This window comes from Streptomyces sp. NPDC059895 (genome assembly GCF_042731035.1).
Lineage (GTDB): Bacteria > Actinomycetota > Actinomycetes > Streptomycetales > Streptomycetaceae > Streptomyces.
In genome coordinates this window covers 288,019-342,579 of the sequence record NZ_JBHWKO010000004.1, presented here as the reverse complement: position 1 = coordinate 342,579, position 54,561 = coordinate 288,019, and the positions used below count along the sequence as shown (strand labels likewise).

The 54,561-nt window shown below is 72.2% G+C and carries 52 protein-coding genes, 3 tRNA genes and 2 pseudogenes (2 of these 57 cut by a window edge); 29 read left to right on the top strand and 28 right to left on the bottom strand.

Translation table 11 applies throughout. The features are described from left to right. Positions 1–611, bottom strand: partial view of an aspartate--tRNA ligase gene (gene aspS / locus ACFV9M_RS07360; protein WP_385069469.1) — the start only. 1,153 nt of this gene lie to the left of the window's left edge; only the first 611 of its 1,764 coding nucleotides appear in the window; it begins with the start codon at positions 609–611; the stop codon falls past the left edge of the window. A 207-nt stretch (positions 612–818) separates the two neighbouring features. Here aspS and ACFV9M_RS07355 point away from each other — a divergent pair, with 207 nt between their 5' ends. Next, a complete protein-coding gene (locus ACFV9M_RS07355) occupies positions 819–2,951 on the top strand; it encodes a SpoIIE family protein phosphatase (RefSeq protein ID WP_385069467.1) in 2,133 nt (710 codons plus the stop codon). On the opposite strand, the gene ACFV9M_RS07350 is transcribed toward ACFV9M_RS07355, so the two are convergent. Then, on the bottom strand, positions 2,918–3,967 hold the full coding sequence (locus tag ACFV9M_RS07350) for an AI-2E family transporter (RefSeq protein WP_385069466.1): 1,050 nt from the start codon (positions 3,965–3,967) through the stop codon (positions 2,918–2,920). The two genes, ACFV9M_RS07355 and ACFV9M_RS07350, sit on opposite strands and share 34 nt — an antisense overlap. 243 nt (positions 3,968–4,210) lie before the next feature. Between ACFV9M_RS07350 and ACFV9M_RS07345 the strand changes: the two genes are divergently transcribed. The 6 genes from ACFV9M_RS07345 (at position 4,211) to ACFV9M_RS07320 (ending at position 7,223) form a co-directional block, all read left to right on the top strand. Beyond that, a complete protein-coding gene (locus ACFV9M_RS07345) occupies positions 4,211–4,693 on the top strand; it encodes an Asp23/Gls24 family envelope stress response protein (RefSeq protein WP_385069465.1) in 483 nt (160 codons plus the stop codon). Between the two features lie 243 nt (positions 4,694–4,936). Beyond that, positions 4,937–5,107 carry a hypothetical protein gene (locus ACFV9M_RS07340; RefSeq protein WP_385069497.1) on the top strand — a complete coding sequence of 57 codons (171 nt, stop codon included), beginning with the start codon at positions 4,937–4,939 and terminating at the stop codon, positions 5,105–5,107. Continuing rightward, positions 5,104–5,517, top strand: a complete 414-nt coding sequence (locus ACFV9M_RS07335) for an Asp23/Gls24 family envelope stress response protein (protein ID WP_385069463.1) — start codon at positions 5,104–5,106, stop codon at positions 5,515–5,517. Before ACFV9M_RS07340 ends, ACFV9M_RS07335 begins: the two co-directional genes overlap by 4 nt. 64 nt (positions 5,518–5,581) lie before the next feature. Then, positions 5,582–6,340 (top strand): DUF6286 domain-containing protein, encoded by a 759-nt coding sequence (locus ACFV9M_RS07330; RefSeq protein WP_385069461.1) that lies wholly within the window; start codon positions 5,582–5,584, stop codon positions 6,338–6,340. Positions 6,341–6,369: 29 nt separating this feature from the next. Continuing rightward, positions 6,370–6,975, top strand: coding sequence for an alkaline shock response membrane anchor protein AmaP (locus ACFV9M_RS07325; protein ID WP_385069459.1), 606 nt, complete (start codon positions 6,370–6,372; stop codon positions 6,973–6,975). A 92-nt stretch (positions 6,976–7,067) separates the two neighbouring features. Continuing rightward, positions 7,068–7,223, top strand: coding sequence for a DUF6131 family protein (locus tag ACFV9M_RS07320; protein WP_385069457.1), 156 nt, complete (start codon positions 7,068–7,070; stop codon positions 7,221–7,223). A 14-nt stretch (positions 7,224–7,237) separates the two neighbouring features. On the opposite strand, the gene ACFV9M_RS07315 is transcribed toward ACFV9M_RS07320, so the two are convergent. From ACFV9M_RS07315 to ACFV9M_RS07300, 4 genes are all read right to left on the bottom strand, one after another. Further along, positions 7,238–7,768 carry a DUF5994 family protein gene (locus tag ACFV9M_RS07315; protein WP_385069456.1) on the bottom strand — a complete coding sequence of 177 codons (531 nt, stop codon included), beginning with the start codon at positions 7,766–7,768 and terminating at the stop codon, positions 7,238–7,240. Positions 7,769–7,853: 85 nt separating this feature from the next. Beyond that, on the bottom strand, positions 7,854–8,129 hold the full coding sequence (locus ACFV9M_RS07310; RefSeq protein WP_385069495.1) for a hypothetical protein: 276 nt from the start codon (positions 8,127–8,129) through the stop codon (positions 7,854–7,856). Positions 8,130–8,705: 576 nt separating this feature from the next. Next, positions 8,706–9,677, bottom strand: a complete 972-nt coding sequence (locus ACFV9M_RS07305; protein WP_385069454.1) for a pirin family protein — start codon at positions 9,675–9,677, stop codon at positions 8,706–8,708. 137 nt (positions 9,678–9,814) lie between these two features. Further along, positions 9,815–10,279, bottom strand: a complete 465-nt coding sequence (locus ACFV9M_RS07300) for an SseB family protein (RefSeq protein WP_385069453.1) — start codon at positions 10,277–10,279, stop codon at positions 9,815–9,817. 381 nt (positions 10,280–10,660) lie between these two features. Here ACFV9M_RS07300 and ACFV9M_RS07295 point away from each other — a divergent pair, with 381 nt between their 5' ends. The 3 genes from ACFV9M_RS07295 to ACFV9M_RS07285 all read left to right on the top strand — a co-directional run bounded on the left by ACFV9M_RS07295 (position 10,661) and on the right by ACFV9M_RS07285 (position 14,379). Continuing rightward, a complete protein-coding gene (locus ACFV9M_RS07295; protein WP_385069451.1) occupies positions 10,661–12,487 on the top strand; it encodes an acyl-CoA dehydrogenase in 1,827 nt (608 codons plus the stop codon). A gap of 168 nt (positions 12,488–12,655) precedes the next feature. Further along, positions 12,656–14,005 (top strand): M18 family aminopeptidase, encoded by a 1,350-nt coding sequence (locus ACFV9M_RS07290; RefSeq protein ID WP_385069450.1) that lies wholly within the window; start codon positions 12,656–12,658, stop codon positions 14,003–14,005. A 125-nt stretch (positions 14,006–14,130) separates the two neighbouring features. After that, positions 14,131–14,379: a DUF6458 family protein gene (locus tag ACFV9M_RS07285; RefSeq protein ID WP_385069448.1), complete on the top strand. Its 249-nt coding sequence runs from the start codon at positions 14,131–14,133 to the stop codon at positions 14,377–14,379. Positions 14,380–14,411: 32 nt separating this feature from the next. Here ACFV9M_RS07285 and ACFV9M_RS07280 read toward each other — a convergent pair whose 3' ends face one another. The 5 genes and pseudogenes from ACFV9M_RS07280 to ACFV9M_RS07260 all read right to left on the bottom strand — a co-directional run bounded on the left by ACFV9M_RS07280 (position 14,412) and on the right by ACFV9M_RS07260 (position 19,402). After that, complete coding sequence (locus tag ACFV9M_RS07280) at positions 14,412–16,247, bottom strand: NHL domain-containing thioredoxin family protein (protein WP_385069494.1); 1,836 nt, start codon at positions 16,245–16,247, stop codon at positions 14,412–14,414. A 246-nt stretch (positions 16,248–16,493) separates the two neighbouring features. After that, positions 16,494–16,910, bottom strand: a pseudogene (locus ACFV9M_RS07275) (DUF3696 domain-containing protein); the annotation flags it as partial. Between the two features lie 662 nt (positions 16,911–17,572). Further along, positions 17,573–18,742 (bottom strand): DUF262 domain-containing protein, encoded by a 1,170-nt coding sequence (locus ACFV9M_RS07270; protein ID WP_385069447.1) that lies wholly within the window; start codon positions 18,740–18,742, stop codon positions 17,573–17,575. A 10-nt stretch (positions 18,743–18,752) separates the two neighbouring features. After that, positions 18,753–18,968, bottom strand: a complete 216-nt coding sequence (locus ACFV9M_RS07265; protein ID WP_385069445.1) for a hypothetical protein — start codon at positions 18,966–18,968, stop codon at positions 18,753–18,755. After that, positions 18,965–19,402 (bottom strand): ATP-binding protein, encoded by a 438-nt coding sequence (locus tag ACFV9M_RS07260; RefSeq protein WP_385069443.1) that lies wholly within the window; start codon positions 19,400–19,402, stop codon positions 18,965–18,967. The genes ACFV9M_RS07265 and ACFV9M_RS07260 overlap by 4 nt, the downstream gene beginning before the upstream one ends. Positions 19,403–19,624: 222 nt before the next feature. Here ACFV9M_RS07260 and ACFV9M_RS07255 point away from each other — a divergent pair, with 222 nt between their 5' ends. From ACFV9M_RS07255 to ACFV9M_RS07240, 4 genes are read left to right on the top strand one after another with little or no spacing between them, the layout of a single operon-like run. Further along, a complete protein-coding gene (locus ACFV9M_RS07255; protein WP_385069442.1) occupies positions 19,625–20,470 on the top strand; it encodes a helix-turn-helix domain-containing protein in 846 nt (281 codons plus the stop codon). A 9-nt stretch (positions 20,471–20,479) separates the two neighbouring features. Further along, complete coding sequence (locus ACFV9M_RS07250; RefSeq protein ID WP_385069441.1) at positions 20,480–20,683, top strand: DUF397 domain-containing protein; 204 nt, start codon at positions 20,480–20,482, stop codon at positions 20,681–20,683. Between the two features lie 11 nt (positions 20,684–20,694). Next, the gene (locus ACFV9M_RS07245; RefSeq protein ID WP_385069439.1) at positions 20,695–20,892 is read left to right on the top strand and encodes a DUF397 domain-containing protein; all 198 of its coding nucleotides are present in this window, start codon (positions 20,695–20,697) and stop codon (positions 20,890–20,892) included. A gap of 42 nt (positions 20,893–20,934) precedes the next feature. Continuing rightward, the gene (locus ACFV9M_RS07240) at positions 20,935–21,429 is read left to right on the top strand and encodes an LURP-one-related/scramblase family protein (protein WP_385069437.1); all 495 of its coding nucleotides are present in this window, start codon (positions 20,935–20,937) and stop codon (positions 21,427–21,429) included. 22 nt (positions 21,430–21,451) lie between these two features. On the opposite strand, the gene ACFV9M_RS07235 is transcribed toward ACFV9M_RS07240, so the two are convergent. Then, complete coding sequence (locus ACFV9M_RS07235; RefSeq protein WP_385069435.1) at positions 21,452–22,249, bottom strand: carbon-nitrogen family hydrolase; 798 nt, start codon at positions 22,247–22,249, stop codon at positions 21,452–21,454. A 187-nt stretch (positions 22,250–22,436) separates the two neighbouring features. Between ACFV9M_RS07235 and ACFV9M_RS07230 the strand changes: the two genes are divergently transcribed. After that, a complete protein-coding gene (locus ACFV9M_RS07230) occupies positions 22,437–23,261 on the top strand; it encodes a maleylpyruvate isomerase family mycothiol-dependent enzyme (RefSeq protein WP_385069434.1) in 825 nt (274 codons plus the stop codon). Positions 23,262–23,344: 83 nt separating this feature from the next. Here the strand turns inward: ACFV9M_RS07230 and ACFV9M_RS07225 are convergent, their stop codons facing one another. Then, positions 23,345–24,244: a D-alanyl-D-alanine carboxypeptidase family protein gene (locus tag ACFV9M_RS07225; protein ID WP_385069432.1), complete on the bottom strand. Its 900-nt coding sequence runs from the start codon at positions 24,242–24,244 to the stop codon at positions 23,345–23,347. 342 nt (positions 24,245–24,586) lie between these two features. Between ACFV9M_RS07225 and ACFV9M_RS07220 the strand changes: the two genes are divergently transcribed. The 6 genes from ACFV9M_RS07220 (at position 24,587) to ACFV9M_RS07195 (ending at position 29,201) form a co-directional block, all read left to right on the top strand. Next, the gene (locus ACFV9M_RS07220) at positions 24,587–25,249 is read left to right on the top strand and encodes a GntR family transcriptional regulator (RefSeq protein WP_385069431.1); all 663 of its coding nucleotides are present in this window, start codon (positions 24,587–24,589) and stop codon (positions 25,247–25,249) included. Next, positions 25,246–26,559: a nitrate/nitrite transporter gene (locus ACFV9M_RS07215; RefSeq protein ID WP_385069429.1), complete on the top strand. Its 1,314-nt coding sequence runs from the start codon at positions 25,246–25,248 to the stop codon at positions 26,557–26,559. Before ACFV9M_RS07220 ends, ACFV9M_RS07215 begins: the two co-directional genes overlap by 4 nt. 91 nt (positions 26,560–26,650) lie before the next feature. After that, a tRNA-Glu gene (locus ACFV9M_RS07210) sits at positions 26,651–26,722 on the top strand. A 5-nt stretch (positions 26,723–26,727) separates the two neighbouring features. Then, positions 26,728–26,799, top strand: a tRNA-Pro gene (locus ACFV9M_RS07205). Between the two features lie 5 nt (positions 26,800–26,804). Continuing rightward, positions 26,805–26,876: transfer RNA gene (locus tag ACFV9M_RS07200), tRNA-Pro, on the top strand. A gap of 3 nt (positions 26,877–26,879) precedes the next feature. Beyond that, a complete protein-coding gene (locus ACFV9M_RS07195) occupies positions 26,880–29,201 on the top strand; it encodes a hypothetical protein (RefSeq protein ID WP_385069428.1) in 2,322 nt (773 codons plus the stop codon). A gap of 97 nt (positions 29,202–29,298) precedes the next feature. Here ACFV9M_RS07195 and ACFV9M_RS07190 read toward each other — a convergent pair whose 3' ends face one another. The 3 genes from ACFV9M_RS07190 to pdhA (ACFV9M_RS07180) are packed head-to-tail and all read right to left on the bottom strand — an operon-like array spanning position 29,299 to position 33,077. Further along, the gene (locus ACFV9M_RS07190; protein ID WP_385069426.1) at positions 29,299–30,780 is read right to left on the bottom strand and encodes a dihydrolipoamide acetyltransferase family protein; all 1,482 of its coding nucleotides are present in this window, start codon (positions 30,778–30,780) and stop codon (positions 29,299–29,301) included. Positions 30,781–30,790: 10 nt separating this feature from the next. Then, complete coding sequence (locus ACFV9M_RS07185) at positions 30,791–31,783, bottom strand: alpha-ketoacid dehydrogenase subunit beta (protein ID WP_385069424.1); 993 nt, start codon at positions 31,781–31,783, stop codon at positions 30,791–30,793. A gap of 1 nt (position 31,784) precedes the next feature. Next, positions 31,785–33,077 carry a pyruvate dehydrogenase (acetyl-transferring) E1 component subunit alpha gene (gene pdhA, locus ACFV9M_RS07180; protein ID WP_385069422.1) on the bottom strand — a complete coding sequence of 431 codons (1,293 nt, stop codon included), beginning with the start codon at positions 33,075–33,077 and terminating at the stop codon, positions 31,785–31,787. Positions 33,078–33,600: 523 nt separating this feature from the next. Between pdhA (ACFV9M_RS07180) and ACFV9M_RS07175 the strand changes: the two genes are divergently transcribed. Further along, on the top strand, positions 33,601–34,605 hold the full coding sequence (locus ACFV9M_RS07175; RefSeq protein ID WP_385069421.1) for a phosphotransferase: 1,005 nt from the start codon (positions 33,601–33,603) through the stop codon (positions 34,603–34,605). 126 nt (positions 34,606–34,731) lie between these two features. On the opposite strand, the gene ACFV9M_RS07170 is transcribed toward ACFV9M_RS07175, so the two are convergent. Continuing rightward, a complete protein-coding gene (locus ACFV9M_RS07170; RefSeq protein WP_385069419.1) occupies positions 34,732–36,345 on the bottom strand; it encodes a protein kinase in 1,614 nt (537 codons plus the stop codon). A 345-nt stretch (positions 36,346–36,690) separates the two neighbouring features. Here ACFV9M_RS07170 and ACFV9M_RS07165 point away from each other — a divergent pair, with 345 nt between their 5' ends. Continuing rightward, positions 36,691–38,334, top strand: coding sequence for a protein kinase (locus ACFV9M_RS07165; RefSeq protein WP_385069492.1), 1,644 nt, complete (start codon positions 36,691–36,693; stop codon positions 38,332–38,334). 57 nt (positions 38,335–38,391) lie between these two features. Here ACFV9M_RS07165 and ACFV9M_RS07160 read toward each other — a convergent pair whose 3' ends face one another. Next, the gene (locus tag ACFV9M_RS07160; protein ID WP_385069418.1) at positions 38,392–38,940 is read right to left on the bottom strand and encodes a bacterial proteasome activator family protein; all 549 of its coding nucleotides are present in this window, start codon (positions 38,938–38,940) and stop codon (positions 38,392–38,394) included. 247 nt (positions 38,941–39,187) lie between these two features. Continuing rightward, positions 39,188–39,322, bottom strand: coding sequence for a hypothetical protein (locus tag ACFV9M_RS07155; protein ID WP_385069416.1), 135 nt, complete (start codon positions 39,320–39,322; stop codon positions 39,188–39,190). Between the two features lie 130 nt (positions 39,323–39,452). Here ACFV9M_RS07155 and ACFV9M_RS07150 point away from each other — a divergent pair, with 130 nt between their 5' ends. Next, positions 39,453–39,716, top strand: coding sequence for a hypothetical protein (locus ACFV9M_RS07150; protein ID WP_385069414.1), 264 nt, complete (start codon positions 39,453–39,455; stop codon positions 39,714–39,716). A 50-nt stretch (positions 39,717–39,766) separates the two neighbouring features. On the opposite strand, the gene ACFV9M_RS07145 is transcribed toward ACFV9M_RS07150, so the two are convergent. After that, a complete protein-coding gene (locus ACFV9M_RS07145; RefSeq protein ID WP_385069413.1) occupies positions 39,767–40,747 on the bottom strand; it encodes an NAD(P)H-quinone oxidoreductase in 981 nt (326 codons plus the stop codon). A gap of 288 nt (positions 40,748–41,035) precedes the next feature. Between ACFV9M_RS07145 and ACFV9M_RS07140 the strand changes: the two genes are divergently transcribed. Then, on the top strand, positions 41,036–42,055 hold the full coding sequence (locus ACFV9M_RS07140; RefSeq protein ID WP_385069411.1) for an ATP-binding cassette domain-containing protein: 1,020 nt from the start codon (positions 41,036–41,038) through the stop codon (positions 42,053–42,055). Next, positions 42,052–42,900: an ABC transporter permease gene (locus ACFV9M_RS07135; RefSeq protein WP_385069409.1), complete on the top strand. Its 849-nt coding sequence runs from the start codon at positions 42,052–42,054 to the stop codon at positions 42,898–42,900. Before ACFV9M_RS07140 ends, ACFV9M_RS07135 begins: the two co-directional genes overlap by 4 nt. Positions 42,901–42,980: 80 nt before the next feature. Here ACFV9M_RS07135 and ACFV9M_RS07130 read toward each other — a convergent pair. Next, positions 42,981–43,649: pseudogene (locus tag ACFV9M_RS07130) on the bottom strand (potassium channel family protein); the annotation flags it as partial. A 111-nt stretch (positions 43,650–43,760) separates the two neighbouring features. Between ACFV9M_RS07130 and ACFV9M_RS07125 the strand changes: the two are divergent. Continuing rightward, positions 43,761–44,876, top strand: a complete 1,116-nt coding sequence (locus ACFV9M_RS07125) for a potassium channel family protein (RefSeq protein WP_385069408.1) — start codon at positions 43,761–43,763, stop codon at positions 44,874–44,876. A 69-nt stretch (positions 44,877–44,945) separates the two neighbouring features. Here the strand turns inward: ACFV9M_RS07125 and ACFV9M_RS07120 are convergent, their stop codons facing one another. From ACFV9M_RS07120 to pdhA (ACFV9M_RS07100), 5 genes are read right to left on the bottom strand one after another with little or no spacing between them, the layout of a single operon-like run. Continuing rightward, positions 44,946–46,421 carry a molybdopterin molybdotransferase MoeA gene (locus tag ACFV9M_RS07120; protein ID WP_385069407.1) on the bottom strand — a complete coding sequence of 492 codons (1,476 nt, stop codon included), beginning with the start codon at positions 46,419–46,421 and terminating at the stop codon, positions 44,946–44,948. Beyond that, positions 46,418–47,320, bottom strand: a complete 903-nt coding sequence (locus ACFV9M_RS07115; RefSeq protein ID WP_385069405.1) for an NTP transferase domain-containing protein — start codon at positions 47,318–47,320, stop codon at positions 46,418–46,420. Before ACFV9M_RS07115 ends, ACFV9M_RS07120 begins: the two co-directional genes overlap by 4 nt. Before the next feature lie 54 nt (positions 47,321–47,374). Next, positions 47,375–48,955 carry a dihydrolipoamide acetyltransferase family protein gene (locus ACFV9M_RS07110; RefSeq protein WP_385069404.1) on the bottom strand — a complete coding sequence of 527 codons (1,581 nt, stop codon included), beginning with the start codon at positions 48,953–48,955 and terminating at the stop codon, positions 47,375–47,377. After that, the gene (locus ACFV9M_RS07105) at positions 48,955–49,959 is read right to left on the bottom strand and encodes an alpha-ketoacid dehydrogenase subunit beta (protein ID WP_385069403.1); all 1,005 of its coding nucleotides are present in this window, start codon (positions 49,957–49,959) and stop codon (positions 48,955–48,957) included. The genes ACFV9M_RS07110 and ACFV9M_RS07105 overlap by 1 nt, the downstream gene beginning before the upstream one ends. Continuing rightward, positions 49,959–51,092: a pyruvate dehydrogenase (acetyl-transferring) E1 component subunit alpha gene (gene pdhA, locus ACFV9M_RS07100; protein WP_385069401.1), complete on the bottom strand. Its 1,134-nt coding sequence runs from the start codon at positions 51,090–51,092 to the stop codon at positions 49,959–49,961. Before pdhA (ACFV9M_RS07100) ends, ACFV9M_RS07105 begins: the two co-directional genes overlap by 1 nt. Before the next feature lie 190 nt (positions 51,093–51,282). Between pdhA (ACFV9M_RS07100) and ACFV9M_RS07095 the strand changes: the two genes are divergently transcribed. Next, positions 51,283–51,768 (top strand): Lrp/AsnC family transcriptional regulator, encoded by a 486-nt coding sequence (locus ACFV9M_RS07095; protein WP_385069490.1) that lies wholly within the window; start codon positions 51,283–51,285, stop codon positions 51,766–51,768. Positions 51,769–51,786: 18 nt separating this feature from the next. Here ACFV9M_RS07095 and ACFV9M_RS07090 read toward each other — a convergent pair whose 3' ends face one another. Both ACFV9M_RS07090 and ACFV9M_RS07085 read right to left on the bottom strand, forming a co-directional pair. Continuing rightward, complete coding sequence (locus ACFV9M_RS07090; RefSeq protein ID WP_385069399.1) at positions 51,787–52,377, bottom strand: TetR/AcrR family transcriptional regulator; 591 nt, start codon at positions 52,375–52,377, stop codon at positions 51,787–51,789. Then, positions 52,374–53,897, bottom strand: a complete 1,524-nt coding sequence (locus ACFV9M_RS07085) for a 3-hydroxyacyl-CoA dehydrogenase (protein ID WP_385069398.1) — start codon at positions 53,895–53,897, stop codon at positions 52,374–52,376. Before ACFV9M_RS07085 ends, ACFV9M_RS07090 begins: the two co-directional genes overlap by 4 nt. A gap of 212 nt (positions 53,898–54,109) precedes the next feature. Between ACFV9M_RS07085 and paaN the strand changes: the two genes are divergently transcribed. Further along, positions 54,110–54,561, top strand: the 5' portion of a protein-coding gene (gene paaN / locus ACFV9M_RS07080) for a phenylacetic acid degradation protein PaaN (protein WP_385069397.1). It continues 1,240 nt past the right edge of the window; the window shows 452 of its 1,692 coding nt (coding positions 1–452); its start codon is at positions 54,110–54,112; its stop codon lies beyond the right edge, outside the window.

Below are 54,561 nucleotides of genomic sequence, written 5' to 3'. Positions count from 1 at the left end.
AGCTGCTTGAACTGCTGCGGAGCCTGCGGGAGCGCGTAGAACCGGCCCGCGTGCAGGCGGGAGGGGACGACGAAGTCGCGGGCGCCCTCGGGCGAGGTGGCGGTGAGGATCGGCGTCGCCATCTCGTTGAAGCCGAGCGCCACCATCTTGTGCCGGATGGCCGAGATGACCGCCGTGCGCAGCATGATGTTGCGGTGCATGCGCTCGCGGCGCAGGTCCAGGAAGCGGTACTCCAGGCGCCGCTCCTCGTTGACCCCGTCCTCGGTGTTGATGGTGAAGGGGAGCGGCTGGGCGGCGCCGAGCAGCTCGACCTCGGCCACCTCGACCTCGACCTCACCGGTGGGCAGGTCCGCGTTGACGTTCTCGGTGCCACGCGAGACGACCTTGCCGTCGACCCGGACGGTCGACTCCTTGGTCAGCTTGTCGAGGGCCTCGTACGCGGGCGTGCCGGGACGGGCGACCAGCTGCGTGATGCCGTAGTGGTCGCGCAGATCGATGAAGAGGATGCCGCCCAGGTCGCGCCGATTGTGCAGCCAGCCACTCAGCCGGACGTCGGTGCCGACGTCAGAGGCGCGGAGCTCGCCGCAGGTGTGGGACCTGTACCGATGCATCGTCGTTCATCCAGTCTTCGCGGATCGGGGTCTGTGGATTCGGCCAGTGCTTCAGGCCGGTGTTTCACGTGAAACACCCCCAGCGTACCGGGCAGGCCACCCTCGGCTCCCCCCACTTACGGCGAGGATGATCAGCCGTCGATCAGCGGTGCCCCCGTGGACCGCGATCAGTGGCACACGTCGTTCGCGTGTTCTTAAAGTGGGGCAATGCGTACTGGTGAGCCCCTGCCCACCGTGGAGGAGGTCCTCGCTTCCCTCGCGACCGGTCTGTGGCGCTGGAGCACGGCCACCGGGCTGGTCACGGTCGATGCCGAGGCGGCCCGGCTGCTCGGGCTGCCCGCCGAGGCGACCGTCCTCACCGAGGCCCGGGCCCGCGCCCGCCTCCACCCCGTCGACTGGAACGAGATCACGGGCGTGGTCCGGCTCGCCGTCGTGGAGGGCACCCTCGCCGAGGTCCGTATCCGGATCGTGGACGACCACGGACGGGTCGTCCGGGTGGTCCGCAGCCGTTCCAAGCCGTCGTTCGACCCGGTGAAGAAGGCGTACGAGCTGACCGGCACCCTCCAGGAGGTCACCGAGCCGCGTCCGGGGACCCCCTCCGACCGCACCGCCGTCACCGGAGACTGGCGGCGCTCGCGGGAGGCGTTCCTGCTGGACGCGGGCCGGGCGCTGGCGGAGGCCCGTTCCACGGAGGAGGTGCTGCGGGTCGCGGCGGGGTTGTCGATGCCGGGCTTCGCACCGGACGGCCTGACGCTCTTCGGGGTGGAGGGCGGCCGGCTGACGATCATCGGCCACCACGGGCAACGGCCCGACGACGCCCCCTTCACCCAGTTGGCCCTCCGGACGGACTATCCGGCGGCCGAGGCGATACGCACCGGCCGGGCCGTCTACCTGTCCTCGCCCGAGCAGTACCGGGAGCGCTACCCGCTCATCTGGCCGCGGATCGCGCACTACGGCCGCCAGTCCTGGGCCTACCTGCCGCTGATGGTGGGGGGCCGCCCCATGGGCGCCTGGATGGCCGCCTTCGCCTATCCGGTGGCCTTCACCCCCGACGAGCGGTCCGTGCTCACCACCGTGGCCCGCATGCTCGCCCAGGCACTCACCCGGGCGGGGGCCGCCGAGACCCAGCGGGAGCTGACGGACGGCCTCCAGCGCACGATGCTGCCCACGCTCGGCCCCGAGATACCGGGCATGACCCTCGCCGCCCGCTACATCCCCACCGGCGGCGGCCTCCAGGTCGGCGGCGACTGGTACGACATGATCCCGCTGCCCGGGGGCAGGTTCGCGCTGGTCATCGGGGACGTGCAGGGGCACGACGTGCGCGCCGCCGGCCTCATGGGCCAGCTGCGCATCGCCCTGCGGGCGTACGCCGCCGAGGGCCACCGCCCCGACGCCGTCCTCTCCCGCGCCTCCCGCTTCCTCTACGGCCTCACCCACACCGACGAGCCCGGCACCGCCCCCGACCTGCGTTTCGCGACCTGCCTGTACGTGGAGGTCGACCCGGTGACCGGGGTCCTGGAGACCGCACGGGCCGGGCACCTCGACCCGGCGGTCCGGCTGGCCGACGGCACCGTCCTGGTCCGCGCCACGTCGGGCGGACTGCCCCTGGGCATCGACCCCGACTCCGACTACCCCATCACCCGCCTCGGCCTGGAACCCGGCGAGGCGCTGATGATGTGCACCGACGGGCTGCTGGAGACCGGCGGGCACGACCTCGACACCGGCTGGCGGCGCGTCCGCAACATCCTGGAGTCCCACGAGGGCGGACCGGAGGAGCTGGCGGACGCCCTGGTCCAAGCGGTGCACGGGCCGTCGTCCCACCACACCCCCGGCCCGTTCTCCGACCGGCGGGAGGACGACATCGCCCTCCTCCTCGTCTGCCGCCAGGGAGGCAGCTGCGAGCTCGGCGCCTCCGTGCCCCTGCGGGCGTCCGTGCGGCGCACCATGATGACGGTGGCGCAGGCCGAGCCGGAGCGGGTCTCCGAGGCCCGGCGGGAGGTGCGCGAGCTGCTGCACGACTGGCCCTCCGAGGAACAGGTCGACTCGGCGGTGCTGCTGGTCTCCGAGACGCTGACGAACGTCCTCGTGCACACCGACACCGACGCGCTGCTGGTCGTCGAGGTGTCCGGCGATCCCGGCGAGCGGCGGATGCGGTTCGAGGTGACCGACAGCAGCGACGACCTGCCGCACAAGCGCCGCCCCGGTGAGCTGGCCTCCTCGGGCCGCGGCCTGGTCCTCATCGAGCTCCTCGCGGACGGGTGGGGGGTGGCGCCGCGGGGCGAGGGCAAGAGCATCTGGTTCGAGCTCTACGAGTCGCCCCCGGCGGCGGTCGCCGGATAGCGCTCCCGCAGTTCGTGCGCGACCCCGAAGGCGGCCGCGGTGAGGGGTACGGCCAGCAGCATGCCGAGGATCCCCGCGACGGACGCCCCCGCCGTGATCGTCAGCATCACCACCGCCGGATGCATCTGCACGGTCCGGCTCTGGATCATCGGCTGGAGCACATGCCCCTCCAGCACCTGCACGGCGAGCACCACCCCGAGCGTCCACAGCGCGATGACGAAGCCGCGGTCGGCGAGCGCGACGAGCACGGCGACGGCGCCGGAGAGGAAGGCGCCGAGGTAGGGGATGTACGCCCCGACGAAGACGAGCGCCCCGAGTCCCGCGGCCCCCGGCACCCGGAGGACGAGCAGCCCGACGGTGATGCACACGGCGTCGATGAACGCGATGAGCGTCGTCCCCCGCATGAACCCCTCGACGGCCCGGAACGCCTTGCGGGCCATGGCCTCCGCGATGTCCGCGCCCCCGTGCGGCGCGACCGCCCGCAGGGCGCCGACGGCCCGGTCGGAGTCGCGCAGGAAGAAGAAGACGAGCAGCAGCGCCAGGACGGCCATGGCGATGCTCTCGCCCACGACGCTGACCCCGCTGATGACTCCGGAGGCGGCGGTCCCGCCGAACTTGCCCAGCAGCTCCCTGGCGTTGGACGCGATGTCGTCCAGCGAGGTCCCGGCCGCCCCGAAGTGCCGGGCGAGGTCCCGCGCCGCGTCCTTCAGCGACCTGACGATCTGGTCCCCGCTGTCGACCATCGCGGCGACGACGATGTACACGGCCCCGCCGACCACCGCCAGGACCGCAACACAGGTGACGGCGGCGGAGACCGACCGGTTCACCCCCGCCTTGACGAGCCGCCGGTGGAACGGCCCGAGCAGCGCGGTGCCGAGCAGCGCGAGCAGCACGGGCACGACGGCCGTCCGCAGCTCCGCGCACAGCAGGATCCCGACGTAGACGACGCCCGAGACGAGCAGGATGACGGCGCACCAGGCGGCGAAGCGGCGGACGGGCAGGGGCAGCAGGCGCACGCCTCCAGCGGATCACGTGCCCGCCCGGTGCGCCCGTCCTGCCGGTCCCCCCGGGTGACGGGGTGCCGGACAGGGTGCCGGACGGGGTGCCACCCGGGCGGGGGACGGGCGCAGCGCGACCCCTCCCCGCGCACATGTGATGCACATCACATATCATAGACGTGAGGGATATGCCCCGATATGTGCAGCCCTCCGACGGGCACCGCGCAGGTGTCGTCGTACCGACCGATCGAGGCGACCGCCATGACGGACAACATCACCAGTGTCGGCGGCAGCAGCCGGCCCGACACCGGCGTGAGCGCGCTGAAGGGCCGCTCCGGAGCCGGAGCCCCGGCCGGGACACGGGGGCGGACCACCATCGCGGACGGCGTGGTGGCCAAGATCGCGGGTATCGCCACCCGCGAGGTGCCGGGCATCCACAACCTCGGGGCGGGCATGGCCCGCGCCCTCGGCTCCGTGCGCGAACGCGTCCCCGGCGGAGGCGGAGGCGTCACACGCGGAGTGAAGGTCGAGGTCGGCGAGCGCCAGGCCGCGGTGGACCTGGACGTCGTCGTCGAGTACGGCGTCTCCATCGTCGACGTCGCCGGCGATGTGCGCACCCATGTGATCGGCGCCGTGGAGCGGATGACGGGCCTGGAGGTCGTCGAGGTGAACATCGCCGTCGACGACGTCCACCTCCCGGACGAGGAGGCGGAGGGCGAACCGGACGAGGGCCGAGTGAGGTGACCGACCGCCGCGTCCAGGACGGGTGCGCGTGATCCACGGACGGCGACGTACGTACGCCGGACAGGTGCGAGTGATCCACGGACGGCGTCGCACGTACGCCGGACAGGTGCGAGTGATCCACGGACGGCGTCGCACGTACGCCGGACAGGTGGTGCGAGGGACTCACGGACGGCGTCGTGCGTACGCCGGACGGGTGCGAGTGATCCACGGACGGCGACGTAGGTGCGCCAGACGGGTGAGTGCATGATGAACGCAGCGACGACGGGCCTCGTGGCCGGCATGGCCCTGGGCTTCGCCGGTTACTTCGGCGGCTTCTGGGCCTTCCTGCTGGTCCTCGTCCTGGGGGCGGCCGGGCTGGTCGTCGGCCTCGCCGCGCAGGGCGACCTCGACTTCCGCACCCGGAGACAGCGGTGAACACCCGCTCCGGCTTTCCGCCCCCCGACGAAGGACCCGGCCCACCGGCGCGGGCCGCCGACCTGCCCCCTCCGGCCGAGCGGGGCGCCACCGTCATCCCGGACAGGGTGGTCGCCCGTATCGCCGCCCAGGCCGCGCGCACGGCACAGTCCCGGCGCGCCGCCCTGCCCACCGACCCGAGCGGACCGGCGGCACCCGCCGTCTCCGCGACCACCCGCACCGGATCGGTCCGCCTGCACCTGGCCGTGGACCTGCCCTACCCCACCGACATCCCCCACGTCAGCGAGCGGCTACGGCACGACGTCGCCGAACGGGTGACGCAGCTCACCGGCCTGCGGGTGCGAGAGGTCACCCTCACCGTACGGCGGCTGCTGACCGCCGCCGACGCGAACCGGGGACGGGTCCGGTGAGCCGCCACACGACCCGGGCCGCCGGGCACGCCGCGCGGGAAGCCTCGCGGGAAGGAGGACCCGAATGACACCCGCCCCGGATCCTCCCGCCCGCGACTCCGCGTCCTCCGGGTCCTCCGGGTCCTCCGAGTCCTCCGCGCACGGTGCCGCGGTGCCCCTGACGAAGAAGCCCGAGGAGCCGAGGGAGCCGAGGGAGCCGAGGGAGCCGTCGGAGTCCGGCCCGCCCGAGCACCACGCGCCCCCACCGGATCTGGCGGCCGATCAGCACGGCGAAGGTCACCGGACCCACCGCCCGTGGTCCGCGCGCCGCCTTCCGGCCGCGCTGGTCGCCGCGGTGATCCTCGTGGCGGCGGGCGCGGCGCTGGTCGACGTCGTCGCCGTACGGGTGGGACGCCCGGCGGCGGCCTGGCGGCGGCACGTGGCCGACGCGCTGGCCACCCGCCCCGTGGACGACGTGTGGATGCTCTTGGGAGCGGCCGTGGCCGCCGCCGTCGGCGTCTGGCTGATCGTCCTGGCGCTCACCCCCGGCCTGCGCCACTGGCTGCCCCTGCGCTCCCCCGCCGGCTGCCCCCGGCTGCGGGCCTCCCTGGACCGCAGCGGCGCCGCCGATCTGCTGCGCGACGCCGCCCTCCAGGTGCCCGGGGTCAGCAAGGCCCGCGTCCGGGTGCGGCGCCACCGCGTCACAGCCCGCGCGGACGTCCGCTTCCGCGACACCCGACAGGTGAAGGAGGACCTCACCGCCGTCCTCCACGACGAGCGCGACCGGCTCGCCCTCGCCCGTCCTCCCCGCGTCGTCGTACGCGTACGGCGACGCCCCGACTGACCGAGAACCCCAGGACCGGAGCCCGCACCATGACGCCGCGAACCGTGGTCAACCGCAGTCTGCTGGCCCTCGCCGGGCTGGTACTGCTCGGCGGCGGTCTGCTGATCCTCTTCGCCGGGTTCGACGTCTACCGGCGACGCGATCTGCTCCCGCCCGCCGGCTGGCCCCTGACCGCCCCGCACGACGTGCTGGTCGGCTCCGCCGACCGGGCCCGCTGGAGCGGCCAGGGCTGGTGGTGGCCCGCGGTCATCGCCGCCCTCGCCGTCGTCGTCCTGCTCGCCCTGTGGTGGCTGCTCGCCCAACTGCGCCGACGCCGCCCCGGAGCCCTGCCGGTCGGTGGCACACCCCCGCAGGAGGGCGTCGAACTGCGCGACCGCGCGCTCAGCGACGCGATCGCCGCCGAAGCCGGTGCCCTGCCGGGGGTCGACCACACGGCCGTACGCATCACGGGCCGCCCTGCCCGCCCCCACACCCGCGTCGGGCTCACGCTCACCCCTCGGACGGCACCCGGCGCCGTCCTCGACGCCCTCTGCGAAGGCCCGCTGCGAACCGCCCGTCGGTCCACCGGCTCCCCGCAGCCGCCCACCGAGGTCCGCCTGCGCGTCGCCCGCCACCCACCGCACCGCGCGGAGTGAGGAGGAGACCGACCGTTCCAGACCGTCCCAGACCGCTCCAGACCGCTCCCGTGCCCACCCGCCCCAACCGGCGCCACCCCTAGGGAGAGACCATGATCATCCTGGGTGTCATCCTGCTCGTCATCGGCTTCGTCACCGGGATATCCATCCTGTGGACCATCGGGATCATCCTGGTGGTCATCGGAGCCATCCTGTGGATCCTCGGCGCGATGGGACACGCCGTCGCCGGCCGACGCCACTACTGGTGACCCCGACACCGCTGTCAGGCCGGCGGAGACGGCGTGTCGCCGCCGGTGTCGAGGGCGATGAGGATCTGACCGGCCCCGGTGACGTTGTCCGCCCGGACGGCCCTGGCCATCGCGGCGCGGGCCGCGTCGGGCGCCGTGTCCGGTGGGACCACCAGTAGGGAGAAGAGGTCGCGCTCGCCCCGGGTGACCAGGACGGTGTCGTCACCGACCGCGAAGGAGTCGACGTGGACGACCCGGCCGTCGACCATCAGCCGTGTCGGCAGTTCGTCCCAGGCACCGCGGTCCAGACCGACGCGGGTGACGGGGCCGAGATGCTCGGTCAACGCGGTGATCAGCGAGGGAAGCTCGGCACCGATGTCCCGGGACCGCGGCCACCAGGCACCGTCCAGGACTCCCTCGCGCGCGTGGGTCGTCTCCAGCCTCAGCAGGGCCGTCCCGGGGCTCACCGACGCGTGGACGGCGTCCGGCAGCAACCCGGGGGTGCCGGGAGTGCCGGGAGTACCGGGATGGTCGGGAGTGCCGGGATGGTCGGAGTCGGTGGTCATGGTGTCCGCCCGTCCGTCGTACGCCGGTCGCACGCTCCGCGGCCGCGCCGCCTCCGTGCGGGCCGCGCCCCCTCTGCGCAGCGGCTCAGCCGTCGCGCCCTTCCTCTTCTGTCTCCATCTGCCGGATGCCCTGGTGCGTCAGAGTGATCATCGCGGGCGTGTTGCCCCGCCCCCAGTCCACGACGACCCAGCCTTCGCCCGCCAGGTACGTACAGGCGGCGGCCAGATCCTGCTCGGGGATACCGAGGTCGTCACGGAGCTTCACCCCGTCGACACCCAGGAGGCGATTGCCCTCGGCAGCCCGGTACAGAGCCCGCATGATCTGCTCGCGGTAGGCCTTCCGCTCACCCAGTGTCGCCATGTCGTGCCGCCCTCCGCCGCCCCCGGTCGGGCCGGGGTCGATGTCCTCCGCGGCCGCTGTCCCGGCGGGACGCGCCGGAGCGGTCGCGTCCGCCGCCGGCCGGTTGCGCTTTCGGGGCCGGCGGCCGACCCCCGGCAGCGCGTCGCTGTAGTGGAAGGCGGCGATCCGTGCGTCGTGCTGAGCGTTGAGCCGGTGGATCAGAACGACTCCGACAGCGACCAGGACGAGCAGCGCGACCACGGCGACGACGGTCATGGTCCTCTCACCTCCGCCGGCCGGCGCGCACGCGCCGCATCGAGCCGATGGGCCGGGGCAGCTGGGGCAGTTGGGGCAGCCGGGTCAGAGACGACGGCGGACCTGCCCCCGGTTGTGGTTCCCCGCAGGCGGCACCCGCGGCGGAGCCGGTGCGCGAAGAACCCCCGGTGTCTTCACACTACTCCGCCCACTGTCCGAAAGGACGTGGATGACCTGGCGTTTTCCTGCCTCGGGGACCTGAACACCGGTACCCGACGGCACGCCCGGCCATCCTCGTCGCCCTTGCGGTCCGCCCCCTGGGTCCGCCCTCCAGTCCGCCTTCTACAGTCCGCCCTCGGTCATCCCGTGCACGGCCGGGATCGAGCCCAGCCGCCCCTTCTGGAAGTCCTCGAAGGCCTGCATGAGCTCGTCCTTGGTGTTCATGACGAACGGGCCGTAGTGGACCATGGGCTCACGGATGGGCCGGCCGCCGAGGAGGACGACCTCCAGGTCCGGCGTGTGGGAGTCCTGCTTCTCGTCCGCGCGGACGGTCAGCGAGGAGCCGGCGCCGAAGACGGCGGTCTGGCCGACGTGGACCGGCCGGCGCTCGGCACCGACCGCTCCACGGCCCGCGAGGACGTAGGCGAGGCCGTTGAAGTCCTCGCGCCACGGCAGGGTGATCTCCGCACCCGGGGCGAGGGTCGCGTGGATCATGGTGATCGGCGTGTGCGTGATGCCGGGACCCGCGTGGCCGTCCAGTTCGCCCGCGATGACGCGCAGCAGCGCGCCGCCGTCGGGGGACGTCAGCAGCTGGACGCTGCCGCCCCGGATGTCCTGGTACCTCGGCGCCATCATCTTGTCCTCGGCCGGCAGGTTCACCCACAGCTGGAGGCCGTGGAAGAGACCGCCCGACATGACCAACTGCTCCGGCGGCGCCTCGATGTGCAGCAGGCCGGAGCCCGCCGTCATCCACTGGGTGTCGCCGTTGGTGATGGTGCCGCCGCCACCGTTGCTGTCCTGGTGGTCGAAGATCCCGTCGATGATGTAGGTCACGGTCTCGAAGCCGCGGTGCGGATGCCACGGGGTCCCCTTCGGCTCCCCAGGCTGATACTCCACCTCGCCCATCTGGTCCATCATGATGAACGGGTCGAGGTGACGGTAGTGGATCCCGGCGAACGCCCGGCGTACCGGGAAGCCCTCACCCTCGTAACCGCTGGGCGCGGTCGTGACGGTGAGCACGGGACGGGCCACGGCATCGGCCGGCGCGGTCACGCGCGGCAGCGTCAGCGGGTTCTCGACGGTCACGGCGGGCATGTCGGTACCTCCTTGGGCGACGTGCGTTCCACTTTAGTTGAGCGTTGAACTTTCCGCCACCCATAACGACACGAGCCCGGAGGGCATTCCCTCCGGGCTCGGAACGATCGGCCGCGGGTGCGGCGGGCGCGTACGCGTCAGCCGTACATCCGGCGCATCGCGAAGTCGACCATCTGCTCGACCGCTTTCGCGTCGAAGACCATCCGGTGCTCACCCTCCATGTCGAGGACGAAGCCGTAGCCGGTGGGCAGCAGGTCGAGCACCTCGGCGCCCGTGATCACGAAGTACTTGGACTCCTTGCCGGCGTACCGGCGCAGCTCCTTGAGCGTGGTGAACATCGGGATCACCGGCTGCTGGGTGTTGTGCAGGGCGAGGAAACCGGGGTTGTCGCCGCGCGGGCAGTAGACCTTGGAGGTCGCGAAGACCTGCTGGAAGTCCTCGGCCGCCAACTGCCCGGTGGTGAAGGCCCGCACCGCGTCCGCGAGCGAGGGCGGGGACGGCTCGGGGTACAGGGGCGGCTGCTGGCCGTATCCGCCGCCCATGGGCTGCTGCGGCGGGGCGTACTGCTGCTGAGCGCCGACGTTCTGGTCGTAGCCGTACATGGGCGCAAGCGTACCGAGAGCGGTGTGCGGGCGCGGCGTCACCCGGGAGTAAGCGGGGGTACGGGACCGGACGGCCCGCCCCGGGGCCGCGCGGAGGCCGTTCGCGGGCCACACGGTGACAGTCCGCGGGTCGCGCACGGCGACAGTCCGCGGGTCGCGCACGGCGACAGTCCGCGGGTCGCGCACGGCGACAGTCCGCGGGTCGCGCACGGCGACTGTCCGCGGTGTGCCGAACGCGTCGATCGTCACAGATCCGGGATCGGGGTTGCGGCTTATTACCGGCGGGTAGCATCATCTAGCTACTTGCTACTTGTTGGTACGTGAACTAGCGCGAGGATCCAGTGCCTCGCCGATCTCTCTAGGGAGCCGGGAGCCGTCGCCATGGGGCACTACAAGTCGAATCTCCGCGACATCGAGTTCAACCTCTTCGAGGTGCTGGGCCGCGACAAGCTGTACGGCAGCGGTCCCTTCGAGGAGATGGACACCGAGACCGCCAAGAGCATCCTCGAGGAGCTGACCCGCCTCGCGGAGAACGAGCTGGCCGAGTCCTTCGCGGACGCCGACCGCAACCCGCCGGTCTTCGACCCGGAGACCGGCACCGCGCCGGTCCCCGCGTCCTTCAAGAAGAGCTACCAGGCCTTCATGGACTCCGAGTACTGGCGCCTCGGCCTGCCCGAGGAGATCGGCGGCACCACCGCCCCGCCGTCCCTGATCTGGGCGTACGCCGAGCTGATCCTGGGCGCCAACCCGGCCGTGTGGATGTACTCCTCCGGCCCGGCCTTCGCGGGGATCCTCTTCGACGAGGGCAACGAGGTCCAGAAGAAGATCGCGCGGATCGCCGTCGAACGGCAGTGGGGCTCCACCATGGTCCTCACCGAGCCCGACGCGGGCTCCGACGTGGGCGCCGGCCGCACCAAGGCGGTGCCGCAGGAGGACGGCTCCTGGCACATCGAGGGCGTGAAGCGGTTCATCACCTCCGGCGAGCACGACATGTCGGAGAACATCCTCCACTACGTGCTGGCCCGCCCCGAGGGCGCCGGCCCCGGCACCAAGGGCCTGTCCCTCTTCCTCGTCCCGAAGTACCTCGTCGACGTCGAGACGGGCGAGCTGGGCGAGCGCAACGGCGTCTACGCCACCAACGTCGAGCACAAGATGGGCCTGAAGGCCTCCAACACCTGCGAGATGACCTTCGGCGACCGCCACCCCGCCAAGGGCTGGCTGATCGGCGACAAGCACGACGGCATCCGCCAGATGTTCCGCATCATCGAGTTCGCCCGCATGATGGTCGGCACGAAGGCGATCTCCACCCTGTCGACGGGCTACCTCAACGCGCTGGAGTACGCCAAGGAGCGCGTCCAGGGCCCCGACCTGGCGAACTTCATGGACAAGACCGCGCCCAAGGTCACCATCACCCACCACCCCGACGTGCGCCGCTCGCTGATCACGCAGAAGGCGTACGCGGAGGGCATGCGGGCGCTGGTGCTGTACACCGCCTCGGTCCAGGACGCGATCGCCGTCAAGGAGGCGAACGGCGAGGACGCGACCGCCGAGCACGCGCTGAACGACCTGCTCCTGCCGATCGTCAAGGGCTACGGCTCCGAGAAGGGCTACGAGCAGCTCGCCCAGTCGCTCCAGACCTTCGGCGGCTCCGGGTTCCTCCAGGAGTACCCGATCGAGCAGTACATCCGCGACGCCAAGATCGACACCCTGTACGAGGGCACCACGGCGATCCAGGGCCAGGACTACTTCTTCCGGAAGATCGTCCGCAACCAGGGCGCGGCCCTGAACTCCCTCGCCGAGGACATCAAGAAGTTCCTGGCCCTCGGCACCGGCGGCGAGGAGCTGGCGGGCGCCCGCGAGCACCTGGCCAAGGCGGCCGTGGAGCTGGAGGCGATCGTCGGCCTGATGCTGACCGACCTCGCGGCCACCGAGCAGGACGTCAAGAACATCTACAAGGTGGGCCTGAACACCACCCGCCTGCTGCTGGCCTCCGGTGACGTGGTCGTCGGCTACCTGCTGCTGAAGGGCGCGGCGGTCGCGGCGGAGAAGCTGGAGACGGCCTCCGCCAAGGACACGGCGTTCTACACCGGCAAGATCGCCGCGGCGAAGTTCTTCGCGGCGAACGTCCTGCCCGGCGTCACCCTGGCCCGCAAGGTGGCCTCGGGCGTCGACCTGGACCTGATGGAGCTGGACGAGGCCGCCTTCTAGCCACCGCCCAGCCACCTTCCCGGGGCGGTGGCCGGGTGGTGGCTCGGGCGGTGGCCCGGTCACCTTCCCGGCGTACCGCCCGTGGCCGCCACGAACTCCACACCGTCCACACGAGGGCCCGCTCCTTTCGCCAGGAGCGGGCTTTCGTACGTCGTTAAGGTGAACTCCATGAGCGAACCTGCCCGCCCGCCCTCCGGCGCCACCCCTCCGGGAAGCGCCTCGCGCGCTCCTGCGGCCTTCGACCGCGGCCACACCGACGACCTCATGTCCTTCCTCACGGCGAGCCCGTCGCCGTACCACGCCGTGGCGAACGCCGCCGAACGGCTGGAGAAGGCAGGGTTCCGGCAGGTCGCCGAGACGGACGCCTGGGACGGGACGAGCGGCGGGAAGTACGTGCTGCGCGGGGGCGCCCTCGTCGCCTGGTACGTCCCCGAGGACGCCGCCCCGCACACCCCCTTCCGGATCGTCGGCGCGCACACCGACTCCCCCAACCTGCGCGTCAAGCCGCTGCCCGACACCGGCGCGCACGGCTGGCGCCAGGTCGCCGTGGAGATCTACGGCGGGCCGCTGCTCAACTCCTGGCTCGACCGCGACCTGGGCATCTCCGGCCGCCTCACCCTGCGCGACGGCTCCACCCGCCTGGTCGACGTGAGCCGGCCGCTGCTGCGGGTGCCGCAGCTCGCCATCCACCTGGACCGCGCGGTGAGCAGCGAAGGCCTCAAGCTCGACAAGCAGCGCCACCTCCAGCCCGTGTGGGGACTGGGCAACGACGTCCGCGACGGCGATCTGATCGCCTTCCTGGCGGAGTCGGCCGGCCTCGCCGCCGACCAGGTCACCGGCTGGGACCTGATGACGCACTCCGTCGAGCCGCCCGCCTACCTGGGCCGCGACGAGGAGCTGGTGGCCGGGCCGCGCATGGACAACCTGCTGTCCGTGCACGCCGGCACGGCGGCGCTGGCGGCCGTGGCGACCGCCGGCACCGCCCTGCCCTGCATCCCGGTGCTCGCCGCCTTCGACCACGAGGAGAACGGCTCGCAGTCGGACACCGGCGCGGACGGACCGCTGCTCGGCAGCGTCCTGGAGCGTTCGGTGTTCGCGCGCGGAGGGACGTACGAGGACCGGGCGAGAGCCTTCGCCGGCACCGTCTGTCTCTCCTCCGACACCGGGCACGCGATCCACCCCAACTACGCGGAGCGGCACGACCCGACGCACCACCCGCGCGTCAACGGCGGCCCCATCCTCAAGGTGAACGTCAACAACCGCTACGCGACGGACGGTACGGGCCGCGCGGTCTTCGCCGCCGCCTGCGAGAAGGCGGGCGTCCCCTTCCAGTCCTTCGTCTCCAACAACTCCATGCCGTGCGGCACGACGATCGGCCCGATCACCGCGGCCCGGCACGGGATCCGCACCGTCGACATCGGCGTGGCCATCCTGTCCATGCACAGCGCACGGGAGTTGAGCGGCGCGGACGACCCGTACCTGCTGGCGAACGCCCTGGTGGCCTTCCTGGAGGGCTGAGACGCGGTCGATGGAGCACCGGCCGACGGTCCGTGAGGAACCGTCACCGCATGGGAGTTGACCGCCGGGGTACACGGGTTCGGGGAACCGGAACGACCGGTACACCGGACAGGGAGGCGACACTCATGGGCCTCGGCGGGTGCATCATCCTCATCGCCGTGGGAGCCATCCTCACGTTCGCGACCGACTGGGACATGCAAGGGGTCAACCTCGACCTGGTCGGAGTCATCCTGATGATCGTCGGCCTGATCGGCGTGACGACCTTCAGCAGTATCGCCCGGCGCCGCCGCGTGATGGTGCCGCCGGCCTCGACCACCGTGGTCGAGACGGACCGGCACCACCGCGACGGATACAGCGACGGGTACGGCGTGTGACCGCTCCCGGCATCATGTGACCGCTCCCGGGATCAGGCGTCCAGGCCTGCCAGCACCAGCGGCAGCCGGTCGGCGCCTGACTCGGTGAGCACCACCGGAACACCCCAGTCCTGCTGGTGGACATGGCAGGCCGGGTATTCGTTCGCGGGGTCGTCGTCGCAGGACGCGGCCATCGCGGAGACGTGCAGCACCCCTTCCGGGACCGCCGGGTTCAGCTCCAGCACGCGCGCCAGCTCGGTGTCCGCGCCCTCCCCCGACAGCAGCAGCTCGGGCGGGGTGGCGGAGACCAGCAGTCGGGTCGAGGGGCCGTACCGCGTGTCGAGCTTCTGACCGGCCGGCGCCTGGAAGATCACGTCCAGCCGGAGCCTGCCCGGCGCCACCTCGGTGGCGGCCCGCCGCGTCCGGTGGGCGACCGCCTCGACGCGGACCGCCTCCTCCGGCAGCCGCAGCCGCGTCAGCCGGTGCCGGGCCGACTCCACGACCACGATGTCGTCGCCGACGAGCACCGCGTCACTGGGCTCGCGCAGATCCGTGGCGAGCGTGGTGACCTCGCCCGTCGCCGGGTCGTAGCGGCGCAGGGCGTGGTTGTAGGTGTCGCAGACGGCGACCGAGCCGTCGGGCAGCGCGGTCACGCCCAGCGGGTGCTGGAGCAGCGCCTGCCCCGCCGCGCCGTCCCGGTGACCGAAGTCGAACAGCCCGGTGCCGACGGCGGTACGGACCACGCCGCCGGAATCCACCCAGCGCAGGGCCGAGGTCTCGGAGTCGGCCAGCCAGAGCCGCTCCCCGTCGGGGGAGACCGCGAGCCCGGACGGCTGCGCGAACCAGGCCTCGGCGGCGGGACCGTCGACGAGCCCCTCGTTGGTGGTCCCGGCGGCGACACCGACGGTCCCGGCGGCCGGGTCGTACGCCCACAGCTGGTGCACGCCCGCCATCGCGATCCACACCTTGCCGCCGAACAGGGCCACGTCCCACGGCGAGGACAGATCGACCGACCGGGCCGGGCCGGACGTCGGTGACCCCTGCCACCACTGCTTCCCGGTGCCCGCCGGCGTCGTCACCTCGCCCGAGGCGAGATCGAGGCGGCGCAGGGCGTGGTTGACGGTGTCGGCGACGACCACGGACGAGTCGTCGAGGAGCGCGAGCCCCTGCGGCTCGTTGAAGGAGGCGGTGCCGGCCGCGCCGTCGGCGAAGCCGCGCACACCCGACCCGAACCGCCGCACGACGGTCTCGCCGTCGGCCGCCAGCTCCACCAGCTGATGCCGGGTGGTGTCGCTGACCAGCAGGTTCCCGGACGGCAGCAGGACCGCCTTGCCGGGAAAACGCAGGGCCGTCGGCTCCGGCTCGGGCGCCACGTACGGCCCGTCACCGCGCCGCAGTGTCCCCTTCGCCGCGTGCTCGGCCTCCAGCTCCGTCACCAGCCGCTCGATGGCGTGCACATGTCCCTCGCCCGCGTGCTGGGCGACGACGTACCCCTCGGGATCGATCACGACCAGTGTCGGCCATGCCCGCACCGCGTACTGCTTCCAGGTGGCGAGCTCGGGGTCGTCCAGTACGGGATGCTCGACCCCGTACCGCTCCACCGCGTCGACCACCGCCTGGTGCTCGGCCTCGTGCACGAACTTCGGCGAGTGCACGCCGACGACGACCACGGTGTCCCGGTGCTTCTCCTCCAGCTCGCGCAGCTCGTCCAGGACGTGCAGGCAATTGACGCAGCAGAACGTCCAGAAATCCAGGATGACGATACGTCCGCGCAGGTCGGCGAGGGTGTACTGCCTTCCTCCGGTGTTCAGCCAGCCGCCCTTGCCGATCAGCTCGGGGGCGCGGACACGGAGACGACGGCGGGTCGGGGCCGGGGTTGCTTCGGTCATGGACCCAGGGTGCCACGGTGGCCCGAGAGGCCCGCCGCTCGGTCTCAGGTCGCCAGGTGACCCACGAAGATCCCCACGAGAATGCGGTGGCCGTACGCCGGAATAGGCAGGGAGAAGTGGACTCGGTCGCGGTCCCACAGCCTCTTGCCGTGCCACTCGCAGCGGTAGGTGCCGCCGCCGTAGTCGACGTTGCGCTGCTCCCAGGCCTTCGCGTTCTTCTCGCCGGGCACGGGCCAGCCTCCCGAGGTCGGTTTCGATCTGGTCGAAGAAGCCACTGGGCCAGTGGCTGAGCTCACCCTTGTCGTTGATGTCGATGGGCAGGATCCGGTCATGGTCGAAGTAGTGGGTGACCATGTCCTCCGCCGGGAGAGTGCGGTCCTGCGCGACGGCGAGCCGGGCTCCGTTGAGGACGTGGTCGCTGTGCGTCTCCACCACGACCTGCACCCCGCTGCCCGCCACCCGTGCGAGGAACCGGCCCAGCCGGGACTGTCCCGCCGGGTGCAGGTGCGCCTCCGGGTTCTCCACGATCAGCAGGTCACCCGGCTCGGTCAGCAGGCCGGCGACGATGACCGGCAGCGCGTAGGAGACGCCGAAGCCGGTGTTGACGGGGCGGATCTCCTCGCCGCTCAGGCCCGTCTCGCCGAACCGGATGGTGCCGGCCATGATGCCCACGGCCACCCGTGCGGTGATCCGCAGTGGCCGGATGATCTCCGAGGCCCAGGCCTCGGCCTGGACCCTCAGCTGCGGCCCGGCGGCCTCCGGGTGGTGCAGCGGATCCCTGACCGCCCTGCGGGTGCTCACCGCGCGGGTGTCGCGAAGGGCGAGTACCTGCGCCGTGAACTCTCCCCGTACCCCCACGCCGATCCGGTCGGGCTCCTCGGCCGACACCGAGAGCGTGTCGCGCGGGCCGAGGCGCTCGGCGCACAGATAGGTGAAGGCGGGGTCGGGGACGCTCGGCCCGATGCCGGGGACGTGCGGCACGGGCAGCCGCCGTACCTCCAGGTGCAGCGCCTGCTCCGCATCGGGCAGCCCGAACTCGTACACCCACGACGCGCCGTCCGGGCCACCCAGCCGTACGGTGATCTCCCGTGCGTCGGCCGTCCAGTTGAGCACGTCCCGTGCCTCACCGAGGGCCAGTCCGAGCGGACCGTTCAGCCGTACCGTGCCGCCTGCCCGGCCCGACATGCCGGCCAGCCTCGCCAGCAGCAGGGCCTGGATCGCCGTGCTCTTGCCGCCGCCGTTGACACCGGTCAGGACCGTGAGAGGACGCAGGCCGAACGACTCCGAGGCGAACCGCTTGAAGCCCCGGATGTCCAGGGACGTGATCACCGGCCGGCTCCCGCGTCCGACACGGCGGCCTTGAAGCGGTAGTCCACCCGGAACCGGTCGGAGGTCGAGGAGGTGATGGCGTTGAGATAGGTGACGTCGGTGGTCATCCGCTCACGGGCCGCCCCTACGATCGCTGTACGGCGTGCGCGCAGGTCGGCGGCGGTGTGGTCGGGGTCGGCCAGGGCCATGGACCAGCTCTCGAACAGGGCACGGTTGATCGGGCGGCGCCAGTTCTCGCCCTGCGGCCACTTGCGGAAGGCGTGCTCACCGAAGACGAGGTACGCGTGGGACATCGCCCGCTCGAAGGCGGCTTCCAGCTCCGCCACCTGCCCGTCCGGGACCCTCTTCGGATCGTCCAGCATCTCGGTGGCGTCCATCAGGAACGTCTCCATCGTCGGCCGCTCGTGGTAGGCAACGACGCCCTTCAGCCAGAACGCGGCGAACCGCAGCGCCATCTCCCGGTCGTTCATCCGGATGTGGTCGGTCAGGCGGCCTCCGGTGGCCTGGGCGAAGGCGGCCGTGTGGGTCATCCGGTGCAGGATGTCCCGGCTGCGCGGGTTGCTCATGCAGTGCCGGATCTCCTGGGCGTTCAGCGGGGTGCCGCCGGTGTTGATCCGTTTGAAGATCTCGTACGTGACCCCGCGCGGTGTCGTCGGGTCGATCACGTTGACGATCAGTTGGGTGTTGTTGATCCTCCGCTGGAACGGCACGGGCAGATCGCTGAACCGCAAATCCTTCAGGTCGTCCAGGTGCTCCAGCTTCCCGAGGGCGAAGCCGTCCGCACCGCCCCGGACGAACGCGTGCAGCGTGGAGAGCCGTTGGAGGCCGTCGACGACCCGGAAGGCCCCGTCCGCGTCCTCGGCGAAGTAGAACGCGGGCAGCGGGATCTGCAACAGCAGGGACTCGACCAGCAGGGACTTCTGGTCGGCACGCCAGACCCGCAGCCGCTGGAAGTCCGGGGCGATCTCGATGGAGCCCTCGTCGATCTGGTCGAGGATGTTGCGCAGGGAGAACTGGCTGGTGTTCACCCGGATCTGGTCCGGGTTCCACGGCCGCTGGATCTTGGTGGTGTCCTCGCCGGTGTCCTCCACCTCGATGTCCGTGGCGTGTCCTTCGAACACGTCTTCCACCACGTCCGGAACCGTCTGCGCGCCGTCCATAGCCATGAAGGTCATCCTAGGGGCGGGGCATCCGGGGCTCCGGCGGTCCGCCGCACTGATGCCCGGCGATGCGGAGTACGTCCGTCAGGCACTCGATCAGGCGGCCTGCGATCCAACGGAGTTCGTCTGCCGTGAGGCGTGCGCCGTCGTCGACCATCGGACGGGCGAGGCCCAGGACGACGGCCGCGGTCTCCAGCAGGTGCCCGTCGGTCGTCCGCGGATGGTCGGTCACGGTGCCGCCGTTCGCCGGACGGGCAGGTCGAACCAGACCGCCTTGCCGTCCGGGTGCGGGTACCGGTGCCCGCCGTACGGGAGGTCCGGGCCGTGCCCCCAGCGGCCCCCGGTGAGGGCGTCCACCAGGTAGAGGCCCCGGCCGCCGCCCCGCTCCCACGTCTCGGCCGTCACCTCTCTCAGCACCGGCGGGCTCCCGTCGCCGTCGTACACCGCCACCCGCAGCCGCCCCTCCTCCACGGCCAGCCACAGCATCGCGCCGTCCCCGCCCTTCGCGTGCACACAGGCGTTGGTGACGATCTCCGAGGTGCAGAGGGTCGCGTCGTCGATCAGGTCGCCGTCCAGTTCGAGGGCGCGCAGGACGGTGGCGACGAAGTCGCGGGCGATGTGGGGGGAGCTGTCGAGAGGCGGACAGATGAGGGTGTACGAGGGCATGGGGCATCAACTCCGGTGAGGAGAAGGGGTCTGTGCGAGCCTGACCACCACGTCACTGTCCGACGCCCCGGCAGCGGGGGCCGGGGTGGCACTTCCAACGGGGATCGGGCGTGCGGGAGTTGCGGGAGAGTGACCGATCGGCCACTCTCCGTGAGGACATGACGAAGGTACTCGGTATATTTGCTACGCCGCAACCGGGTCACTGGAATTGAGGAGGACGCCATGCCGCCGAGGGCCATCCCCACGGCACGTCAGGTGCGCCTGGGCGCGGAGTTGCGCAGGCTGCGCGAGGCGGCCGGCCTGGTCTCCCGCGACGTCGCCGCCTGGCTCGGCACGAACCAGGCCCAGATCAGCAACATCGAGTCGGGCAAGCACGGCATCAGCGAGGAACGGCTGCGCAGGCTCGCCGAGCACTACGCCTGCGACGACATCCGGCTCGTCGACGCGTTGGTCGACATGGCCAACGAGCGGGAAAAGGGCTGGTGGGAGGAGTACCGGGGCGTCTTGCCCTCCACGGCACTCGACCTCGCCGAGCTGGAGCACCACGCGTCGTACATCCGGGCGTTCCAGGTGGTGCACATCCCGGGAGTCCTTCAGACCGAGGAGCACGTACGCGCGGCTTCGCTTTTCGCGGAACCGAGCCTCCTTGAGGAAGATCGCGAGGCGCGGGTCTCGTTCCGTATGCGGCGCCAGCAGGTCATCGCATCGGGTACGCCGTACGACGTGATCGTCCACGAAGCCGCATTGCGCATGCGTGTCGGCGGCTCCAAGGTCGCCCGAGCCCAGCTTGAGCACCTCCTTCAGGCGTTCGAACGGGAGACGGTCTCCCTTCGCGTCATCCCGTTCGCCGCCGAGGGCTTCGCCGGGGCCGGCTATCACATGCAGTACGTTGGCGGAGTCGTCCCCCAACTCGACACCGTGCAAATCGACACCACACACGGCGCTGAGTTCATCGATGCCGCCGCGAGGCTGAACCGCTACCGCGCCCGGTTCGGAAGCATCGACAGTGCTGCACTCCCGCAGGATGCTTCTCTTGACCTCATCCGCCGTATCGCTCAGGAATTGTGAGAGGCCCCCGTGTACAAAGCTCTCCACTGGCAGAAGTCGTCGTTCTCAGGCGGCGACTCCGACACCGACTGCCTGGAGATAGCCGCCACCTCCACCACCCTCCACCTCCGCGAAAGCGATACTCCCGCCACCCTCCTCACACCCACCCCCATCGCACTGAGCGCCCTGCTCACGGTGGTGCGAAAGACACCGGAACCCGACCCCTCCAGGTGAAGGAACCGCCCATGCCCGACATCCTCCACTGGCAGAAGTCGTCCTTCTCCGCCGACACCGACACCAACTGCCTGGAGATAGCCGCCACCTCCACCACCCTCCACCTCCGCGAAAGCGACACCCCGGCCACGCTGCTCACCCCCACCCCCACCGCCCTGAACGCCCTGCTCACAGCAGCGCGGCAGGCGGGGATCAGCCCGTCGGGCTAGCGGCTGCGTCCCGGTCGGGCCGTCGGGGGTACCCGTAGAGCCATGAGATTCCTCGTGCGCGACCGCATCCTCGGCTTCGGTGACGACTACTGGATCGAGGACGACCACGGCAACCGGGTCTACCTCGTCGACGGCAAGGCGATCCGGATGCGGGACACCTTCGAGCTGAAGGACACCGAGGGGCGGGTCCTGATCGACATCCGACAGAAGATGTTCGCCCTGCGCGACACGATGGTGATCGAACGGGACGGCGAGCCCCTGGCGACGATCCGCCGCAAGCGGCTGTCGCTGCTGCGCAACCACTACCGGGTCGCCCTGGCGGACGGCCGCACCGAGCTGGACGTCAGCGGAAAGATCCTCGACCGGGAGTTCGCCGTGGAGTACGACGGCGAACTCCTCGCCGTGATCTCACGGCGGTGGCTGCACGTGCGGGACACCTACGGCGTCGACGTCGTCCGCGAGGACGCCGATCCGGCGCTGCTGATCGCGGTCGCGGTGTGCGTGATCAACCTGGCGGAGAAGGAGCGGGAGGACTGAGCGCGCCCGGAGAGGCGGGGGCTCAGCGCCGGGGTGCCTCCACACCGAGGACGCGGTCCTTCAGGGCCGGGAACTGCTCCCGGGTCGTCGCGACCTTCCCCGGGTCGAAGTCGACGGTGAGGACCTCCTCGCCCGTGCCGGCCTCCGCGAGCACCTCGCCCCACGGATCGACCACGATCGAGTGACCTGCCTGCGGAACCTCCGCGTGGGTCCCGGCCGTTCCACACGCGAGCACGAACGCCTGGTTCTCCACCGCCCGCGCCTGAGCCAGCAGCGTCCAGTGCGACCGGCGGCGCTCCGGCCAGCCCGCCGGGATCACCAGGGTCTCGGCGCCGGCGTCGACGAGGCCGCGGAAGAGCTCGGGGAAACGGAGGTCGTAGCAGGTGGCCACACCGATGGTGGTCTCCGGCAGCCGTACGGTCACCAGGTCGCCGCCCGCGCCCATCAGCACGGCCTCGCCCTTGTCGAAGCCGAACCGGTGGATCTTGCGGTAGGCGGCGGCGAGATCGCCGGCGGGGGAGAAGACGAGGGAGGTGTTGTAGAGGGTGCCGTCCGGGTCCCGTTCGGGGATCGAGCCGGCGTGCAGCCACACGCCCGCGTCGCTCGCCGCCTTGGCCATCACCTCGTGGGTCGGGCCCTGAAGCGGCTCGGATTCGGTGCCGAACTGCTGGTAGGCGAAGGCTCCGGTCGTCCACAGCTCGGGCAGCACCACGAGGTCGGCCGAACCGGCCTGCTCCCGCACCAGCGAGGCGACCCGCGCCCGCCGAGCGTCGACCGATTCGCCCTCTTCCACGGCGATCTGGATCAGAGAGGCGCGCACACTACCACCGTCCTGGCATTCGAGTCGTCCACACGGGCCTACGATCGTCACACGAAAGCACTGCCGGGGTGCCTCACAGCAGCGTAACTTAGCGTCTCAAGACACCCGCCGACAGCCACCTCCCGCTGGCCACCGCCGCCGCCATCATCAGCCCGCCCGTGTACCGACCGCCGAGGGGTCCCGTTCCGTGAGTCTGCATCCCACCCTCCAGCCCTACGCCGACGCCTGGACCCACTCCATCGAAGCGATAACCGAGCTGGTGCAGCCGCTGGTGGAGGCGGACTGGAACCGCCGTACGCCGTGCCCGGGCTGGTCGGTGCGCGACATCGTGTCGCACGTCATCGGGCTGGACTGCGAGATGTACGGCGACCCGCGGCCGATCCACTCGCTGCCCCGGGACCTCTTCCACGTCACCACCGACCTCCAGCGCTACATGGAGATACAGGTGGACGTCCGCCGGCACCACACGTCACCGGAGATGACGTCCGAGCTGGAGTACACGATCATCCGCCGCAACCGGCAGCTGCGGAACGAGTCGCGCGACCCCGGCGCCAAGGTGCGCGGCCCCCTCGGCACCGAGCTGACGCTCGAGGAGTCCATGCGCAACCACGCGTTCAACGTGTGGGTGCACGAGCAGGACCTGCGCGCCGCGCTCGGCCGCCCCGGCAACCTCGACTCGCCCGGCGCGCACGTCGCCCGGGACGTGCTCCTCGGCGAACTCCCCGGCGTCGTCGCCAACCGGGCCGACGCCCCGCGCAGCTCCGCCGTCGTCTTCGACGTCCACGGCCCGATCGAGTTCCTGCGCACCATCCGCGTCGACATCCAGGGCCGCGGCACCCTGGAGACGGCCCCCGCCCTCGGGCCCGCCGCCTCCTTCGCCCTCGACTGGGAGACGTACGTCCGCCTCGCCTGCGGCCGGGTGAGCCCGGAGGCGGTCGCCGACCGGGTCAAGGCGGAGGGGGAGCCGGAGCTGACGGCCGCGATCCTGCGGAACTTCGCGGTGACGCACTAGCCCGCGCGCCTGTGCGGCCGGGCAACGGAACGGGCCCGTCGTGAACGTCACGACGGGCCCGTCCGCATGCGGGTGGCTGCGCGTCAGCTGATTTTTGCGTAGCCGTAGTTGATGAGCTTCTTCACGTCGGCCGTGCGGTTGGCCGCCGTGGAGGAGGTGAGGACGGTGCCGATCACCGACTCGCCGTTCAGCGTGGCCGCGAAGACCAGGCAGTACTTGGAGTCCGTACCGGATCCGGTCTTCACACCGAGCGTGCCGTTCCAGCCGAGCAGCGTGTTGGTGTTGGCCCACGCCGCCATCGTCCGCGTGGAGCCGGTCTTCGTGACCGTCTTCGCCGTGTAGGACTTGGTCTTCACGACGGTCTTGAAGGTGGAGCTCTTCATCGCGCTGCGGGCGAGCAGCGTGAGGTCGCGCGGCGTCGAGTAGTTGGAGCCGTTGCTGATGCCGTCGAACGAGTCGAAGTGCGTGTTCGTCATGCCCAGGCTCTTGGCCGTGCTGTTCATCTTGGCGATGAACGACTTCACCCGCGCGGCGCGGGTGGTGCCCGTGCCGAACTTGTCGGCGAGCGCGTACGCCGCCTCGCAGCCCGACTTGAGCATCATCCCGTACAGCAGCTGACGGACGGTGACCTTGTCACCGACGATCAGATTGGCCGACGAGGCGCCCTTGGCGACGATGTAGTCGCTGTACGCCTTCTGGATCGTGACCTTGGCGTCCAGGTTCAGGTTCGACTGCGAGAGCACCACCTTCGCAGTCATGATCTTCGTGGTGGAGGCGGTGAGCCTCTTGGTGTCAGCAGCCTTGGCGTACAGCGCCTTTCCGGTGGCGCCGTTCATCACGAACCCGCCCTTGGCGGTGATCGAGGGCGTCGTGACAGCCTGCGCGGGCGCCGCGGTGAGAGCTCCGGTGGCGAGCACTGCGCCGGTCGTCACGACGACGGCCGCGGCCCTGCGGACACGGAAGCCCTTGGTGGCGGTTATCAACTGAAATACCCCGATTACGTCGAATGCCCCTGAGGTGCGGCCGAGTTGCAGGGGAAAGCAGAAGGGGCCGCATGTGTGTGACACGTAAGTAGCACAGATAGTTGTGCGCTTGCTGCGAGGAAATCCTCTTGCGTCCCACCCGTGACCCGTTCGGGGGGCTCTTCGCCCCGGGATCCGCCTTGGGATCCGCACCCGGTCCGCCTCGGGATCCGCCTTGGGATCCGCCCCAGGTCCGCCCCGGGTCCGCCCCGGGGTCCAGCCCAAGTCCGCCTCGGGGTCCGGCCCGGGTCCGCATGGTGGACGCGGGGCCCCATGCGTACGTGTTGTATCTATCCTGTGGACATGCCATCCGCGCCGCCCGCACCCCTCAAGCAGCCACCCGCCGCCGACCGCGTCTACACCCACGTCAAGCAGGGAGTCCTGGACCGCCGCTACGAGGGCGGCACGCTCCTCACCGAGGGCGAGCTCGCCGAGGCCGTCGGGGTCTCGCGCACGCCGGTGCGCGAGGCGCTGCTGCGCCTGGAGGTGGAAGGGCTGATCAAGCTCTACCCGAAGAAGGGCGCCCTGGTCCTGCCGGTGTCCGCGCAGGAGATCGCGGACGTCGTGGAGACCCGGCTGCTGGTGGAGGAGCACGCGGCGCGCAAGGCCGTCCCCGCGCCGCCGGGGCTCATCGAACGGCTGGAGGAACTGCTCGCGCGGCAGCGGACGCAGGCGGCCGCCGGCGACCTGGCCGGGGCCGCCGTCACCGACCGCAGCTTCCACGCCGAGATCGTCCGCAGCGGCGGCAACGAGATCCTGTCCCGGCTCTACGACCAACTGCGCGACCGGCAGCTGCGGATGGGCGTCGCGGTCCTGCACTCCCACCCCGACCGGATCGCCAAGACCCTCACCGAGCACGCCGAGATCCTGGAGGCGCTGCGCTCCGGCGACGCGGAGGCGGCCGTCGGGATCGTCCACCGGCACGTCGGCTGGTTCTCGCACCTGGCCCGGGGGGAGGTCCGATGAGCCCGGCGAGGCCCCTGGGCAACTCCACCCGTCCGGGTGACCCGCCGGGCGGACGGCGCGCCGTCGCCGTCTGGGGGATCGGCGTCTCCGTCTACTTCGTCGCCGTCATCTTCCGTACGTCCCTGGGAGTGGCCGGCCTGGACGCCGCCGACCGCTTCCAGGTGAACGCCTCCGCGCTGTCCACCTTCTCGATCCTCCAGCTGCTGGTCTACGCGGGCATGCAGATACCGGTCGGTCTGCTCGTCGACCGGCTCGGCACCAAGAAGGTCCTGGGCATCGGCGTCGTGCTCTTCACCGCCGGGCAGCTCGGGTTCGCCCTCTCCCCGACGTACGGCACGGCGCTCGCCTCGCGGGCGCTGCTCGGGTGCGGGGACGCCATGACGTTCATCAGCGTGCTGCGGCTCGGCACCCGCTGGTTCCCGGCGCGGCGCGGGCCGATGGTCGCCCAGTTCGCGGGCCTCGTGGGCATGGCGGGCAACCTCGTGTCCACGCTGGTGCTGGCGCGGCTGCTGCACGGGGTGGGGTGGACCGCCGCGTTCGCGGGCAGCTCGCTCGCCGGGGTCGTCGTCCTGGTGCTGCTGGCGCTGTTCCTGAAGGACCACCCCGAGGGACACGAGCCCGAGCCGTTCCCGCACCAGGGCGCCGCCTACGTGCGGCGGCAGATCGCGGCGTCCTGGCGGGAGCCGGGTACGCGGCTGGGCCTGTGGGTGCACTTCACCACCCAGTTCCCGGCGATGGTGTTCCTGCTGCTGTGGGGGCTGCCGTTCCTCGTCGAGGCCCAGGGGCTCAGCCGGGCCACCGCCGGCGAACTGCTCACGCTCGTCGTCCTGTCCAACATGGCCGTCGGACTCGTGTACGGGCAGGTCGTCGCCCGGCACCACGGGGCGCGCCTGCCGCTCGCGCTCGGCACCGTCGGGGCGACCGCGCTGCTGTGGGCGGCCACGCTGGCCTACCCGGACGACCACGCGCCGATGTGGCTGCTGGTGGTGCTCTGCGTGGTGCTCGGGGCCTGCGGGCCCGCCTCGATGATCGGGTTCGACTTCTCCCGGCCGGCCAATCCGCCCGAGCGGCAGGGCACCGCGTCCGGGATCACCAACATGGGCGGGTTCGTCGCCTCCATGACGACCCTCTTCGCGATCGGCGTCCTGCTGGACGCCACCGGGAACGACTACCGGGCCGCCTTCTCCGCGGTGTTCGTGCTCCAGGCCCTCGGGGTGAGCCAGATCCTGCGGCTGCGCAGGCGGGCGGCCCGGCGGGAGCGGGAGCGGCTGGTCGCCAGCCGGGTGTCGACCGTGCACGTGCCCGCGTAGCCACGGCCTGGTCCCGGTCCCGGGGCGGAACGGGCGCCGTCGGAAAATCCGGTTGTCCGACCGCCGCTCCGGGACCTACCGTCGACGGCATCGACGTGTAGCTCAGCAGCGGAGCACCGGGCTTTCCACCCGGAGGGCGCGGGGGCGGCACCCGCCACGTCGGCTGATCGACGTGTGGCTCAGCAGCGGAGCACCGGGCTCGGGACCCGGAGGGCACGGGGGCGGAACCCGTCACGTCGGCTCGACGACGTGTAGCTCAGCAGCGGAGCACCGGGCTCGGGACCCGGAGGGCACGGGGGCGGAACCCGTCACGTCGGCTTATGGACAACGACGCTGACCAGCAGCACCTCGTAGAGGCGAACCCGGGCTACGCGTCCGGCCAACTGGCCAAGGCGCTCAGGACCGCACACACCCACCAGGACCCCGACACCCGCCACCGGGCCCAGGAGAAGGTCCGTTCCTGGCGGGCCGTCCTCGCCGGCATGGCGAACGGACTGCTCTCCGTCGGCTCGCGCACCCCGGTCGCCGGACTGCCCGCCTGGGTGACACCGCAGGTCGTCCGCGGCGGCTTCGCCACCGGCGAGGCCGCGGCCGGCGGCCCCCTGCGCCCGTACGAGACCGAGGTCGCGCGGCAGGCGGGCATCCCGGCGCAGCGGCGGGCCCTCTTCGCGTACTGGCTCTCCGAGGACGGACTGCGCCGCCTGTACGACCTGCTGGACAGCGGCCGCTACGAGGTGACCGTCCCCGAGGAGGCCGCCCTGCTCACCGTCGCCTGGCTCGCCCGGGCCGGGGAGACGGACGCCGCCCTGGACCTCGTCGAGGAACTGGTCCCCTTCGCGGACCGGCTGCGCTTCACCCCCGCCCCCGCCGACCGCCCCGCGCCCGACGCCACCGCGGTGCACCGCCGGACCGTCGGCGACGCCCGGCACGCCCTGGGCCGGCGCCGGCCCGGCGAGGCCGTGGAGACACAGCGGGAGGCGCTGGCCGTCTGGCAGCCGTTCGGGGACGAACTGCTCGCCCACTGGCTGGAGACGGCCGAGGACGGCCAGGTCCTGGCGCGCACACCCGACGACGCCTGGCACGAGCGAGGCGCCGCGCTGCTGCGCCGCTACCGCGACCTCGCCCGCCGGCACACCCGCTGCACCAAGCACCTCCACCCCAAGCAGAACCTCGCCATCCTGCGGGGCGCGCTGGAGGAGAGCGTCGCCGGACGCCCGCTGGACGCGCGCCGGCTCGGGCTGCTGCGGCACGCGGTCACCTCCATGGTGCGGCGGCGCGGCCTGCCCGGCTCCCCCGCGCTGACGGCGCTGCGCCGGGAGCAGGCCGCACAGGCGGCGCTGCCCTCGCACCACGCGCTGGCCCAGCTGGTGCTGCGCCGGCTGTCCGGACTGCCGCCGGAGGAGGGCATCGCCGAGGTCGGGCCGCTCGTCGCCGCGGTGAGCGAGGAGGAGGCCCGGGAGACGGGACTGCCCGCGGGTGCGGCGATCCCGCCCGCCCTGCGCCGGCCCGTCGAGACCGCGCTGAGCGCGCCGCTGGGCACGCTGGTGGAGCGCGGTGTGGTGCCGTCGGCGGAAGTGCTCGCCGAACTGGTCCCGCAGCTCGTCGCCGCGACGACCGCGCAGGCCTACCCCGAGGAGTCGCTGCGCACCCTGGCCGCCGCCCACTACCGCGCCTTCCGCAACCGCCGGTCGCTGCTGCTGCTCGACCTGGAGCGGCAGGTGCGGGTGGAGGAGCTGCCGTGGGTGAGGGCCGTGGCCGGGCGGCGTGCCGGCAGCGAGGCGGACGAGGTGTCCGCCCTCGCGCTGCGGCAGCTCGGCGAGCTGGCCGTGCAGGCCTTCCCGGGCACGATCCTGCCCAACCCGCTCGTCCGCGAACTGTCCGTCCTCGCCCGCCAGGCCGACCTCGGCGCTCCGCTGGTCGAGGAGCTGGCCGCCGACATCTTCATGGGCACGTTCACCCCGAAGTTCCTCGTCGCGGCCCGCATCGCCGCGGAACTCCTCGGGGGCGGCTCGCTCTACGAGCGCTACTACGCCATCGACTACCGCGCCGTGCGCAACCTGGCGATCACCGAGGCCGCCGAGGCCCAGCTCCGGACGGTCCGGCCCCGGACCTCGCCCCGGTTCGCACAGCTGTGCGCCGAACGGGCCGGGGCCTCCTCGACCCGCTCGCGGTGGGGGTCCGGATCGGTGGCGGCGAACGGCACGGTGATCGAGCAGGCGCAGATCCTCACCACGCACAACCTCGCCACCCTGGTCCACCGGGTCGGCATCGCGCCGGCCACGGGCTGGGAGGACCTGGCCCTCCGCGGCTTCGACACCGTCTGCCGCCTGACCGCCCGCGTCCACGGCAACCCGCGCCCACTCGCCACGATCAAGGACGCGGCCTACGCCTGGCGCCAGATGCTGTTCCACCTGTCCCTGTGCACCCCGCGGGAGCAGGCCCGCACCCTGGACCGGCTGACCGAGGAGGCCACCCGCCACCCCGGCCATGTCACGACCCGGCTGGCCCCCGCCCTGACCGGTCTGCGCCAGACCGCCGAGGGCGGCTCGGCGGACGAGGGCCAAGGCCGACGCCTGCTGGGCTGGACCACCGGCGGCCACTGGATGCGGGAGGAGACGCAGGGGGCCACCGCCGCCCGTTGAGACGGGCATGCGGTGGGTCGTCCCCACCGGTGGGACGACCCCGCCCGAGGAGCCGCGGCTCCCCGCGCTCCCCGCGCTCACCGGGACTCACCGGGACTCAGCCCCAGGTGATCAGCTTCTTCGGCTGCTCCAGGATCGCCGCCACGTCCGCCAGCACCTTGGAGCCCAGCTCGCCGTCGACCAGGCGGTGGTCGAAGCTCAGCGCGAGCGTGGTCACCTGACGCGGCTTCACCTTGCCCTTGTGCACCCACGGCTGGAGCTTGATCGCGCCGATGGCGAGGATCGCGGACTCGCCGGGGTTGAGGATCGGCGTGCCGGTGTCGACGCCGAAGACGCCGACGTTGGTGATGGTGACCGTGCCGCCCTGCATGGCCGCCGGGGGTGTTCTCCCCTCGCGCGCCGTCGCCACCAGCTCGCCCAGCGCCTCCGCGAGCTGGGGCAGCGTCTTGTCGTGGGCGTCCTTGATGTTCGGCACGATCAGACCGCGCGGGGTCGCGGCCGCGATGCCCAGGTTGACGTAGTGCTTGCGCACGATCTCCTGGTTGGCCTCGTCCCAGGACGCGTTGATGTCCGGGTTCCGCCTGAGGGCGACCAGCAGGGCCTTGGCGACGAGCAGCAGCGGATTGACCCGCAGGCCCTGCATGTCCTTGTCCTGCTTGAGCTCCTCGACGAGCTTCAGCGTGCGGGTGACGTCGACCGTCACGAACTCCGTGACGTGCGGCGCCGTGAACGCCGACCCCACCATGGCCTGCGCGGTCGCCTTGCGCACGCCCTTGACGGGGACGCGGGTCTCGCGGGCCGCGTCGTACGAGACCACCGGGGCCGGAGCGGGCGCGGGGGCGGCCGCCGGGGCGGGCTGCGGCGCCTCCGGCCACGCGGGCGCGGGCGTCTGCGCCGGGGCCGCCGCCGCGTGGACGTCCTCGCGCGTGATGATGCCGTCCGGACCGGACGGGACCACCGCCGCGAGGTCCACACCCAGGTCCTTGGCAAGCTTCCGCACGGGCGGCTTGGCCAGCGGGCGGGCCTTGCCGACGGGGGCGGCGGACGGGGCGGGGGCCGGAGCGGGGGCCAGAGCGGGGGCCGGGGCGGCGGGCTCCGCCGGGCCGTGGCCGTTCAGTTCGGCCTGGACGGCGGCGGCCGCCGGTTCCTGGGCGGGGACCTCCGCGGCCTTGCGCGGACGGCGCTTGGTGGAGGAGGCGGCCACGCCGTATCCCACGAGGACCGGCTGGCGGCCGGAACCCTCCGCCTCGGGCACGGCGGGCTCCCCCGCCGCTGCCGGGGCGGTGGCCTGCGCCGGAGCCGCAGGCGGCGCCTCGCCGCCCGCCACGTCCACCGCGATGATCACCGTGCCCACGTCCACCGTGGTGCCCTCGGGGAAGTGGAGCGCGCGGACCACGCCGTCGTAGGGGATGGGCAGCTCGACGGCTGCCTTGGCCGTCTCGACCTCGCACACCACCTGGCCGTCCGTCACCGTGTCCCCGGGCTGGACGTACCACTTGAGGATCTCGGCCTCGGTGAGCCCCTCGCCCACGTCGGGCATCCTGAACTCGCGAACGGACGCTTCCGTCATCGTCGTCACGACCCTCTCCTCAGTACGCCAGGGCACGGTCGACGGCGTCGAGCACCCGGTCCAGGCCCGGCAGGTACTCCTCCTCCAGACGCGCCGGCGGGTACGGGACGTGGTAGCCGCCGACCCGGAGCACGGGAGCCTCCAGGTGGTAGAAGCAGCGCTCCGTGATCCGGGCGGCGATCTCCGCGCCCGAGCCGAAGAACACCGGCGCCTCGTGGACCACGACCAGGCGGCGGGTCTTCTCCACGGATGCCTGGATGGAGTCGAAGTCGAGGGGGGAGACCGAACGCAGGTCCAGGACCTCCAGGCTCTTGCCCTCCTCGGCGGCCGCGTCGGCGGCCTCCCGGCAGACCTTCACCATCGGGCCGTAGGCGACGAGGGTCACGTCGCTGCCCTCGCGGACGACCTGCGCCTTGTGCAGCGGGCCGGGGATGGCCTCGGTGTTGACCTCGCCCTTGTCCCAGTAGCGCCGCTTGGGCTCGAAGAAGATCACCGGGTCGTCGCTCTGGATGGCCTGCTGCATCATCCAGTAGGCGTCCCCGGCGTTCGACGGGGAGACCACCTTCAGGCCCGCCACGTGCGCGAAGAGCGCCTCGGGAGACTCCGAGTGGTGCTCGACGGCGCCGATGCCACCGCCGTAGGGGATGCGGACGACGACGGGGAGCTTGACCTTGCCCAGCGAACGGGCGTGCATCTTCGCGAGCTGGGTGACGATCTGGTCGTAGGCCGGGAAGACGAAGCCGTCGAACTGGATCTCCACCACCGGGCGGTAGCCGCGCAGGGCCAGGCCGATGGCGGTGCCCACGATGCCGGACTCGGCGAGCGGGGTGTCGATGACCCGGCTCTCGCCGAAGTCCTTCTGCAGGCCGTCCGTCACCCGGAACACGCCGCCGAGCTTGCCGACGTCCTCGCCCATGACGAGGACCTTGGGGTCGGAATCCAGCGCGTGCCGCAGCGACTCGTTGATCGCCTTCGCCAGAGCCATGGTCGTGCTGGTCGCAGTGCCGGCCATCTCAGTTGCCCCCCTCACCCGCGGCGACGCCGCTGTCGGACTCCGTCTCGAACGACGCCTGGTAGGCGGCGAACCGGGCCCGCTCCTCGTCGACGAGCGCGTGCCCGTCCGCGTACGCGTTCTCGAAGATGGCGAAGTGGTCCGGGTCCGGCATGGCACGGACCGCTTCGCGCACTCGTCTGCCCAACGCCTCGCTCTCGGCCTCGAGTTCCGCGAAGAATCCCTCGTCCGTGTGGTTTGAGGCCTCCAGGTACCGGCGCAGGCGCAGGATCGGGTCCTTGGCCTCCCAGGCGACCCGCTCGTCGTCGTGCCGGTAACGGGTGGGGTCGTCGGAGGTGGTGTGGGCGCCCATCCGGTACGTGTACGCCTCGACGAGGGTCGGCCCCTCGCCGCGGCGGGCCCGCTCCAGGGCCCACTTGGTGACCGCGAGGCAGGCGAGGACGTCGTTGCCGTCGACGCGGACGCCCGGGAAGCCGTAGCCCTGCGCGCGCTGGTAGAGCGGGACGCGGGTCTGCTTCTCGGTCGGCTCGGAGATCGCCCACTGGTTGTTCTGGCAGAAGAACACCACCGGCGCGTTGTAGACGGCGGAGAAGGTGAACGATTCGGCGACATCGCCCTGGCTGGAGGCGCCGTCGCCGAAGTAGGCGAGGACCGCGCTGTCCGCGCCGTCCTTGGCGATGCCCATCGCGTAGCCGGTGGCGTGCAGCGTCTGGGCGCCGATGACGATCGTGTACAGGTGGAAGTTGTTCCCGTTGGGGTCCCAGCCGCCGTTGTTGACGCCGCGGAACATGCCCAGCAGGTTGGCCGGGTCGACACCGCGGCACCAGGCGACGCCGTGCTCGCGGTAGGTCGGGAAGACGTAATCGTCGTCGCGCAGGGCGCGGCCGGAGCCGATCTGGGCGGCCTCCTGGCCGAGCAGCGAGGCCCACAGGCCCAGCTCGCCCTGGCGCTGGAGGGAGGTGGCCTCGGCGTCGAAGCGGCGGGTGAGCACCATGTCGCGGTACAGGCCGCGCAGCTCGTCGGGGGTGATGTCGGCGACGTACGGGTCGTACTCCGCGTCCTTCACGCGCTTGCCCTCGGGCGTGAGCAGTTGGACGAGCTCGGGCTCGCCGCCCTTCTTGGCGGTGGCGCCGGCGGTACGGGCGGCGCGTGCCCCGCCGGCGGTGCGCTTGCCGCCGGTCGCCTTGGCCGCGGCGGCGCGGGTGGTGCCGGTCGCCGTCTCGGTGCCGGTGGCGCCGGCCTTGCCTCCGGCGCTGCGTCGCGGCTTGCGCGCGGCAGTGCTCTCCACGGTCACGTGTGCTCCTCCGTCGGTCCGGCCCCCGGGGTTGCCGGGAACCAGTACGGCTCACCTGTTTCCGACACCCGCGCACGGGGTGGGTGCCACTCGGCCGGAACAGGCGTGACAGGTGCCCCGGCGAGCGCCCTGCAAGATGCACGTTACCCAGTACGCCACATATCTGTGAAACCCCGCCTGACCTGCGTTTTTGCTTGGATTTCCAAGTAAAATCGGCAAAGTCGGGAAGGATCCTGGTCACAGCCTTGCAGGAGGCCGGAGCAACGGCACGTTATCCCGTCGGCCTCGGCAACGGGAAGAGCACGGATAGACCAGCGCACCAACCCGCCGAAAAGGGCGAAGCACCCCATACCCACACACCGGCCTCCGGCCCGAGGGATCGCTTCCCGCCCGGTGCTCACCTCAGGGCGACCATCGGGGACCACTTGTGACATCTGGTGACTGTGTGTGACAACACCCAGCTCACAGCGCCGAACAGTGCCCTAGCATCGGGCGCGTGCCGCGCTCCTGTGTACCACCCCTGATGCCCCACGCGCCCCCTCTGGGCGCCCTGCTCCGCCAGTACGCCGCCGGCTCCCCCCTCGACTGCGCCCCCGTCGACCAGGGGCTGCTGAACCGCGGCTACCGGCTGCGCACGACCCGCGGCCGCTACTTCCTCAAGCACCACTTCGACCCGGACACCGCCGACGAGGCCTCGATCGTCCGCCAGCACCGGGCCACCCAGCGCCTGGCCGACCTGGGCGTCCCCGTGGCGCCCCCGCTGCCCGGCCGCGACGGGCGCACGGTCGCCGTCGTCGGCGGCCACGCCTACGCCCTGCACCCGTGGATCGACGGCCGCCACCGCCACGGCGCCCAGCTCACCCCCGGGGAGTGCGCCCGTCTGGGGGCCCTGCTGGGGGTCGTGCACGCGAGCCTGGACCGGGTGATGCCGGCGCACCCGCGGGCCCGCGCCGCACGCCCCGAGAGCGTCGCCCCCGCCGACACCTTCGCCGTGATCGACGACCTCCTCGCGCGCGTGCGCCGGCACCGCCCCGCCGACACCTTCGACGAACTGGCCCGCCACCGGCTCCTGGAACGGCGCGCCCTGCTGGAGCGGAACGCGGACCGCCGTCCCCGGCGCGGCGGCCCGGCCGGCTGGGTGCACGGGGACTTCCACCCGTTCAACCTGCTCTACCGCGACGACGCCCCCGCCGCCATCGTCGACTGGGACCGGCTCGGCGTGCAGCCGCGCGCCGAGGAGGCCGTACGCGCCGCCGCGATCTTCTTCGTCCTGCCCGGCGGCACCCTCGACCTGCCCAAGGCGCGGGCGTACGCGCGCGCGTACCGGCGCGCCGCCGGGGCCACCCCCTCGGAGCTCGCGGCGGCCGTGCACCGCGTGTGGTGGGAGCGCCTCAACGACTTCTGGATGCTGCGCTGGCACTACGAGCGCGGCGACACCCGCGCCGACTCCCAGTTCCCGGCGGCGTCCGCCCTCGCGGTGTGGTGGACGCGGGAGTACGACGCGGTGTGCGACGCCTTCACGCTCTGATTCACGCTCCGACCCCGGCGCGTGGCCGCCACGTCGGGGCGGTCCACGAAGACGACGACGCGCGCGTGGGGAGCCCGGTCGGGCCCCACGCGCGCGTGCGTGCGACGGCGTGGACGGAAAAGGGGGTCAGCCGCCGAGGTTGCCGAGGCTGGTCGTGCCCTGGTCGGTGCCGCTCGAGGTGCCCGTCGTGGTACCGGCGTCCTCGCCGGTACCGCCGTCCTCGGTGCCCGAGTCGCTCGACTCGGTGTCGGTCGGCTCCTCCGACGGCTGCGTCTCCGACGGCTCCTCCGACGGCTGCTCGGTCACCTCGCTGCTGTAGCTCGGCGAGGGCGTGTACGACGGTGTGTACGACGGCGTGTACTCCGAACCGTAGTTCGAGCCGGAGCTGCCCTCCGTCGTCTCCTCCTCCGTCGACTCGTCGGTCGGCGAGTCGCTCGGGGACGCGCTGCTCTGGTCCTCCGTCGCGGACTGCGTGACGGTCGGGGACTCCGTGGTCTCCGACCCTCCGCCGCCGTCCGAACCGCTGTTGTTCAGCGCGAGGGCGACACCGGCCGCGATGGCGATCACCGCGAGGACGGCGAGCACCCACAGCTTGCCGCGGCCGCTGCCCTGGTTGCCGTGCCCCTCGAACCCGCCGTCGTCGCCGCCTCCGTAGCCCGAGGGCAGGATCGGCTGGGGGATCTGCGAGGTGCTGGAGCCGTCGGCGCCGTGCGGCATCGCCGTGGTGCCCGCGAACCCGGCCGCGGCGGCGGCCCCGCCGGCGGCCGCGTCGACCGGCCCGGTGTTCCAGGTGCCGGTGTGGCCGCCCTGGTCGTACAGCATCTGCAGGGCGTACTGGACCAGGCCGCGCATCTCCTCCGCGGTCTGGAAGCGGTCGTCGGGCTCCTTGGCGAGGGAGCGCATGACGAGACCGTCGAGTTCGGGCGGGCAGGCGCCCTCCGAGGTGCGCGACGGCGGCACCGGGATGTCCTGGACGTGCTGGTAGACCACCGACAGCGGGGTCTCGCCGGTGAACGGCGGCCGCAGCGCGAGCAGTTCGTACAGCAGGCAGCCCGTGGCGTACAGGTCGGAGCGGTGGTCGACGGCCTTGCCGAGGGCCTGCTCCGGGGAGAGGTACTGCGGGGTGCCCATGACCATGCCGGTCTGCGTCATCGTCGTGGACGCGCCGTGCAGCGCGCGGGCGATGCCGAAGTCCATCACCTTCACCGCGCCGCTGTCCGTGATGATGACATTCGCCGGCTTGATGTCGCGGTGGACGATGCCGTGCTGGTGCGAGTAGGCCAGCGCCTCCAGCACCCCGGAGACGATGATCAGCGCCTGCTCGGGCCCCGGCGCCTCGGCGTTGAGCAGCAGATCACGGATCGTCCGCCCCTCGACCAGCTCCATGACGATGTACGGCACGCTCTGGCCGCCCACGAAGTCCTCGCCGGAGTCGTACACGGCGACGATCGCGTGGTGGTTGAGGCCGGCCACCGACTGGGCCTCGCGGGTGAACCGGGCCTTGGACACGGGGTCCTCGGCCAGATCGGCGCGCAGCAGCTTGACGGCCACGGTGCGCCCGAGGCGCACGTCCTCGGCGGCGAACACCTCCGCCATGCCGCCTCTGCCGAGCCGGTGGGTCAGCCGGTACCGGCCGTCCCCTACAAGCCCGCCGTTACCCCACAGCTCCGGCGCATCTGACATACCGCCGCCAGTCGCCTCGGGGTCGGACGGGCCCTGAGCGCGCTGCTGCTGTGCCATCAGTCCTCGCCGTCGTTTCTGCCCGCGGTGCGCGCGGTGTTGTCACGGTCTCCGTCGGCCACGCTACAGCCTCCGCGCAAGCCGCCGGTCCGGTATGAGCGCGGGTACAGGTCGGAGACGGACCGGCCATCAAACCCGCACTCCGTGCCGGCGTGCAAATTCTGTGTACCGGCGGTACGGCGCCTGTAACGCTTCCGCGACGCTTCTTTCGCGTACGGTCACGGAACGGGCACCGCGCTTGACGTGTCAGTGCCCTGGGGCAGACTTGGCCGGGAATAACACTTTCGATCAATGGCGAGCCACAGCAAGCGGCAGGTGCCCGACGCCTTACGGGGGACGCAGAAGATGAGCCAGGACGGCGCGCAGGGCCGGTATGCGGGGCGGGCGCTCGCCGGCGGCCGCTATCAGCTGCGCGACTTGCTCGGCGAGGGCGGCATGGCCTCCGTCCACCTCGCCTACGACTCGGTGCTCGACCGGCAGGTCGCGGTCAAGACACTCCACACCGAACTCGGCCGCGAGCAGGCTTTCCGCGAGCGCTTCCGCCGTGAGGCCCAGGCCGTGGCGAAGCTCACGCACACCAATATCGTCTCGGTCTTCGACACGGGCGAGGACGACGTGGACGGCATGACGACGCCGTACATCGTCATGGAGTACATCGAGGGCCGCCCACTCGGATCGGTGCTCGACGAGGACGTGCGGCAGCAGGGCGCGATGCCCGCCGACAAGGCGCTGAAGATCACCGCGGACGTGCTGGCGGCGCTGGAGATCAGCCACGAGATGGGGCTGGTCCACCGTGACATCAAGCCCGGCAACGTGATGATGACCAAGCGCGGTGTCGTCAAGGTGATGGACTTCGGCATCGCGCGCGCGATGCAGTCCGGCGTCACCTCGATGACGCAGACCGGCATGGTCGTCGGCACCCCGCAGTACCTCTCGCCCGAGCAGGCCCTGGGCCGGGCCGTGGACGCCCGCTCCGACCTGTACTCGGTCGGCATCATGCTGTTCCAACTGGTCACCGGCCGGCTTCCGTTCGACGCGGACTCGCCGCTGGCGATCGCGTACGCGCACGTGCAGGAGGAGCCGGTGGCTCCTTCCTCCGTCAACCGCGCGCTGCCGCCGGCCGTGGACGCGCTCGTCGCCCGCGCGCTGAAGAAGAACCCGAACGAGCGCTTCCCCACCGCCGTGGCCATGCGCGACGAGTGCCTGCGCGTCGCGGCCTCCTTCCAGGCCGCCCCGCCGAGCATCGTCCCCGGCGCCCAGACGTCGAGCGGCGCGGGCGTCGGCTCCGCGGTCTTCCCGCCGGTCGGCAACGGCACCCAGGGCCCCACCGGCAACGTGCAGACGCCGTACCAGCCGGCACCGAACAACCCGTACGGCACCCCGGCGCCCTCGACGCCCGCCCAGTCCTACGGCTATCCGCAGCAGGGCGGCTACCAGACGCCCGCCCCGTCCTACGGTCACCAGCAGGCGCCGCACACCCCGCCCGCCTACAACCTCACCCCGCAGCCGTCGACGGCCGTGGGCCCCGGCGGGGGACGGGCGAGCAGCAAGCCGGTGGTCATCGGCTCGACCGTCGTCGCCGTCGTGGCCGTCGGCGCCCTGCTCGGCACCCTCATGGCGAACGGCGACAGCGAGGACGACAAGGGCGGTTCCGGCGGAGCCAGTTCCAGCGCCACCGCCACGAAGGCGGCCGGCTACCGCGGCCCGGACACCTCGAAGACGATCGACTCGGCCAAGTGCTCCGAGCCGGACGAGTCGTACAACGACCCGGACAAGATCCGCGTCCCGAACTTCCAGTTCAAGTACATCAAGTCGGTCAAGGAGTGCTTCCAGGCGGCCGGCTGGACGATGACGATCAAGGACTACGACGAGAACACGTACGGCGAGGGCGCGGTCATGGACCAGTTCCCGTCCGCCGGGACCGACGTCGACCCCGAGGACATGCCGGAGATCGAGCTGAGCGTGTCGACGGGCAACCCGTCGTCCTGACGGACGAACCGGCACACGAAGGGCCCGGCGCCGGTCGCCGGGCCCTTCGCACGGGGTCTACAGGTACGGTCCGCCCGAGCGGCCGCCCGCGCGCGGGTCGTCGATGCCCTCCTGGCCTCCCACACCCGGCGGCAGCGCGCGGCGCATCTGCTCCAGTTGGGCGCGCGCGGCCATCTGCTGGGCGAACAGGGTGGTCTGGATGCCGTGGAACAGGCCCTCCAGCCAGCCGACCAACTGGGCCTGCGCGATCCGCAACTCCGCGTCGCTCGGTGTCGCGTCCTCGTTGAACGGCAGGGAGAGCCGCTCCAACTCCTCGACGAGCTCCGGCGCCAGACCGTCCTCCAGTTCCTTCACCGAGCTGGAATGGATCTCCTTCAGCCGGGCCCGGCTCGCCTCGTCCAGCGGAGCCGCCCGCACCTCCTCCAGCAACTGCTTGATCATGCTGCCGATCCGCATGACCTTCGCGGGCTGCTCGACCTGTTCCGTCACCGGGGTCTCACGGGAGTCCTCGTCCGCGTCGACGCCACCGAGTGCCAATCCGTCCTGGCCCACGACCAGGATCCGCTGGGCGTTCTCCGGCGACCTTTCGTTCCTCGGCATCTCCATGCCGCCATTCTCTCGCACGTGTACACCTCATCACCGTGCTGCCCCCCGGGAAAGGTGATCCACCGTTTCCGTTCGGAGCAGTCCGTGATGCGGCGAATGACCCCGAATGCCAGGCTTGTCGCTACTTCGTCTCTGTCGGCTGACACCAGGAGGGGGTCACGAGCGTGACTCCATGGCGGTGGGCATTGTGCGGGCTGACGGTGAGCCTGGCGCTGGCGGCCGGGCTGCCGTACGGGGGTGCCTTGTCTTATGGGGGGGCCTCGTCGTACGAGGGCGCCTCGTCGTTCGGGGGTGAGTCGTTCTCCGGGCGCGGGTCGTCGTACGTGGCCGGCCCGCCGTACGGCAGTGTCGCGCCGTACGCCGCCGTGCCGACGTCGTCCACGTCCCCGTCCGTCTCCGCGTCCCCGGTCGGGCCCGACCGGGCCGGAAGCCGGGCCGGGGAGGGACGCATCCGTCCGGGGAGGACGGCGGACGCGGACAGGGACGGGGAAGGGGACGTGTATGAAGGGGACGTGTACGAGGACGACGACGTGGAGGCGTACGAGGAGCCGGACGTCGGGGAGGACCCGGCCGAGGAGGATCAGCCCGAGGAGGACCCGGCCGAGGAGGATCAGCCCGAGGCCGGGCTCGTCCCCAGCGCGTCGCCGCGGGCGGTCACCCAGCAGGAACGGCCCGTCGGGCACGCCCTGCGGATGCTGCCCCTCGGCAGCGGCCTGATCCTCATCGGCCTCGGTCTCGGCCTCGCCTTCCTCGGACTGCGGCTGCGCCGCGGGTAGGCCGAATGGGCCTATGGAGACGGCGACGCCCCCTGGGCTGTGCGGTGCCGTCAGGCGGTGACCAGCAGCACCTTGCCGACGTGGCCGCTCTCCTCGACGATGCGGTGGGCGGTGGCCGCGTCCCGCATCGGGACCTCGCGGTCGACGACGGGGCGGACGTGACCGGCGGCCAGCAGCGGCCAGACATGCTCGCGCACCGCCGCGACGATCGTCGCCTTCTCCCCGAGCGGGCGGGCCCGCAGCGAGGTCGCGCTGATCGCGGCGCGCTTGGCGAGAAGCGCGCCGATGTTCAGCTCGCCCTTCACACCGCCCTGCATGCCGATGATCGCGAGGCGGCCGTTGACGGCCAGGCTCTGGACGTTGCGCTCCAGGTACTTCGCGCCCATGTTGTCGAGGATGACGTCGGCCCCGGCACCGTCCGTGGCCTTCTTGATCTCGGCCACGAAGTCCTGCTCCCGGTAGTTGACCAGGATGTCCGCGCCCAGCTCGGCACACCGCCGCAGCTTCTCCTCGCTGCCCGCGGTGACGGCGACCCTGGCGCCGACGGACTTGGCCAGCTGGATGGCCATGGTGCCGATCCCGCTGGAGCCGCCGTGCACCAGCAGCGTCTCACCGGGGCGCAGGTGGGCGACCATGAAGACGTTCGACCAGACCGTGCACGTCACCTCGGGGAGCGCGGCGGCCTGCCGGAGGTCGACCCCCTCGGGCACCGGCAGCAGCTGCCCGGCCGGGACGACGACCTTCTCCGCGTATCCGCCGCCCGCGAGCAGTGCGCACACCTCGTCGCCGACGGCCCAGCCGCTGACTCCGGCGCCGACCTCGGCGATGCGCCCCGAGCACTCAAGGCCGGGGTAGGGCGACGCGCCCGGCGGCGGGTCGTAGAAACCCTGCCGTTGCATGATGTCGGCGCGGTTGACGGCGCCGGCCACCACCTCGACCAGGACCTCGCCCTCGCCGGGTACGGGATCGGGGACCTCGTCCCACACCAGCGCCTCGGGACCACCAGGTTCGGAAATCGTGATCGCATGCATGAGAGGGACGCTACTCCTGCGGCCCCGGCGGGAGCCGCAGCGGCCGTCACTCCCGCGTCTCCGCAGGAGCCGAGTCGGCCGTCTCCCTACGTCCCCGGCAGGAGCCGTGCCGGCCGTTCTCCCTGCGTCTGCGGGCGGACCCGTATCGGCCGTTCTCCCTGCGTCTGCGGGCGGACCCGTATCGGTCATGGGACCGGTTCGGGGGAAAACCCGATGCGCGACCGATGAGTCTGCGCGACGGTGAAGGTCTCCCCTGCGTAATCCGACTGCGCGGAAGGACACTCCACCATGAGCCAGCACACCGCCGGCCTGGCCATCGAGACAGCGGGCCTGGTGAAGACGTTCGGCGAGACCAGAGCCGTGGACGGCGTGGACCTCGCCGTGCCCGCCGGGACGGTCTACGGCGTCCTCGGACCCAACGGCGCCGGAAAGACCACCACCGTCAAGATGCTCGCCACGCTCCTCAGGCCCGACGGCGGCGAGGCCCACGTCTTCGGCCACGACGTGGTCCGCGAGGCCGACGCGGTACGCGGCCTGGTCAGCCTCACCGGCCAGTACGCGTCGGTGGACGAGGACCTCACCGGCACCGAGAACCTGGTGCTGCTCGGCCGGCTCCTCGGGCACGGCAGGAAGCCCGCCCGGGAGCGGGCGGCGCAGCTCCTGGCGGCGTTCGGGCTCACCGACGCGGCCGGCAAGCAGGTCAAGCACTACTCGGGCGGCATGCGGCGCCGCATCGACATCGCCGCGTCCATCCTCAGCACGCCCGAACTGCTCTTCCTCGACGAGCCGACCACCGGTCTCGACCCGCGCAGCCGCAACCACGTGTGGGACATCGTGCGGGCGGTGGTCGCGCAGGGCACCACCGTGCTGCTGACCACGCAGTACCTGGACGAGGCCGACCAGCTGGCCTCCCGGATCGCCGTCATCGACCGCGGCAAGGTGATCGCCGAGGGCACCAAGGGCGAGCTGAAGGCGTCCGTGGGCGCCGGCTCCGTCCATCTGCGGCTGCGGGACGCCGGGCAGCGGTCCGAGGCGGCGGAGGTGCTGCGGCGGGTCATGGACGCCTCCGTGGAGCCCGAACCGGACGCGGTGGCGCTGACGGCCCGGCTGGCCGCCACGGCGGGCGACACGGCCGCCGAACAGGCCGCACGGGCCCTCTCCGAGCTTTCCCGGGCCGGGATCACCGTCGACAACTTCTCACTCGGGCAGCCCAGCCTCGACGAGGTGTTCCTCGCCCTGACCGGACACGACACCCACGACGCGGCCGACGACGCGCGGCCCGACCCGAAGGACGAGGTGGCGGCATGAGCACCGCGACGACCGACGACACCCAGGCGCTCGCCCCGGTCAGCGTCGACTCCCTCGCCGCGCTGCTCGTCGCCCAGGAGCGGCCGCCGCGCCCGAGCGCCTGGTCGGCCTCGCTCACCTTCGGCTGGCGGGCCGTCCTGAAGATCAAGCACGTGCCGGAGCAGCTCTTCGACGTCACCGCGTTCCCGATCATGATGGTTCTGATGTACACGTACCTGTTCGGCGGTGCCCTGGCCGGGTCGCCGGAGGAGTACATCCAGTTCCTGCTGCCGGGCATCCTCGTGATGTCCGTCGTGATGATCACGATGTACACGGGTGTCTCGGTGAACACGGACATCGAGAAGGGCGTGTTCGACCGCTTCCGCTCCCTGCCGATCTGGCGGCCGTCGACGATGGTCGGCTACCTCCTCGGCGACGCCCTGCGCTACACCATCGCCTCCGTCGTGATGCTCACCGTCGGCATGATCCTCGGCTACCGCCCGGACGGCGGGTTCGTCGGCGTCGTCGCCGGGATCGCCCTGCTGATCGTCTTCTCGTTCGCGTTCTCGTGGATCTGGACCATGTTCGGGCTGATGCTGCGCACCGAGAAGTCGGTGATGGGCGTCAGCATGATGGTGATCTTCCCGCTGACCTTCCTGTCCAACGTCTTCGTCGACCCGAGGACCATGCCCGGCTGGCTCCAGGCGTTCGTCAACAACAGCCCGGTCACGCATCTGTCCTCCGCGGTGCGCGGACTGATGGCGGGCGACCGGCCGACCGCCGAGATCGCCTGGTCGCTGGGGTGGGCCGCACTGTTCGTGCTGGTCTTCGGGCCGGTCACGATGCGGCTGTACAACCGCAAGTAGGCAGGCTCCCCGGGAAGGCCGGGCGCCGTCCGCCAGCAGCACGGTGCCGTCCGCTTCCGCCACCCGCAGGGTGCCGTCCGCTAGAGACGGGGTGCCGTCCGCGGCTCCGGCGGCACCCGCACGATGGTGACCAGGCGGTCCGTCAGCTCCAGGACGCCGATCGCCGGATCGTCGTAGGCGAGCACCCGGTGTCCTCGGACGACGCTCACCACCAGGTCGTCCGTCTCGCGCGGACTGCGCCCCGACTCGGCCTTGGTGACGGGCCGTTCCACGAGGTCCAGGCCGCTGCCCTGGTGCATGAGGTCCTCCATGACCCGGCCGGCCGCCGGGCTGAGCACGGACAGCCCGAGGAGGCGTCCGGCCGCTCCCGCGCTGGTGATGACCTCGTCGGCGCCCGACTGCTGGAGCAGCGGCGCGTTCTCCTCCTCCCGCACCGCGGCCACGATCTTCGCCCGGGGATTGAGCTGGCGGGCGGTCAGGGCCACGAGGACGGACGTGTCGTCACGTTCCGTCGCGATGATGATCTTTCCGGCCCGCTGTACCTCCGCCCGGCGCAGCACGTCACTGCGTGTCGCGTCGCCGACCACGCCCTCGTAGCCCTCGGCCGTCGCCGCGGCGATCATCTTGGTACCGGGATCGATCACGACGACCTGCTCCTTCCGCAGTCCCGCGGCACAGGCGGTGCGGATCGCGGCCCGACCCTTCGTGCCGAAGCCGACGACGACGGTGTGGTCGCGCAAGGGAGACCTCCGGGATACTGGGCGAAACCTCGGTACGGACGGGGTGTTGCGTGCTGACGGGAACAACCCGCCGGGAACCATGGTGCCCACCGTACGGATCACCATGACAGGGGGCACGCGATGCGAGACCATGAACGACAGCCTGCCGGTGCTCGGCGGCTCTCCCTCCTCAGGTCGCTCTGGTACCGCTCGCGCGCCGAGGCCCGGGACGACGCCGAGGCCGGCCGCGCCATCACGATGCCACTGCAGAGCGCCCTGCCGCCGCTCCAGCAGGTGCTGCGGCGCCTCGCGCTGGCCCTCTTCGTGCTGGCCGTCACCACGCTGATCGTCTACGCCGACCACGAGGGCTACAACGACAACTCCGACGGCTCCGTCGACCTCCTGGACTCGGCCTACTACGCCACCGTCACCCTCTCCACCACCGGATACGGCGACATCACGCCCGTCAGCGACGCCGCCCGGCTCATCAACATCCTGGTCATCACACCGCTGCGCGTACTCTTCCTGATCATCCTGGTCGGCACCACCCTCGAAGTGCTCACCGAGCGCACCCGTCAGCAGGTCCGCGTCCACCGCTGGCGCAACCGCACCCGCCACCACATCGTGGTCGTCGGCTACGGCACCAAGGGCCGCCACGCGGTGGAGACGCTCGTCGGACAGGGCATCCCCAAGGAACAGATCGTCGTCGTGGACACCCAACTGAAGGCCGCGCTGTTGGCAGGGGACGACGGGCTGGTCACGGTGACCGGGGACGCCACCCGCTCCGAGACGCTCCTCAAGGCCGAGGTCCCCAGCGCCGCCCGGGTGATCGTCGCCCCGCAGCGCGACGACACCGCCGCCCTGGTCACCCTCACCGCCCGCCAGCTGAACCGGCGCGCCACGATCGTCGTCGCCGCCCGGGAGGACGAGAACGTCCCACTGCTCAAGCAGAGCGGCGCGGACACGGTGGTCACCAGCTCCAGCTCCGCCGGCCGACTGCTCGGCGTCTCCATGGTCAGCCCGATCGTGGCCAGGACCCTGGAGGACCTGATGACCCTGGGCAGCGGACTGGACCTCATCGAACGTCCCGTCACCCGGCAGGAGGTGGGCCGGTCACCGCGCGCCTGCGCGGACCTGATGGTCGCGGTCCTGAGGGGCAAGGATCTCCTGGACTTCGCCGACCCGAAGCTGACCGAGCTCAAGGCAGGGGACCGGGTGATCACGGTGAGCCGGGCCCCGGCCACCGAACAGGTGTGACACGGGCGGGCGACACCTGAACGCGCCGACGTTTCACGTGAAACAGGCTGAATGGGCCATAGGGGTGTTTCACGTGAAACAGGCACCGATCCCGGCCGCGGCCCACGGCAGGTCGAGCAGTTCCGTCTCCTGACCGGCGCGCGCCCCACCCGGCGGTACGACGACCAGGGCGTCGGCCGCCGCGATACCCCGCAGCATCGCCGGGCCGTTGTAGTGCAGGGGCACAGCGTGGTCGCCCCGGAGAACGGCCGGGATGAGCCGGGTGTCGTGCGGGTGCCCGTGCACCGCCTCCTTCAGCGGCAGCGTGTACGGCTCGGGGGCCGGATGGGCGGCAAGCGTGCGCAGCAGCGGCTCGGCGAGGGTGACCAGGCCGGAGACGGCCGCGAGGGGGTTGCCGGGCAGGCCCACGAGGTGCCGGCCACCCTGGAGACGGGCCAGCAGCATCGGATGGCCGGGGCGGACCTGAACCCCGTCGACCAGGAGTTCGGCGCCGATGCGGCGCAGGGTGGGGTGGACGTGGTCGACGGGCCCGGAGGCCGTGCCGCCGGTGGTGATGACCAGCTCCGCCACTGACGTCTCCAGGGCCTGGTACAGGGCCTCCGCGTCATCGCCCAGTCCGCGCAACGCCACCACCTCGGCGCCCAGCGCGCGCAGCCACGGGGGGAGCATCGGGCCGAGCGCGTCCCGGATGAGACCGTCGTGCGGGCGGCCCTCGGTGAGCAGTTCGTCGCCGAGGACGAGCACCTCCACGCGGGGCCGGGGGACGGCCGCCAGCGTGTCGTACCCGGCGGCCGCGGCGAGCCCCAGGACGGCCGGGGTCACCACCGCTCCGGCCGGCAGCAACTGGTCTCCGCTCCGGCACTCCTGGCCGCGGGGACGGATGTCCTGGCCGTGCTGGACATCACGGGTGGGATGCAGCCGGCCCTTCTCGTCGGTGCGGCCGTGCTCGCTGCGGAGCACGGCCGTGGTGTCGGGCGGGATGCGGGCGCCGGTGGCGATACGAGCGGCCTCACCGTCGGCGAGGGGAGCGGGCTGGGCGTGCCCGGCCAGGACACCCTCGTCCCGTACGGCCCAGGGGCCGGGGCCGGCGACCGCCCAGCCGTCCATCGCGGAGGTGTCGAAGGAGGGCAGGTCGGTGAGGGCGGTCAGGGGGGCGGCCAGGACCAGGCCGAGCGCATCGCCGAGGGACACGGAGACGGGGGTGCGGCGGGCGGCGGTGGAGCGGGCGGCCCGGCCGGCGATCGCGCGGGCCTCGGCCCACGGGGTGGCGGTGGCCCGGTGACGGGACGTGTGTCCCTGGGCTTCGCGGGGGCCGGACGCCCCGCCATTGCCTGCGCCGGGCCGGCCGGTGTGGTCGTCGCCGTGCCGTCCGCCTCGGTCCTCGCCGTGCGCGGCCGCCGGTACGGGTCCGCGGTCTCCGGCGGGCTGGGTGGGGCTGTCACCGGCCGGGCGGGGGGAGCTGTTGCCGTGGTTCACGAGGGCGAGCGCCTCCTCGACGTCGAGGTCCTCGGCGTCCCCGCCGTCCCGGACGCCGAAGCCGGTCATCCGGCGTCCGGGCGGGTGTCGGGCGTGGCGTCGGGAGCCACGTCGGACCGGCCGTCGCCGGGTTCGTCCGCCCAGCGCACGGCCAGGTCGGCGGCCTTGCGGGCGGCCTCGGCGACCGCTTCGGGCCCGCCCTGGGCCCGCCCGGCCGCGTAGCCGACCAGGAAGGTGGTCAGCGGGGCGGCGGGCCGGGCCACGCCGTGGGCGGCGTCCCGGGCGAGGTCGAGCAGGACGTCGGTGTCGACGTCGAGGTCGATGCCCAGTTCGTCCTTGACTGCGGAGATCCATTCATCCAACACGTGGCCATGCTCCCTGATACGTGCCCTGGCGGCGGCGATGTCGTCCCAGGTGTCGCAGTCGAAGGACGCGACGGGGTCGGGGACGCGGGTGAGGTCGAGCCCGGCGGTGAGCCGGCGCAGCGGAAGGCCGGTGAGGCCGCCACGCTCCTCGCCGAGCACCGCCAGTTCGCGGTGCAGGGCTGACGTGCGGTAGGCGGCGACGAGCGGCTGGTCCCGGCCGTCGGCGTCGGTGAGCAGCGCGCCCTCGGCACGGTGGTCGTCCAGGGCGGCCAGCAGGCGGCGGACGGTGTCCGGCGCGAGGAACGGCAGGTCGGCGGAGAGGACGAGGACGCGGTCGGCGGTGGTGTGGCGCAGTCCGGCGCCGAGGGCCGCGACCGGGCCCGCGCCGGGCGGGTCCTCGCGCGCCCACCGCACGGGCCGGACGGTGGACCGGGCGTCGGCGACGACGACGGTGGTCCGCGCGTCGGCGCAGGCGGACAGCACCCGGTCGAGCAGCGCGCGCCCGCCCACGCGTACGCCGGGCTTGTCGGCACCGCCGAGGCGGCGGGCGCCGCCACCGGCGAGCACGACGGCGTCGTGAGCGGGAGACGCGTTGGAGGTCACCCCCCGAGTATGCGCGGCCCGCCGATCACGCGGAACGCGAGGGCGTCCGCGTCATCACAGTGTGCGCAGCAGTACCGCCGGCTGTTCCACGCAGTCCGCCACGTAGCGCAGGAATCCGCCCGCCGTGCCCCCGTCGCACACGCGGTGGTCGAAGGTGAGCGAGAGCTGGACGACCTGGCGCACCGCCAGCTCCCCCTCGTGCACCCACGGCTTGGGGGCGATGCGGCCGACGCCGAGCATGGCCGCCTCGGGGTGGTTGAGGATCGGCGTGGAGCCGTCGACGCCGAACACGCCGTAGTTGTTCAGCGTGAAGGTCCCGCCGGTCAGATCGCCCGGGGTGAGGGTCCCGGACCGGGCCGCCTCCGTGAGGCGGGCGAACTCGGCGGTGAGCCCCTCGGCGTGCCGGGCGTGCGCGTCGCGGACGACGGGGACGACCAGACCCCGCTCGGTCTGGGCGGCGAACCCGAGGTGGACGTGGTCGAACCGGACGATCTCCCGCGCCTCCGGGTCGACGGTGGAGTTGAGCTCCGGGAACCGGGCCAGGGCGGCAGTGCAGACGCGGGCCAGCAGCGCCAGGAGGGAGATCTTCGGGCCGCCGGCGGCGTTCATCGCCGTGCGGGCGCGCGTCAGTTCCGTGGCGTCGGCGTCCACCCAGCAGGTGGCGTCGGGGATCTCGCGGCGGCTGCGGGAGAGCTTGTCGGCGGCGGCCCCGCGCACGCCCTTGAGCGGGATGCGGTGCTCTCCGGCGAGCGCCGCGGAGGCGGCGAACGTCGGTGGTACGGGGATGGGCCGGGACGCGGGGGCGGGTGGCACGGGGACGTGCGGGGCGGCGGGGGCCGAGGTCGCCGCCGCCGGCGCGTGCTGTCCGGCCGGCGGCTGTGCGGTCCGGCTCCGGGCGGCGGCCACCCGCAGCGCGTCCTCCACGTCCGCCCGCAGGATCAGACCGTCGGGGCCGGACCCCCTCAGCTGGGCCAGGTCCAGGTCGTTCTCCCGGGCGAGACGGCGCACCAGGGGGGAGATCACCGGGACGGGACCGTCCGCCCCCGACGCCGTGGAGGCGCCGGAGCCCCCGGCCCGCCCGTGGGTCGCCGCGGGCGCGGAGAAGGACGCGACGCCCGGCTCCGGACCCGCGGACGGCGCCGACGGAGTTGACGGAGCCCTCCGGGCCGACGGGGCCGCCTCGCCCTCCGGCGTCGGCCGTCCCGCCCGCGTCGCCCGCGTCGGCCGCACCCGGCGCCGTCGTGCGGGTGCGTCCGACGTGCCGTACCCCACCAGGACGTTGCCCGAGCTCTGGACATCCGGGCCCGGCGCGTCCGCTCCCGAGGATCCCGCGCCCTGGACGCCGCCGCCCCGGGTGTCCGAGTCGTCCGTCGGCCCTCCGGAGGACGGTCCGCCGACCGCGACCGTCAGCAGCGGGGCGCCGACGGGCAGTTCGGTGCCCTCCTCGCCGAAACGGGCGGTGACCACGCCGCCGTAGGGACACGGCACCTCGATCATCGCCTTCGCCGTCTCGACCTCGACGACCGGCTGGTCGACGGCGACGACGTCACCGACCTGCACCATCCAGCGCACGATCTCCGCCCCGGTGAGCCCCTCCCCGAGGTCCGGCAGCTTGAACTCCAGCACCTGTGCCATCAGCTCTCGGCCTCCCACTGCAGACGCGCCACGGCGTCCAGGATGCGGTCGACGCCGGGCAGGTGGTGGCGCTCCAGCATCGGCGGCGGGTAGGGGATGTCGAACCCTGCCACGCGCAGCACCGGCGCCTCCAGGTGGTGGAAGCAGCGCTCCGTGACACGGGCCGCGATCTCCCCTCCCGGGCCTCCGAAGGAGCCCGATTCATGGACGACGACCGCGCGGCCGGTCCGCCGTACCGAGGCGCAGACCGTCTCGTCGTCGAACGGCACCAGGGAGCGCAGATCGACGACTTCGAGGTCCCAGCCCTCGGCCCGGGCCGCCTCGGCGGCTTCGAGGCAGACCGGCACCGACGGCCCGTACGTGATGAGTGTGGCGCTCCGGCCCGAGCGCCGCACCACCGCGCGGCCCACGGGATCAACGGCCGGTGGTTCGTCCGGGTTCCAGGAGTCCTTGGACCAGTACAGGCGCTTGGGTTCGAGGAAGACGACCGGGTCGTCGGAGGCGATGGCGGCGCGCAGCAGGCCGTAGGCGTCGGCGACCGTGGCGGGTGTGACGACATGGAGCCCCGGAGTCGTCATGTAGTACGCCTCTGAGGAGTCGCTGTGGTGCTCGACGCCGCCGATGCCGCCGCCGTAGGGGACGCGGACGGTGATCGGCACGGGCATGCGGCCGCGGGTGCGGTTGCGCATGCGGGCGACGTGGCTGACGAGCTGCTCGAACGCCGGGTAGGCGAAGGCGTCGAACTGCATCTCCACGACCGGCCGCAGCCCGTACATGGCCATGCCGACGGCCGTGCCGAGGATGCCCGCCTCGGCGAGCGGCGTGTCCGTGCAGCGGTCCTCGCCGAACTCCGCGGAGAGTCCGTCGGTGACCCGGAAGACGCCGCCGAGGGTGCCGACGTCCTCGCCCAGGACGTGCACGGACGGGTCGGCGGCCATCGCGTCGCGCAGCGCGCGCGTGAGGGCCTGCGCCATGGTGGCGTTCCTGGCGGCGACGGTGGTCATCAGTGCCCCCCTTCCCGCTCCGCGTCGAGTTCGGCCCGCAGCAGGGCGCGCTGCTCGCGCAGGTGGGGGGTGGGTTCGGCGTACACGTGGGCGAACAGGTCCATGGGGTCGAGCGTCGCATCCCGGTGCATGCGGGCGCGCAGGTCTGCTGCCAGCGCCTCGGCGGCGTCCCGCGCGGCCTGCTTCTCCTGCTCGTCGAGCAGCCCGCGCGCGGTCAGCTCGTGTTCCAGCAGCAGGATCGGATCGTGCTCGCGCCAGGTCTCGACCTCGGCGTCGCCGCGGTAGCGGGTCGCGTCGTCGGCGTTGGTGTGGGCGTCGATGCGGTAGGTGACCGCCTCCACGAGCGTCGGTCCGCCGCCCGCGCGCGCGTGCCGCACGGCGTCGGACAGCACCTGGTGCACGGCGACCGCGTCGTTGCCGTCGACGAGCCGGCCCGGCATGCCGTACCCGACGGCCTTGTGGGCCAGGGAGGGGGCGGCGGTCTGCTTGGCCAGCGGGACGGAGATCGCGAAGCCGTTGTTCTGGACGAGGAAGACGACCGGTGCCTGCCAGACGGCGGCGAAGTTCAGCGCCTCGTGGAAGTCGCCCTCGCTGGTGCCGCCGTCGCCGACCATGGCGAGCGCGACCACGTCGTCGCCCTTCAGGCGGGCGGCGTGGGCGAGGCCCACGGCGTGCGGGAGCTGGGTGGCGAGCGGGGTGCACAGAGGGGCCACGCGGTGCTCGTGGGGGTCGTAGCCGGTGTGCCAGTCGCCGCGCAGCAGGGTCAGGGCCTCGACCGGGTCCACGCCGCGTGCGACGACCGCGAGGGTGTCGCGGTAGCTGGGGAAGAGCCAGTCCCGCTCCCGGAGGACGAGCGCGGCGGCGATCTCGCAGGCCTCCTGGCCGGTGCTGGAGGGGTAGACGGCGAGGCGGCCCTGCTTGGTGAGGGCGGTGGCCTGCGCGTTGTACCGGCGGCCGCGCACCAGCTGGGCGTAGAGCCTGCGCAGCAGTTCCGGGTCGGCCTGCGCGGCCGCCTCGGTGCCGAGCACGCGGTGGGGCTCGGCGTCGGGCAGCAGCGGCGCGGGGTCGGTGCGGGGCTGCCAGGCGGGCGGCGGGGTCGGCCGATACGCGCCCCGCTGCTCCATGACCGTCATGACGGCACCTCCTCGTGGGGGTGGCTACGGGAGGCGGGTCGACTGTGACACGCCTCACCTACCGATTGTTCGGTCGTCGGCGCATTTTGGCTACTGGCACCCCGAGGCTGTGGACAAACGGTTCTCCACAGCCTGAGATGGACGCAGGTCGTCCACGGTGAAGAGGCGGGGGGACATGACACCTGAACAAATGGCCGACAGTCCGGACGACGGCTCGCCGCAGCCCCCGCCCCGCCCGCTGGACGCCATCGATCAGGACATCCTCCGGATGCTCCAGGCGGACGGCCGCGCCTCGATACGGTCGGTCGCCGAGCGGGTCCACGTCTCGCGCGCCAATGCCTACGCGCGCATCAACCGGCTGCTCGACGACGGCGTCATCCGCGGCTTCGGCGCCCGCGTCGACCACGAGCGCGCGGGCCACGGCACATCCGCGTACATCACGCTGAAGATCGTCCAGAACTCCTGGCGCACGGTGCGCGAGCAGCTCAGACAGCTCCCCGGCGCCTCCCACATAGCCCTGGTGGGCGGCGACTTCGACGTGCTGCTGCTGGTGCACGCGCCGGACAACAGGGCGCTGCGCGAGCTGGTGCTCACCCGGCTCCAGGCCATCCCCCAGGTGCTCAGCACCCGTACGCTGCTGGTGTTCGAGGAGGAGGACCTGGAGCCGCAGGGGTGACCCGGGAGCTCCCGCCCCTCAGGCCTCCCGGCGCAGCCCCGAGAAGACCAGCCGCGCCACCGCGTCGGCCACGTCCCGCTCGCTCATGCCCCGCCCGTCGGGCCGGTACCACTCGACGATCGAGTTGATCATGCCGAAGACCAGCCGGGTCGCGAGGCGCACCTCGATGTCGCCGCGCACGTCCCCGTCGGCGGCCGCCGCCTTCAGCAGCGCGGCGACCCGGTGGTCGAAGTCGCGGCGGCGCTCCAGGGCCCACCGCTCGGTGTCGGTGTTGCCGCGCACTCGCAGCAACAGGGTCACGTAGGGCAGCTCGGCTATGAGCACCTCGACCATGCGCCGCACGACGTACTCCAGGCGCTCGGCCGCCCGCCCCACGCGCGCGTGCTCCTCGTCGAGGATCCCGAAGAGGCCGTCCAGCGCCCGGCTCACCGCGCGCCGCAGCAGCTCCTCCTTGCCGGAGACGTGGTGGTAGATCGACGACTTGGAGATGCCGGCCGCCCTGGAGAGGTGCTCCATCGAGGTGCCGTCGTAGCCGCGCTCGTTGAAGACCTGCACGGCGACCGAGAGCAGGGTCTCCGGGGTGTACGTGTCGCGTTTGGCGGTGGTCATGAGGTCCCCTCCCGCCGGTCGGCGGCGTGTCCGTGGCGGTACAGCGCGAGCGAGGGCGCGTAGCGGCCGGAGGGTTCGCGCAGATGCAGCTCCTCCAGCAGGTCGTGCGCCCATGTCCTGCCGAGCCTGCGGCTCCACTCGAAGGGGCCGAGGGGGTAGTTGACGCCCAGGCGCATCGCGGTGTCGATGTCCTCCTCGGTGGCCACGCCCTTGGCGACGGCGTCGTGCGCGAGGTCGACGATGCGCGCGACCGTCCGGGCGACGATCATGCCGGGGACGTCACCGATGACGCTGACGTCCTTGCCGAGCGCCTGGAACAGGCCGATGGCCTCGGACAGGGCCTGCGGGGAGGTGTCCTGGGAGGCGGACAGGGCGACGCGGGTGGCCTTGCGGTAGTCCACGGCGAGGTCGAAGTAGACGACGTCACGGAACTCGACGGAGGTCTGGCCGTCGGCGAGCGCGAGATGGCCGCCGCCGGGCAGCATCATGCGGGTGCCGTGGTCCTCTTCCTCCTCGCGGACCGGTATGCCCGCCTCGCGGATCATGGCGAGCAGCTCCGATGCGGGACCGAGGTCCCCCTCGGCGACGACGTGGGCGGGCGGGCGGTGCCGCTCCGCGGTGTGCGGCTCGGGGCGCTCGCCGGCCCCGGCGTCACCGCGGTGGTCGAACCAGCCCTGACCGGTCTTGCGGCCGAGGCGGCCCGACTCGACCAGACGGCGCTGGGCGAGCGAGGGGGTGAAGCGCACGTCCTGGAAGAAGGACTGCCACACGGAGTGCGTGACGGACTCGTTGACGTCCTGCCCGATCAGATCGGTCAGTTCGAACGCGCCCATCCGGAAACCGCCCGACTCGCGCAGGACGGCGTCGATGGTGGCGGGGTCGGCGCCCTGGGACTCGTAGACCGCGAAGGCCTCGGCGTAGAAGGGCCGGGCGATGCGGTTGACGATGAAGCCGGGGGTGTCGGCGCAGGCGACCGGGGTCTTGCCCCACGCGCGGGCGGTCTCGTACGCGCGCGTGGCCGAGGTGACGTCGGTGGCGAAGCCGGAGACGACCTCCACCAGCGGCATCAGCGGCGCCGGGTTGAAGAAGTGCAGGCCCACGAAGCGGCCCGGGTTGCGCAGGGCGCCACCGACGGCCGTCACCGACAGGGAGGAGGTGTTGGTGGCGAGCAGACAGTCCTCGCCGACGACGTCCTCGATCGCCCGGAACAGCTCCTGCTTGACGTCCAGCCGCTCCAGGACGGCCTCCACGACCAGCGCGCAGTCGGCGAGGCCGGCGAGACTGTCCACGGGCAGGAGACGGGCGCGGGCGGCGTCCCGCTCGGCGGCGGTGAGCCGGTCCTTCTCGACGAGCCGGTCGAGGCGGGCGCCGATCGCGGCGGACGCTTCACGGGCGCGGCCGGCCACGGCGTCGTACAGCCGTACGGGGTGGCCCGCGACCAGCGCGACCTGGGCGATGCCCTGGCCCATGGTGCCGGTGCCGACGACGGCCACGGGGCTGCTGAGGTCGAGTGCTGTCATGTGCGCGATCCTCCCGCACGGGGTTTTCCACAGATGCGGCAGGCCCCCTTGTCCCGACCGATCGTTCGGTTACTCTAACTCTGACTGGCCGAACCGTCACCCGCCTCCATCACGACCGAGGCGGCTCGCACCGCGTCTCCCGATGTCCTGCCCTTCTTCCACCGACGTCATGAGCTCGACGAGGAGCTCTCAAGACGAGGAGTTGGTCCCGCATGGCCGCCGAAACCGCCGCACACGATCTGATCGCCAGGCACCGGCCCACCCTCGACCAGGCCCTGGAAGCGATCCGCACCCGCGCCTACTGGTCCCCGCACCCCGAACACCCCAAGGCCTACGGCGAGCACGGCAGCCTGGACGCGGCCGCGGGCAAGGCGGCCTTCGACGCCCTGCTCGGCACCCGCTTCGACCTGGGCCAGCCCGGCACCGACGACTGGGTGGGCGGCGAGGTCTCCCCGTACGGCCTGGAGCTGGGCGTGACGTACCCGCACGCGGACGTCGACGTGCTGCTGCCCGCCATGCGGGCCGGCCGGCGCGCCTGGCGCGACGCGGGGGCGGAGGTCCGCGCGGTGACCTGCATGGAGATCCTCAAGCGCATCAGCGACCGGACGCACGAGCTGGCGCACGCGGTCATGCACACCTCCGGCCAGGCCTTCATGATGGCGTT

Excerpts from the sequence above, each read along its gene's own strand:
- ACFV9M_RS07125 (WP_385069408.1), top strand. The coding sequence starts at position 43,761 with ATGCGAGACCATGAACGACAGCCTGCCGGTGCTCGGCGGCTCTCCCTC.
- ACFV9M_RS07135 (WP_385069409.1), top strand. The coding sequence starts at position 42,052 with ATGAGCACCGCGACGACCGACGACACCCAGGCGCTCGCCCCGGTCAGC.
- ACFV9M_RS07085 (WP_385069398.1), bottom strand. The coding sequence starts at position 53,897 with ATGACAGCACTCGACCTCAGCAGCCCCGTGGCCGTCGTCGGCACCGGC.
- ACFV9M_RS07325 (WP_385069459.1), top strand. The coding sequence starts at position 6,370 with ATGACGCCGCGAACCGTGGTCAACCGCAGTCTGCTGGCCCTCGCCGGG.
- ACFV9M_RS07315 (WP_385069456.1), bottom strand. The coding sequence starts at position 7,768 with ATGACCACCGACTCCGACCATCCCGGCACTCCCGACCATCCCGGTACT.
- ACFV9M_RS07330 (WP_385069461.1), top strand. The coding sequence starts at position 5,582 with ATGACACCCGCCCCGGATCCTCCCGCCCGCGACTCCGCGTCCTCCGGG.
- ACFV9M_RS07260 (WP_385069443.1), bottom strand. The coding sequence starts at position 19,402 with ATGCCCTCGTACACCCTCATCTGTCCGCCTCTCGACAGCTCCCCCCAC.
- ACFV9M_RS07290 (WP_385069450.1), top strand. The coding sequence starts at position 12,656 with ATGAGCGAACCTGCCCGCCCGCCCTCCGGCGCCACCCCTCCGGGAAGC.
- ACFV9M_RS07340 (WP_385069497.1), top strand. The coding sequence starts at position 4,937 with ATGATGAACGCAGCGACGACGGGCCTCGTGGCCGGCATGGCCCTGGGC.
- ACFV9M_RS07170 (WP_385069419.1), bottom strand. The coding sequence starts at position 36,345 with ATGGCACAGCAGCAGCGCGCTCAGGGCCCGTCCGACCCCGAGGCGACT.
- ACFV9M_RS07310 (WP_385069495.1), bottom strand. The coding sequence starts at position 8,129 with ATGGCGACACTGGGTGAGCGGAAGGCCTACCGCGAGCAGATCATGCGG.
- ACFV9M_RS07105 (WP_385069403.1), bottom strand. The coding sequence starts at position 49,959 with ATGACCACCGTCGCCGCCAGGAACGCCACCATGGCGCAGGCCCTCACG.
- ACFV9M_RS07295 (WP_385069451.1), top strand. The coding sequence starts at position 10,661 with ATGGGGCACTACAAGTCGAATCTCCGCGACATCGAGTTCAACCTCTTC.
- ACFV9M_RS07280 (WP_385069494.1), bottom strand. The coding sequence starts at position 16,247 with ATGACCGAAGCAACCCCGGCCCCGACCCGCCGTCGTCTCCGTGTCCGC.
- ACFV9M_RS07245 (WP_385069439.1), top strand. The coding sequence starts at position 20,695 with ATGCCCGACATCCTCCACTGGCAGAAGTCGTCCTTCTCCGCCGACACC.
- ACFV9M_RS07240 (WP_385069437.1), top strand. The coding sequence starts at position 20,935 with ATGAGATTCCTCGTGCGCGACCGCATCCTCGGCTTCGGTGACGACTAC.
- ACFV9M_RS07090 (WP_385069399.1), bottom strand. The coding sequence starts at position 52,377 with ATGACCACCGCCAAACGCGACACGTACACCCCGGAGACCCTGCTCTCG.
- ACFV9M_RS07220 (WP_385069431.1), top strand. The coding sequence starts at position 24,587 with ATGCCATCCGCGCCGCCCGCACCCCTCAAGCAGCCACCCGCCGCCGAC.
- ACFV9M_RS07285 (WP_385069448.1), top strand. The coding sequence starts at position 14,131 with ATGGGCCTCGGCGGGTGCATCATCCTCATCGCCGTGGGAGCCATCCTC.
- pdhA (WP_385069401.1), bottom strand. The coding sequence starts at position 51,092 with ATGACGGTCATGGAGCAGCGGGGCGCGTATCGGCCGACCCCGCCGCCC.
- ACFV9M_RS07095 (WP_385069490.1), top strand. The coding sequence starts at position 51,283 with ATGGCCGACAGTCCGGACGACGGCTCGCCGCAGCCCCCGCCCCGCCCG.
- ACFV9M_RS07345 (WP_385069465.1), top strand. The coding sequence starts at position 4,211 with ATGACGGACAACATCACCAGTGTCGGCGGCAGCAGCCGGCCCGACACC.
- ACFV9M_RS07270 (WP_385069447.1), bottom strand. The coding sequence starts at position 18,742 with ATGGCTATGGACGGCGCGCAGACGGTTCCGGACGTGGTGGAAGACGTG.
- ACFV9M_RS07145 (WP_385069413.1), bottom strand. The coding sequence starts at position 40,747 with ATGCATGCGATCACGATTTCCGAACCTGGTGGTCCCGAGGCGCTGGTG.
- ACFV9M_RS07120 (WP_385069407.1), bottom strand. The coding sequence starts at position 46,421 with ATGACCGGCTTCGGCGTCCGGGACGGCGGGGACGCCGAGGACCTCGAC.
- ACFV9M_RS07195 (WP_385069428.1), top strand. The coding sequence starts at position 26,880 with ATGGACAACGACGCTGACCAGCAGCACCTCGTAGAGGCGAACCCGGGC.
- ACFV9M_RS07140 (WP_385069411.1), top strand. The coding sequence starts at position 41,036 with ATGAGCCAGCACACCGCCGGCCTGGCCATCGAGACAGCGGGCCTGGTG.
- ACFV9M_RS07355 (WP_385069467.1), top strand. The coding sequence starts at position 819 with ATGCGTACTGGTGAGCCCCTGCCCACCGTGGAGGAGGTCCTCGCTTCC.
- ACFV9M_RS07305 (WP_385069454.1), bottom strand. The coding sequence starts at position 9,677 with ATGCCCGCCGTGACCGTCGAGAACCCGCTGACGCTGCCGCGCGTGACC.
- ACFV9M_RS07175 (WP_385069421.1), top strand. The coding sequence starts at position 33,601 with ATGCCCCACGCGCCCCCTCTGGGCGCCCTGCTCCGCCAGTACGCCGCC.
- ACFV9M_RS07110 (WP_385069404.1), bottom strand. The coding sequence starts at position 48,955 with ATGGCACAGGTGCTGGAGTTCAAGCTGCCGGACCTCGGGGAGGGGCTC.
- ACFV9M_RS07185 (WP_385069424.1), bottom strand. The coding sequence starts at position 31,783 with ATGGCCGGCACTGCGACCAGCACGACCATGGCTCTGGCGAAGGCGATC.
- ACFV9M_RS07255 (WP_385069442.1), top strand. The coding sequence starts at position 19,625 with ATGCCGCCGAGGGCCATCCCCACGGCACGTCAGGTGCGCCTGGGCGCG.
- ACFV9M_RS07320 (WP_385069457.1), top strand. The coding sequence starts at position 7,068 with ATGATCATCCTGGGTGTCATCCTGCTCGTCATCGGCTTCGTCACCGGG.
- ACFV9M_RS07165 (WP_385069492.1), top strand. The coding sequence starts at position 36,691 with ATGAGCCAGGACGGCGCGCAGGGCCGGTATGCGGGGCGGGCGCTCGCC.
- ACFV9M_RS07215 (WP_385069429.1), top strand. The coding sequence starts at position 25,246 with ATGAGCCCGGCGAGGCCCCTGGGCAACTCCACCCGTCCGGGTGACCCG.
- ACFV9M_RS07160 (WP_385069418.1), bottom strand. The coding sequence starts at position 38,940 with ATGGAGATGCCGAGGAACGAAAGGTCGCCGGAGAACGCCCAGCGGATC.
- ACFV9M_RS07300 (WP_385069453.1), bottom strand. The coding sequence starts at position 10,279 with ATGTACGGCTACGACCAGAACGTCGGCGCTCAGCAGCAGTACGCCCCG.